A 55026-nucleotide genomic window follows, 5' to 3' on the forward strand; every position below is an offset into this window, starting at 1 on the left:
CCGGCATCATCACGTCCAGCACCAGCAGATCCGGCCGGTTACGCGCCAGCTTGCGGTCCAGGTCGCGGGCGTCAGGCAAGCTTTCTACCATATAGCCTTGCTGTGTCAGGTAGCGCTGCAATAGCTCGCGCAGGCGCGCGTCATCATCCACTACCAGTATTTTGCGGTTTTCCATAGCACCCAGTCTCCGTGCGGGCAGGGCTACCTGCCTGTCAATGCTGCAAGCCTACCGCGTGGCCAGCACAGCGTCAGCCCCGGTGTGAACAGAGATTAAGCCGGCGGCCAACCTTAACACCCGTTAACACTCCCCACCCTGTGGCACATACTCTGGCAAAACCCCGGCGCTAAAGTGACAGCATCAACCAAGGCCACACGGCACAAGGAGTTTGCAATGAAAACACGTTTCGCCCCGACCGCACTGGTTCTCTCCCTGCTGGCTGCGCTGTCGGCCTCTGCCCTGGCCTTCGGCCACGGCGACAAGATGCCGCGCGCTGACCACAAAGCCTTCCACGAAGCGGTGATGTCCGGCGCGCTGACCGACGCCGAGCTGGCCACGCTGAAAAAAGAGCGCGACACCACCATGGCCACCATCAAGAAGCTGCGTGACGACGGCAACTTCAGCAGCGCCGACCGCGAACAAGCCAAAAAACTGCATCAGGCACTGCAAGACAAGACCAAGGCGCTGATCGACAATGCCGACCGCACCCAGAAGCGCGACAAGCTGCCGCCCGAGCTGGCCCAGATGCACATGAAGGGCGGCATGCACGATGGCATGTGCGACGGCAAACCCGGGCACGAGCAACGCAAGGGGGCGCATGGCATGCCGCACGAAGACATGAAACAGTTCCGCGACGCCGTGATTTCCGGTGCCCTCACCGACGCCGAGCTGGCCACGCTCAAACAGGAGCGCAGCAAGCTGATGGACAGCGCACGCCAGAACAAACAACGCCCGGACATGACCCAGCTGCACGCGCTGACCAAAACCCTGATCAGCAACCAGGACCGTGGCCCGGCACGCACCAGCTGGACAGATGACCTGGCACCGTGGGCCGGCGGGCGTGGCCACTAAACCCGCGCCGCTTGATACCACCCAAGCCTGCCAGGCCCCGTCTGGCAGGCTTGGTGCCGTGAGTAAAACCCGCAATGCAACACCATGGCGCCCCGAAACCGCGCAGGATAGAATCAGATCATGAAGTCGCTGCTATCGATGTTGCTGGGCTGGCTAGTATTCAGCGCAGGCAACGCCGCCCACGCCAACCCGCCACCGCAGGGCATCAACGCCCCACCCCTAGAGCGGGCAGACGCGCTGCGCCTGCGGGAGCTACGCCTGCGCGAAGCCGTGGTGCGCGGGGAAATCAGCGAAGAAGAAGCCCGCCGCCTGCGCCAGTTCTACCGCCGTCACGATGCGATACGCCTGCATCTGCCACCCGACCGGCAAGCCAGCATGCCGGCGGGGGAGGCACCACCCAAAGCCTGGCAGCGCTGGCGCAAAAAGCAGGATCGCCTTAACGCGCCACCACCGGAGGGTGGCCCGGACAGCTAGCGTAGCGCCCGCCATGGCAGGCCAAAGGGGAGACACATGAACAACATACGGCGGGGCCTGTTGATTCTGGGGCTGTTTGCCTGCCATAGCACGTGGGCGGCCGCGCCGGCACGCTGCACCAGCAATAGCACAGAAACGGCCTGCCAATACCAGCAAGCCGGCCTGGCCAGCTGCCAGGATCAAACTGCGGCCAACCTGCCCGCCTGTCTGCAGCAGTTCACCCCGCCCGCGCTATGCCGGCGCGAGCGCAACCGCGCCGCCTGCGAACAGCTGGCTGCGGCACAGCAAGCCTGTCATGGCACCAGCGGGGCAGCCCGCCGCCAGTGCGTCGCCACGCAGCTCCCCCCGCCAGCCTGCCCTCCGGGCAATGACAATGCGCACTGCCAGGCGCGCCTGGCCGCCCTGCAACAATGCGGCGCACTGTTTGGCAGCCAGCGCCGGCAATGCCTGCACCTGGAAATGCGCAAGCGTCAGGACGATGGCTCCGCCTTGCGTTAACGCTGCTGTCTACTTGGCTGCCACCCGACACCAGGCCACTGCCTAGACTCAAGCCGGCTTAACGCCCAGCAATGCAAGCAAACCGTCAGCATCCGGCCCCGACTCCAAAGCCAGCCGAATACGGTTGAAAGTACTGGCTGCCTGCTCCGGGTACTTGGCGAAGGGCACCAGGCCATCGTGCGGCCAACCTGCGGCAGCCAGCACTTTCTTGCGGTAGCTCATTCCGGCCGGCCCGCCGCCGCCCATTTCCAGCAAGGCCTGCTCGATCAGCGCATGCGGAAACGGCGTACGCCGCAGGGTCAGGAAATGCTGGGATGCGACTTCTTCGTATTGCATGGCTACGCTCCGCTTAAAGTAGTTTTCTTATCTAAGCTTATTGCACTCACTTTTGCCACTTTCAACATGACATGCCGTTTCTATATTCGGATTTTCAAGTAGCCTGGATTATATTAGTAGCCACCAGCGCACAGCCTGCTTCCGATAACGACGACAAGAGAACCCTGGCGTGAACGTATTCAGCGACACCACTACCGTACTGATCATTGACGACTCGCTTACCGTGCGGCAGTCGCTACGCGCCATGCTCAGCAATGTGGGGGTGACCCGCTCGGAAACGGCAGCCAACGCCGCCGACGGCCTGATGCGCCTGCAAAAGCGCGGCTTCGACGTTGTGCTGTGCGACTACAACCTGGGCGAGGGCATGAATGGCCAGGAGATGCTGGAGCAGCTACGCAGCACTGGCAGCTACCCGCTCACCTCGGTATGGATCATGATTACCGGCGAGCGTAGCTACGAGCGTGTCGTGGCCGCCGCCGAAGTGGCACCAGACGATTACATTCTCAAACCGTTTTCCAGCCAGGCACTGTTTGACCGCATGCAGTCGGCCTTTACCCGCAAGCGTTTCCTGAAGCCCGCGCACCTGCACCTGATGAATGGCCGCGAAGACCTGGCCATCGCCACCATGGACGAGCTGGTCAGCAAGGCGGCCACCCCGGTACAAAAGCTTGACGTGCTGCGCCTGCTGGCCGAAACCCACCTGGCACTGGAACACTACAACGACGCCAGCAAGTGCTATTCCGACATTCTGGATCTGCGCGTCATCCCCTGGGCCAAGATGGGGCTGGCACGCATCTTCAAAGCACAAGACAAAGTGGCCGAAAGCAGCGAGCTACTACAAGACATCATCAGCGAAGCCCCACACTACACCGACGCCTACGACACCCTGGCGCACAACCTGGCCCGCTGCGGGCAGTTTACCGAGTCGCTTGAGGTGCTGGAAAAAGCGGTGGCGCTATCGCCGCGCAACTTCCGCCGCCTGTGCCTGACCGGTGAAAGCGCGCTAAACGCCGGCGACCCGGCCAAAGCCGCGCTGTATCTGGAAAAAGCCGTGCGCATCGGCCGCAACAACAGCGCCTTTGGCCCTGACGTGCTGATCGATCTGTTGCAAGCGCACAGCGAAGCAGGCAACGCCGAAAAGATGGACCAGGTCGCCAACGAACTCAATGGCATGCTCAAGGGCGAGCACAATGTTTTCCTGCTGCACGTATGCCGCAGCATGACCCTGCTGGGGCGAAAATCGTGGATGGATGCCCAGGAATCGCTCAAGCAAGCTGCTGCCTTGCTGCTGCAAAAGCAGCTTAGCTGGCGCAGCGGCGTGCGCTTTCTGGAAGCGGTGGCACGTCTGCCGGACGATCTCGACGGTTACCAGGGTTACGACTGGGTAAAACAACTGTCCTTGCGCCTGGTACGAACCCACCAGGATGTCGAACAGCTGACCGCCATGACCAAAAAAAGCATCGTCCTCATTCGAGCCGTACACGATGCCTATGGCTTCTTGCAAAGCACCAACGACGAAGCGGTATCACTGACCAAAGACAAGAAAAAAGACGCTGCCGCCAAACTGCTGTACGACACGGCCAGTGCCACACTCAACGACCGTCTGGGCATGAACGCCTGCGCCTTGCTTTTGCAGCTGGCCGACGAGAACAGCATTGGCCTGGCACAAGAGCTGCTGGGCTGGCTGCCGGCAGAACACGAGCGCGTACACGGCCTGCAAGCCACACTGCAAAAGCTGCGGCACGCCGCCGCCCAGCAAGAAATCCTGCCAGACTAAGCACTGCCAGCAAAACCCCGCAGCAACATGAGCACACGCCACACAAGCCCGCCAGCATATCCCTTTAAAATCATACAATTAGTCATTGCGTGACAAAAAATCGTGTCACACAATGAAAATACCCGCCTGCCAGCCATGGGCTGTGGACAAGTTTATCCACAGCCCTGCTTGCCTGTCACCTGCGCCACACCGAACTAATTACGTAATAATTTAATGTAATTCATTAAATTATTACGATGCACTGGCATCCTTGCTACTGGCCACACCATAACCGCCAAAAAAACTGCACCAGAAAACACTGTTCATACCCAAGCCGGCTACAGGCCGTTCCCAAGCAGCAGCAATATCGCCACAATGCTTTCCAGACCGATACAAGGAGAACGCATGTCACGCCCCGAAATTCGCCCGGCACAGCTGGCGGATCTGCCCGCCATCGTTGCGATCTACAACAGCACCATCGCCGGACGCATGGTCACCGCCGACCTGGAGCCCGTCAGCGTGGAAAGCCGCCTGCCGTGGTTTCATGCCCACCAGCCAGAACGTCGGCCGCTCTGGGTGGCCGAAATAGCGGGCCGCATGGTTGGCTGGGTCAGCCTGTCGGATTTTTATGGCCGCCCGGCCTACAACGGCACGGCCGAAGTCAGCATTTATCTGGACGAGGCCGCACGTGGCCAGGGCCTGGGCAAGATACTGCTGCAGTACGTTATCGATAACGCACCGCAATACGGCGTAAAAACCCTGCTGGGTTTCATTTTTGGCCACAACGAACCCAGCTTGCAGCTGTTCCGCCGCTTTGGCTTTGATCGCTGGGCACACCTGCCCCAGGTCGCCCTGCTGGACGAGACCGAACGCGACCTGGTCATTCTTGGCCGCAGGCTGTAAGGCACGACACGAACAAGGAGACAGCTATGCTGCTAGGGATGGAACAAGCGCTTGGATTTCTGGCGGCCGCCGTGCTGGTTACCCTGTCACCCGGGCCAGATAACCTGATGGTGTTAAGTCTGGGCATGGCCAAAGGGCGGCGCCACGGCATGGCCTTCGGGCTGGGCTGTGCCGCCGGCTGCCTGAGCCACACCCTGCTGGCGGCGCTGGGGATCAGCGCGCTGCTGGCGGCATCGCCACTGGCCTTTGCCGCGCTCAAAATAGCCGGTGGCCTGTATCTGGTCTGGCTAGGCTGGCAGGCATGGCACAGCCAGGGCAGCCTGTTGGATAAGCAACACAGCCAAGACGCGCGCGACACTGCAGGCAGGCTGTTCGCCAAGGGTTTGCTCGCCAACGCGATTAACCCCAAGGTGGTGCTGTTCTTTCTTGCCTTCCTGCCCCAGTTCGTGATCAGCCAGCACGGGCAGATCGCCTGGCAAACCGCCCAGCTCGGGCTGCTGTTTACTACCCAGGCCGCCGTGGTATTTGGCTTGATGGGCTACTTTGCCGGCCACGCAGGGCGGTGGCTTAACACATCGCGCCAGCGCAGCAGGCTGCTGGACCGTATCGCCGGTACCCTGTTTGCCCTGCTGGGGCTGAAACTGATCCTGGGCCGCTAAGCGCCCCCCAAGGCGCATTGCAATAGGAAAGACACCACATCTATAGAATACCCGGCGGACACTTCAGCCATCGATACCTGCAAAAGCCTGCGCTTCATGCAAGAATGGCAGCCTGTCCCTGATTGACTTGTGGATCATGCCCCACGTCTCGCACCTTGCCTCGCCCAGCCGCTTCAAAGCGCTGACCTACGGCGCACTGATCAGCCTGCTGCTGCTGCTCAGCGGCGTTGCCGAATTATGGTCCTCATACCAGACAACCATCGCGCAAGGCCACGCCCAGGCCCGCATGGAAAGCCTGCTGTTTTCCGAGTGGATGCGGCAAGACTTTCGCGAGGTAGAGCTACTGCAGAACATGGTGGCAGAGCAGCTGCAAGAGAATGACTTCCAGGCCAAGCAACCCGCAGCGGAACGCACCGCGCTGGAAAGCCGCCTGGTGCGCGCCATGCGGGGCGTGCCGCAGGCCTACGACATGATTCTGGTAGACCGCAATTGCCAGCTGGTGCTGTCGTTCAAGGTTTCCCCCGGTTTTGACGCACGCGAGCGCAGCTACTGCAAGGCCATGCTGTCGCCCAGCAAGGAAGACCGCTTTGTCAGCGAGCGCTTCAAGGGCGCCAGCGGCGACCTTGTCGTCATGGCAACGCAACGGGTGCGCGGCGTAGACGGCCGCGTCATCGGCCTGCTGGGGACGGTTATCCGCACCAGCCACTTCCAGCAGCTGATAGACCGCACCCTGGTAGGCGGCTACCACGACGTGATGGCTTTTGCCGACACCCGCATGCAGCTATTGGCCCGCCAGCCCTTGATCTCGCCCATGCCTGTGGCCCCCGTCAATGACCCGGAAGCGCTGGGCATGTTGCAGCGCGGCGATGTCGAGGCCAGCTACGAATACACGTCCAGGCTGGATAACCGCACCCGCCTGCACTCCATGCGCAAGGTTGAACGGCTGCCCCTGCTGGTCACGGTAGGTATCGACAAGGAAACCCTGCTCGCCCCCTGGCGCAACAAAGCCTGGCTGATGCTGGGCGGCTGGCTGATCTGCACCCTGCTGCTGGCCTGGGGGGTGCGGCGCTACCAGCGCAATACCGAGCTGAACGATGCCCTCGCCACCCGCAGCGTCGCCATCGACCACGCCGCCGAAGCCATCATCATTGCCAATGGCAAAGGACACGTTGAATACGTGAACCCGGCCTTTGTGGCGATGACCGGCTATGACAGCGAGGAAATATACGGCCAACACAAGCTGGAAGACGTACTGCTGGCGGAGCACCCGCAGTTCAAGCCCGTACTGCAAAGCACCATCATGGGCGGTGAGATCTGGCGCGGCGAGCTGTCCAGCCATAATCGCGCCGGCCAGCTGTATTTTGAAACCATCTCGGTGGCACCGGTCATGTCGGCAGAAGGGCGTTTGCTGCGCATGGTGGCGATCAAGCACGACGTGAGCGACGCCAAGATGCTGCAGGCCGACCTGATCCGGCTGGCCAATACCGACGAGCTCACCAGCCTGTATAACCGCCGCCAGTTCATGCAGCGCTGCACCGAGGAAATCGCCCGCGGCCAACGCTGGGAGCGCCCGCTATCGCTGGCCATGCTGGACCTGGACCACTTCAAGCTGCTGAACGATCGCTATGGCCATGCCTTTGGCGACGAGGTACTGCGCACTTTTGCCAGCTGCTGCCAGGCCAGCGTGCGCATAGAAGATGTGTGCGGCCGGCTGGGCGGCGAGGAGTTCGCCATCCTGCTACCGGATACCGACCGCTACACCGCCACCCAGATCATGGAGCGCGTGCGACAGGCCGTGGCCGAGCTGCAGCTGGACAACCCGCAAGGCGGCGAGCCGGTACACTTTACCGTCAGCATCGGCATCAGCGAGCTTTACCCCGGCGACGCCACCGCCACGCCGATGATGGCCCGCGCCGACGCCGCCCTGTATCTGGCCAAACAGGAAGGCCGCAACCAGGTGCGCGCCGGCTAGCACACCGCCCGATCTTTGCATCAGCCAGCCGCTGCGGGCTGATGCACATCAAACCTGCGGCCAAGCTGCCCGCTGTGCCCTGCCGATGCCCGGCATCTGTGCCTGTCTGCCCGACGGCACCCTGCCTAAGCTGCGGCATCGCTTTACTGCAAGGGCAGCAAACCACCATGGCCACACCCATCCATTTTGTTTCCAACAAGCTTTACCCCAAGCTCAGCCGCGGCCGCTTCAGCCACTGGCGCACCGGTTTTGTCATCGTTACCCAGCTGTTGTTCTTGCTGACGCCCTGGGTCAACTGGCACGGCCAGCAGGCGGTACGCTTCGACTTCGACTCGATGCGCCTCTACCTGTTCGGCCTGACCTTGCTGCCACAAGACTTCATCTACCTGGCGGCCATGCTGATCATCAGCGCGCTGGGGCTGTTCCTGTGGACCATGATTGCCGGGCGCCTGTGGTGCGGTTTTTCCTGTCCGCAAACCGTGTACACCGAGATCATGCTGTGGATAGAGCGCCTATTTGAAGGGCCACCCAATGCGCGGCGCAAGCGCGATGCCGCACCGTGGGGGGCCGACAAGCTGCTGCGCAAAGGCGCCAGCCAGGCCAGCATGCTGCTGTTTTCACTGTGGACCGGCCTGACCCTGGTGGGCTACTTCAGCCCGATGCGCCAGCTGGTGGCCGGGCTGCCTGCCGGGCAAACCGGCTTTTGGGAAGCGTTTTTCGCCCTGAGCTACGCCGGTTTTACCTGGCTGCTGGCTGGCCACCTGCGCGAACAGGTTTGCAAGCATATGTGCCCTTATGCCCGTTTTCAGGGGGTGATGTTCGACCGTGACACCCTGATCGTGGCCTACGACGAACAGCGTGGCGAGCCGCGCGGCGCACGCCGCAAAGACGGCAGCCAGGCGCAAGGCAGCTGCGTGGATTGCGGGCTGTGCGTACAAGTGTGCCCGGCCGGTATTGATATCCGCCAGGGTCTGCAATACGAGTGCATTGGCTGCGGTGTGTGCATCGACGCCTGCGACGAGGTAATGGACAAGTTGGCCGCACCACGCGGCCTGATTCGCCTGTCCACGCAAAATGCCATGGAGCAGGGCGCCGCGCCGCCTTCGTTCTGGCAGCGCCCGCGCGCGGTGGTGTACGCCAGCCTGATTGGCACCACCGTCTTGCTGATGGCCGCCGGCCTGTGGCAACGCGAGCCTTTCCGGGTAGAAGTCCTGCGCGACCGCGCCGTGATGGCGCGCGAAACAGCCGACGGCTATATCGAAAACGCCTACACCGTGCGCATCTTCAATACCCGGCCAGACGCCCGTACCTACACGCTGACGGCAGCCGGTGACGGGGTAGTGGGGCAGCGCCTGCCCAAGCTGTTGCAGGTGCCCGGCGATGGCGAGCTGAGCTTTACCATCAATGTGATGGCAGACCCGGCGGTGCTGGCCAAGGGCAGCCACCCGATCAGCATTGCCCTGCAAGACCGCCACACACCCGAGGATAAAGTCACCGAAACCTCGCGCATCCTGATGCCCTGAGCCGGCTACACGCGGCGCATGGCACGCGCCAGCCAGTCCAGCGCCGGCTGCTGGCCGGGGGTAAAGTAGCTGGCGTTCAGGCGCAGGGCGTGCCGCCCCGCAGCATCCGGCTGACATAGCGTACCGGGCGCCAGCTGGATGGCGTGGCGCTGGGCGGTAGCCACCAGCTGCACACAGTCAGCCGGCACATCACGCAGCCAGACAAAATAGCCACCCTCGGCAGGCTGCAGGCTGGCACCGTCGGGCAAGGTTGGCCGCAGCAGGGCTTCCAGCTGCCCTACCTTGTCGGCCAGCTGCTGGCGCAAACGGCGCAAACCGGGCAGATAGCGCCCGCCGGACAGCAGCTCGGCCAGCGCCAGCTGGTTGGGCAGCGGCGACGCCAGCGTCTGCGCCAGCTTCAGGCGCCGTACCAGCTCGCCATAGCGCCCGGGCAATAGCCAGCCCACGCGGTAGCCCGGTGCCATGGATTTGGAAAACGTGCCGCACAGCAAGATGCGACCATCCCGGTCGTCGGCCTTCATGGGCAAGGGCACCGTGCCGTCAAACCCCAGCAAACGGTAGGCATCATCTTCGATAACCGGCACATCGTAGCGCTGCGCCAACCCCAGCAAGCGCTGGCGGGTGGCGGGCAGCAAGCTGCGCCCATGCGGGTGGCAGTAGGCGCTCATCAGGGCAATGGCTTGCACCTGCTGCCGTGATAGCGCTTGCTCCAGCACGCCGGTGTCCACGCTGCCATCTGCGGCCAACACCAGCGGCAAGATGGCCACGCCTTGCTCGGCCAAGCCACCCAGCAGGCCGGGGAAAGCCGGCTGCAGCACCGCGACTTGTGGCTGTGCCACGCCGTGCGTGACGGCGGCCACCGCCAGCGACAAGGCTTCCATGCCGCCGCAGGTGATCAGTACTTCGTCGGCGTGCACCTCCCAGCCCTCGGCGTAGGCTTGCTGGGCGATCTGCCGGCGCAGCGCCGGCATACCGGCCAGCGCCGGTTCGGCCAGTGCCTGGGCGTAGTGGCGCATGGCACCGATAAAAGCGTGGGTCAGCGGGCGGGTATCGTACAGGGCAGGGTGGATGAACGGGGCGCCCAAGGGGGCAGCCAGGCTATCGCTGCCGCCGCCGGCATCGGCGGCCACCACGTAGCCGCGGCGCGGCTGGGCCACCACATAGCCCAGTTTTTCCAGCTCGTAATAGGTACGTCGCGCGGTATTCAGCCCCACGCCGTATTGCTGCACCAGCTGGCGCAGCGAAGGCAGGGTGTCGCCACGCTGGTAATCACCGTGCCGGATGCTGCTGATGATGCGCTGAACCAGTTCGCCGTACTTGCTCACGCCGGGCCGCCTGTCAGGAGAAAAGGGCGATTATGCCCACAGTGGCGGCAAAGATCAGCGCTTCTTGTCGATATGGGCAAAAATGGCGTGGCGGGTCTGGTTGATGAGCAGCTCCAGCTCGCCGGTGTCTTTCATCTTGCGCAGCTCGCGGTTAAAGCGCCGCTGCAGCTCGGCCGCCTGCGGGTGGCCGCGCCATATCACCACACACAGCGGGGTACTCCAGTATTCCCGTGGCTGCGGCACAATGCGCGCTGCCATGGAAGGCGGCAGCTGCAGGCGTGTTGCCAGCTGGCCGGCTTCGCCCTCCATGGGGAACAGGTCGATACGGCCTGCGGCCAACTTGCGCAGATTACTGACATCGTCGGTGGTGACATCGACCTTCAGCACACCGCTGTGCTGCAGGCGGGTAAAGGTATCGGAGTAAAAATTGCCTGCGGTAATGCCAAAGCGGTAGGGCGCCAGGTCTTCCAGCGTTTTCCAGGCATAGGTTTCACCCAGGCGCTGAAACAGCACCATGCGGAACGGCAGGACTTCTTCGCTGAACAGCAGGTCTTTCTGGCGATCTTCGTTCGGCGTCCAGCCCAGGCTGCCGTCCACATCGCCGGTGCGCGCCATCTGGATGGCACGGTTATTGGGGTACCAGCCGTAGCTGACGCTGACATTGGCGCGGCGAAACACCTCGGTTACCACCCGCGTCAGAATGCCGCCAAATGGCAGGTTTTCGGCCATGTACGGCGCGTATTCCTGGTTGGAAAAGCGCACTTTCAATGCCGGCGATGCCCCCAGCACCGTCATCGGCAGTAGCAGTGCGGCCAACCCTATGCATTGTCGCCACATGACACCCCCCAAAAAAGCTCTCCATTTCAGCCTAGGCAGCGGCGTGTCATACACCAAGCAATTTATCGAAAAATAAATACTTCATGGCTGCTGCAGAAATACCCGGCGCCGGCTATCGGCCAGCAAACGGGCAAGCTCGCCACTGCGCTTCATGGCCGCCAGCTCGCGGTTAAAGCGGCGCACCAGCTCGGCCGCCTGCGGGTGGCCGCGCCACACTACCATGCACATCGGGGCACGCCAGTAAGCGCGGGGCTGCGCCATCAGCAAGCCCGCCTGCGCCGGTGACAGCTGCTGCTGAATCAGGAACTGTCCGCTTTCCAGTTCCATTGGCACCAGGTCTACCCGCCGGGCCACCAGCTTGCGCATATTGCTCAGGTCATCGGCCGACTCGTCGGCTTGCAAAGCGCCCTGCTTCAGCAGCTGGTGAAACTCGGGCGAATAAAAATTGCCCAGCGTGACACCAAAGCGATAGGACGCCAGGTCTGACAAGGCTTTCCAGCGATAATGCCCAGCCTTGCGCTGGAACAACACCATGCGAAACGGCAACACCTCCTGGCTGAACAGCAAATCGCGCTCGCGCTCTGGGCTGGGCGTCCAACCCACACTGCCATCCACATCGCCGTTACGTGCCAGCTGGATAGCGCGGTTATTGGGGTACCACACATAGCTGACCGACACATTGCCACGGCGGAACACCTCGGTAACCAGCCGTGTGAGCATGCCGCCATCCGGCAGCCGGCTACCGGCGTAAGGCGGGTACTCCTGGTTGGAAAAGCGCACCTGTAATGGCGGCTCGGCAGCCCATACCCCGCCGGCCAACCACAGCAGGCCCACCACTAGAAACCATCGCCGCATCGATATTCTCCTGTTTATCCTGCCAGTGTAGTGCACATGCTGCAGCACAGTGGCCCCATACATACCGGACAAACTGGCTCTGGGCCAGCCGGCCAGCCCGCGACACAATCAGGGCACAGGAGAACGCCATGCCACTCTACCAGCCACCCGCTTTTGCCAGCCCAGCCAACACCGCCAGCGCACTGGCAGCCCAACACCCCTTTGCCACGCTGATCACCCCTGGCGGCGACACGCCGTGGATCAGCCACCTGGTGTTGTTGCCCGCCTCCGGCCAGCCAGACTACCTGCTCGGCCACCTGGCCGCGGCCAATGGCCATAGCCAGGCCTTGTTACAGGCACCCAGCGTTGCCGTGTTCCAGGGGGAACACGGTTATATCTCGCCACGCTGGTACCACAGCAGCGGCATGGTACCCACCTGGAACTACCGCATAGCACACGCGCACTGCGGCCCGGCAGAACAGATAAGCGGCGACGAACTCTACACACTACTGGCGCAGCTCAGTGCCCGCTTCGAAGGGCCGGACGGCTGGTCGCCACAGGCTGTCCCCGCGCAAGCCATGGCCGCCATGCAGCGCGCGATCGTGGGCTTTCGCCTGCCGGTCATCCAGTGGCAGTGCAAGGAAAAACTCAGCCAGAACCGCAGCCTGGCCGACCGCCACAGCGTGATCGCGGCGCTGGCCAGTGGCGGGCTTGAAGAGCAGCAGTTGGCCGCCAGCATGCAGGCAGCGCTCGATAGCGATACTGCCAGCTAGCCGGCAAAACCCGTTACACTGCAAGGCTTGACGTACCCCACGCGAAAGCCCTGCAATGGCACTGAAAGCCACCATTTACAAAGCCGACCTCACGATTTCCGATATGGACCGTGGCTATTACGACAGCCATAGCCTGACCATCGCCCAGCACCCGTCCGAAACCATCGAGCGCATGATGCTGCGCATTGCCGTATTTGCCCTGCACGCAGGCGAATACATGGTATTTACCCGCGGCATCAGTGACGACGAGGAGCCGGACCTGTGGCTGAAGAATTTCAGCGATGAGATCGAACAGTGGGTAGAGCTGGGCGAGCCGGACGAAAAGCGCCTGCGCAAAGCCTGCGGCCGCGCCGGCCAGGTATGGCTGTACAACTACGGCGGCCGCTCGGCGGATATCTGGTGGGAAGGCATGGCAGGCAAGGTGGGCCGCTTCGACCACCTGAACATCTTCAGCATCGCCACCGACACCCTGGCCGAGCTGGCCGCGCTGTGCGAGCGCAGCATGCAGCTGAACGCCACCGTACAGGACGGCGTGCTGTGGCTGTCGTCCGAACAAGGCAGTGTAGCCGTCAGCCCGCACCGCCTGTACGGCAGCGCCGAGCGCTAAGCGCAGCCCGCCCGCCTGCCGGGTGAAAATTCAGCCGGTCTATCCCTTTATGGCGGTGGGCTGGCATATAATCCTTGCCCATAATCGCCATACATTTACAGACTTGGGACATTTTCGCCATGCAAGATACGCACGCCTGGTCCGGCCGCTTCTCCGAACCCGTTTCCGAACTGGTTAAAAAATACACCGCTTCGGTTACTTTCGATAACCGTCTGGCCGAGTTCGACATCGAAGGCTCGCTGGCCCACGCCGCCATGCTGAACAAGTCCGGCGTGCTGTCCGACGCCGACCTGGCCGCCATCCGCGACGGCATGGCGCAGATCATCGCCGACATCCGCGCCGGCAACTTCGACTGGAGCGTGGACCTGGAAGACGTGCACATGAACGTGGAGCGCCGCCTGACCGACAAGATCGGCGACGCCGGCAAGCGCCTGCACACCGGCCGCAGCCGTAACGACCAGGTGGCCACCGACATCCGCCTGTGGCTGCGCGCGCAGATCGACGCCATCGTGGTGCTGATTGCCGAGCTGCAAACCAGCCTGCTGGACCTGGCCGAGCAGCACGCCGACACCGTAATGCCAGGCTTTACCCACCTGCAGGTAGCGCAGCCGGTGACCTTTGGCCACCACATGCTGGCCTACGTGGAAATGCTGGGCCGCGACGCCGAGCGCATGAGCGACTGCCGCAAGCGCGTCAACCGCCTGCCGCTGGGCGCTGCCGCGCTGGCTGGTACCACCTTCCCGATCGACCGCCACTACACCGCGCAGCTGCTGGGTTTTGACGACGTATGCCACAACTCGCTGGACGCCGTATCCGACCGTGACTTCGCCATCGAATTCACCGCCGCCGCCAGCTTGGTGATGGTGCACCTGAGCCGCCTGTCCGAAGAGCTGATCCTGTGGATGAGCCCGCGCGTCGGCTTTATCGATATCGCCGACCGTTTCTGCACCGGCAGCTCCATCATGCCGCAGAAGAAAAACCCGGACGTGCCGGAGCTGGTACGCGGCAAATCCGGCCGTGTGGTTGGCCACCTGATCGCACTGGTCACCCTGATGAAGGCGCAACCGCTGGCCTACAACAAGGACAACCAGGAAGACAAAGAGCCGCTGTTCGACACCGCCGACACCCTGATCGACACCCTGCGCATCTACGCCGACATGATGCGCGGCATCACCGTGAAACCGGACGCCATGCGCGCCGCCGTGCTGCAGGGTTTTGCCACCGCCACCGACCTGGCCGATTACCTGGTGAAAAAAGGCATGCCGTTCCGCGACAGCCACGAAGTGGTCGCCCTGACCGTGCGCCACGCCGAGCAGCAGGGCGTGGACATTGCCGACCTCAGCCTGGACACGCTGCGCCAGTTCAGCACCCTGATCGAGCAGGACGTGTACAGCGTACTGACCCCGGAAGGCAGCCTGGCCCAGCGCGACCACGTGGGTGGCACCGCGCCGAACCAGGTACGCTTCCAGATTGCCCGCCACCGCGCCCGCCTGGCCGGTTAAGCAAGCAAGTTCCATAGAAAACCCCCGGTATCTACCGGGGGTTTTTATATTGTCATCCACGCATGACACACTGTTACCTATTGCCACCGTGCGGCGCTTGCCAGCCTGCGCGGCACAGGGCAATACTGATGACGCCTTATCGCCAACCCAAAGGACGACTACCATGCGCAAACTGCTTGCCCTGGCCCTGCTGGCCTGTGTTTCCACCGCCACCTTTGCTGCTGACGCCAGCTGCGAAGCCAAAGCCACCGAGAAGAAACTGGCCGGTGCCGCCAAGAACAGCTTCGTGAAGAAGTGCGAAAAAGACAGCAAAGCCGCCGGCGCGCAAGCCAGCTGCGACGCCAAAGCCGCCGAGAAGAAACTGGCCGGCGCCGCCAAAAACAGCTTTGTGAAGAAATGCGTGAAAGACGCCGGCGCCGCCTGATCACCGCCCGCCTGTCACCACCAAGCCCCGCCAAGTGCGTAATGCCAGTCAGTTAGGCGAATGTGCTTGGCCATCAAGTAGGATGGGCGTGAGTGTAGCGCCCCATCCCGTTGGCGCGAGCCGGTCAAAATGGTTCGCCCCAGGTTTTAAGACGACGATTTGTTTGAGCCCCGAGCCGTTAGCGAGGGGCGAGTTCGGCGGCGCCTGGGGCGTGCCATTTTGACCGGGGTTTCGAGCAGCCCCGGGTTGCGGGGGAATGAAAAGGGGGCGGCAACCCGCCCCCTTTCCCGTTTGCCGGGCGGAACCGGCATCTAATCATCGTCCGCATCGCGGACACAATAGCACTCTTCAAACACAACAAACCCCTAGCCAAAAAAAGCGCCATTCAGCGTTAACTGACTGGCATTACACCAAGTGCGGGGCTTTGTTTTGCTGCGGCCAACCCTGCACCAACGCAAGCGGCCACGCGGCAAGGGCTCGGTGCTAGCTGCCGCGCGCGCGGCGCACGGTGATGCTCTCGCCGCCGATGCCCCAGTTATCGGTATCCACCTCGTCGATCACCACCACGGTGGTGGCCGGATTCTTGTTCAGCACCGTCTGCAGCAGCTGTGTTACGCCGGCAATCAGCTCGGCTTTTTGCTCGGCGGTCACGCCTTCACGGGTAATCTTGATGTTGACGTAGGGCATGATGACTCCAGGGTTTCAGGTTCAGGGTTGGCCGCAAGCCGCCACCGTGCGGGGCTGGACAGGGGCGGGTACCGGGCGCGATACCCACCAGGCGCCCAGCGATACACACAATAGTGCCGACGCCAGCGTAGCGGTGAGCGGCTCGTGCAATAGTGGTACGGCAGCGATACCGGTCAGCACCGGAATCAGCGCCATCAGCGCCGCCACGCGCGACGGGCCCAGCAAATCGACAGCCCGCAGGTAACACAGCATGGCCACGATGGCCGGGCTGATGCCGTGAAACAGCGCCTGGCTCACGATCATCGGCCACGGCGTTGCCGCCAGGCCTTTGGGCAAGCACAGCAAATACACCGGCAAATAGAGCAGGGTAGACGCCAGCGTCACAAAGCTGGTGAGCAGCCACGGTGCGTAGCCCCAACGCTTGGCCAGCAAGGCATAGAGCGCCCACAGCACACCGGCGGTCAGCAGCATGCCATCGCCCAGCCATTGCCCTGGCTGCGCCTGGCCGGCAAACAGCGGCCAGCCCAGCAGGCCCAGCCCCAGCGCCATCACCGCGTAGCCGGGGCGGGCGGCGCGCGGCGGCCAACCCTGGCCCAGCAATAACAGTAACAGCGCCATCAGGAAAGGCTGGAGGCCGGCAACCAGCAGCGCCAGGTGTGCGGCTGGTACCCAGCGTACCGCGCTGTAGCACAGCAGACAGAAACCGATGCAGCCTATCAGCGCCAGCAACCATAGCCGGCGATCGCGCCACGCGGCCAACGCTGGGCGCGGCAGGCACAGTAGCACCACGCTGGCCGTGCCCAGCCGCAGCGCCAGCAGGTCGTAGGCGGTGAGCGGCGTCTTGCCGGCCAGGCGCGCCATCAGCATGAAGCTGCTCCATAACAACAGGCAGGCAAACAGGTACAGGTAGCCGCTTCGGCTGGCGCGTTGGGGCATGACAGATCTCGGCAAGGAAACAGGCTGTCACTATGCGTGCCGTTTTTCATCCTGAAAAATGAATTATTATGATGAAAAGCATCCCACGTGGAGAATGGTATGGACCTAGGCGATCTGGCTATCTTTCAAGCGGTACTCAAAGAAGGTGGCATTACCGCCGCCGCGCGCCGCCTGCACCGCGTGCAATCCAACATCACCACCCGCATCAAGCAGCTGGAAGACAGCCTGGGTGTCGCGCTGTTCGAACGCGACGGCCGCGGCGTGCGGCCCACTGCCGCCGCCCACGTGCTGGCCGACTACAGCACGCGCCTGCTGGCGCTGGCCGACGAGGCTCGCGCAGCGGTGGCCAGCGACAGACCACGTGGGCAGCTAAGGCTGGGCGCCATGGAAAACACCGCTGCCGTGCGCCTGCCCCCGCTGCTGGCCAGCTTTCACCAGCAACACCCCGACGTGCGGCTGGAGCTGCGTACCGGCCCTACCGCCAGCATGATCAGCGCCGTGCTGGCTGGCGAGCTGGACTGCGCGCTGGTATGTGGCCCGGTGAACGAACCCAGGCTGGAGAGCCAGCCGTTTTGCCAGGAAAACCTGCTGCTGATCAGCGCACTGGGGGCCAGGGTAGGGCCGGAACACGGGCCGCTTACCCTGCTGGCTTTTGACCACGGCTGCGCCTACCGGCAACGGCTGGAACGCTGGCTGGAAGAAAGCGGCTGCGTGGTGGACCGGCTGGTGGAGCTGGACTCCTACCATGCCATGATCAGCTGCGCCGCCAGCGGCATGGGCATTGCGCTGGTACCCGAAGCACTGCTGGCACTCACCCCGGCAGCCGGCCATGTCGCCACCCACCCGCTACCGGCAGCGCTCGCTCACGCCCCCACGGTACTGATTCGCCGCTGCGGCGTACGCGCGCCGGCCATTGATGCATTTGCTGCCAGCCTGGCAATATTTCAGCAATAAAATGCCAAAGGTATCGAATACATATAATGTAGAAAGTTTTTAAAAATCAGCCACCTAGCCAACAGGGTTTGACCATTATCAAGGGTGGGCAGCGCATTAGGACATACGATACTCACGCGTGCTTTTATATAAAAAATCATTTTCATTTAATAAATATGTAAATTAAGCACGCGCAAAGCCACCCACCTCTGCGTAAAAAACCATGTCCAAACTCACCATTTCCCGCCTGTCATTGGCACAAAAACTCAGCCTGGTGCTCAGCATCGCGCTGTTTATCATCCTGGGCCTTGCCGGCCTGGTCGTTAGCCAGTGGCTGGCCAGCCGCGTAGAACAGCGCGCGGTCGACACCATGCAACAAACCAACCAGCAAGTGGTCGACAGCATCGATGCCTACGCCAGCGTGCTGGAAAGTAGCGCCAAAAACAGTGCGGCGCAGCTGGCCGCCGGCCTGGCAAGCCCGCTGCGGGCCGATGCGGCCAACCCTGTCACCGTCAGCGGGCACACGGCACCAGCGCTTTATAGTGCCGACCAGCTACTCAACGGCAATGAAGCACTGGTAGACCGTTTTACCCAGGCCACCCGTGGTGTCGCTACCCTGTTTGTGCGCCAGGGTGATGATTTCATCCGTATTGCATCGTCGCTGAAAAAAGAAGACGGCACCCGCGCCGTGGGCACCATGCTGGACCACGCCCACCCGGCTTATCAGCTGCTGAAAAGCGGCGAGCGCTACACCGGCCCGGCCAACCTGTTTGGCCGTGACTACATGACGCACTACATACCGCTGAAGGATGCTGCCGGCCAGGTTGTCGCCGTCATGTTTGCCGGTATTGACTACACCGATGGTCTGAAAGCACTGAAGCAGAAGATCCTGGCGCTCAAGATCGGTGACACCGGCTACGTGTACGTGCTGGATGCCAAAACACGCCCGGGCGAGCTGGTGATCCACCCCAATAAAGAAGGCAAAAACCTGCTGGACAGCACCGACGCCGACGGCCAGCCCTTTATCAAGACCATGCTGTCGCAACAGCAAGGGCAGATCCGTTACAACTGGCTGGACGCCGGTGCCACCAAGCCACGCCTGAAGCTGGCCACCTTTGTCTCCTACCCGCAGTGGGGCTGGCTGGTGGCTACCAGCGCCTATCAGGACGAGCTGGTGCGCGAGCCGCACGAAATGCAGGTCAAAATGCTGCTGGGCACCCTGCTGGTGATCGTCCTGCTGGTCGCCCTGGTGTTTGTGGCCATGCGCCGCTGGGTCAGCGCCCCGCTGGCACGCCTGGTGGATACCACCCGCCGTGTGGCCGCAGGTGATTTGACCGTGAGCATCGTGGTAGACCGTCACGATGAAATCGGCGAGGTACTGCAAGCCAATAACCTGATGTGCCGCGAGCTGCGCCAGCTGATCAGCGAAGTAAACCAGAGTGTGGATGGCCTGGCACGCAACGCCCAGGGCCTGGCAGCGCTGTCGGACGATGTCTCCAATAGTTCGCGCGAACAAAGCGCCGCCGTGTCGGCCATGGCGTCTTGCGTAGAAGAAATGACGCAAAGTATCGGCCAGGTCAGCCAGTACGCCAGCGATGCTCGCGAGCTGGCCATCCAGTCCGACCAGGTATCCAAAACCGGCGAGGTGATTGTTGGCCGCACCGTGCAAACCATGCGCGAAATCGCCGCCGCCAGCGGCAGCACCGCCGCCACCGTCACCCAGCTGGGCGAGCGCTCCGAACAGATCAGCCGCGTGGTCACCGTGATCCGCGATATTGCCGACCAGACCAACCTGCTGGCGCTGAACGCCGCCATCGAAGCCGCCCGTGCCGGCGAAATGGGCCGCGGCTTTGCCGTGGTGGCCGACGAAGTACGCAAGCTGGCCGAACGCACCACGCAATCCACGCTGGAAATCAGCGACACGGTTGGCCGCATCCAGTCCGAGTCGCGCGAAGCGGTAGAAAGCATGAATAGCGGCGTGCTGCAGGTAGAAGCCGGCGTGAAGTCGGCCAGCGAGGCCGGCGACAGCCTGCAAAGCATCCGCGACGGCGCACGCAAGGTAGAGGAGTCGGTGGTGGGCATTGCCGACGCACTGCGTGAACAAAGCACCGCCAGCATGGACATCGCCCACAACGTGGAGCGCGTGGCGCAACAAGCCGACCAGAACCACCACAAGGCGCACGACGCCTCGCTGGCCGCCTGCGAAATGACCGCCATGGCGCAGCAGCTGCGCCAGTCGGTATCGCGCTTCAAGATCTGACGAACCCGCCAGTGACACAAAACCCCGGCCTGCAGCAGGCCGGGGTTTTGTTTTATGCGGGCATCACTCTCTGCCTGGCGTACTTATTTCATGCCCAACCGTTCCAGCCGGTAGCGCAGCGAGCGGAAGCTCACGCCCAGCAGCTTGGCCGCCTGGGTACGGTTGCCTTCGCTTTGCTGTAACGCCGCTTCTATCGCCACCCGCTCCACGCGGTCCAGGTAGTCTTGCAGGGTTTCGCTACCGCCCGGCGCCAGCATTTCACCCTCGGCCAGGCTGTCCGGGCAGGCCCCCAGCTGCAGGTCGGCCGGCTCGATACGATCGTCGCTACACAGCGCCACCGCGCGTTCCAGAATGTTTTCCAGCTCGCGGAAATTGCCCGGGTAATGGTAGGCCAACAGGGCTTTTACCGCGTCGGGGGTCAGGCGCGGGCGCACCTCGCTGCTACCGGCAAAGCGGTCGAGCAGGGCGCCGACAAAGCGCGGAATATCGTCGCGCAGCTCGCGCAGCGCCGGCATGGCCAGGCTGATCACGTTCAAGCGATAAAACAAATCCTGACGGAACAAGCCATCGCTAACCGCCTGGGGCAGATTGCGGTGCGTAGCCGACAGGATGCGCACATCGATGGCTTCTTCTTGCGTGGCGCCCAGGCGACGCACGGTTTTTTCCTGGATCACGCGCAGCAGCTTGACCTGCATGGCGAGCGGCAGGTCGGCGACCTCGTCCAGAAACAGCGTGCCGCCGTGCGCCTGCTGAAAGAAGCCCTCGCGGTCGGCATCGGCGCCGGTAAAGGCGCCTTTCTTGCTGCCGAAAAACTCGCTTTCCATCAGGTTTTCCGGGATGGCACCGCAGTTCACCGCCACGAAGGGCTTGCCGGCGCGCGGGCTTTGTTCGTGTATCTGGCGCGCAGCCTGTTCTTTACCGGTACCCGATTCGCCGCTGATATGCACCGCTGCCTGGCTACGTGCCAGCTTGGCGATCAGCTTGCGCACCTCTTGCATGGCCGGGGCCTCGCCCAGCAGGCGCTCGCTGGCCAGCGCCGGGTTGGCCGCATTGTCCGGCAGGCGGATCGCCGACTTCACCAGGGCGCGCAGCGCCGCCAGGCTCAGCGGTTTGGCCAGGTAGTCGAACGCGCCGGCCTTCATGGCGGCCACCGCGTTTTCGGTACTGCCAAAAGCAGTAATCACCGCCACCGGGATATCCAGCTGCTGTTCGGCAATGTACTGCACCACCTGCAAACCTTCGCCGTCGGGCAGGCGCATATCGGTAAGCACCAGCTCGAAACGCTGGCGGGCCAGCTTGCTGCAGGCGTCGCCTACCGAGGCGGCGCTGTCGACCTCCAGCCCCATCTTCAACAGGGTCAGTTGCAGCAGTTCGCGGATATCGGGTTCGTCGTCTACGATCAGTACGCGGCTCATGGTTCCTTGGGCAGGCTCAGGCGAAAGCAGCCACCGGGTGGCTGGTAGTCCAGCCGGGCGCCGTTGGCCTCGGCCAGCTCGCGGGCGATGTACAGGCCCAGGCCGGTGCCGCTGCTTTCAGTGGTGAAAAAGGGTTCGAACAGGTGGCTCTGGGTATCGGGGGCAATACCGGGGCCATCGTCGATCACGCGGATGCAGTCGTGGTCGATTTCCATGCGTAGCGCGCCGGTAGTGCCGCTGCTGTAGCGCCAGCCATTGCTGAGCAGGTTGCCGAGGATTTGCTGCAGGTGGCCTCGGTCAAAGCGCACGCTTACCGGCACCAGATAGCGGGTAAGAATACGCCCGGCGGTGTCGGGGTGGGCCAGCACAAAGCTGTCGATCAGCTCGGGCAAGAAGCGGCTCAGTTCCAGTGTTTCGCTGCGCACACGGTCGCGGCGGTTCAGCTGCAGTACTTCTTCTACCAGGCGGTTGATACGGCGGGTGTTGTCTTGCACCATGCCGGCCAGGCGCCGCGTGGCCGGGTCGGCGGCGTCTTCGGCCAGCAGTTCGCTGGCGTGGCTGATCGCGGCCAGCGGGTTGCGGATTTCGTGGGCGATATTGGCGGTAAGACGGCCCAGCGCGGTGAGCTTGAGCTGCTGCGCCTCGGCGGCCAGCTCGGCCACGTTTTGCAGGAACAGTACCAGCAAGGGGGCGCCGTTTTCCTCCAGCGGCACCATGCGGCCGATCAGCTGCTGGCCACGCACATTGCTTTCTATGGTCTGGGCATAGGGCTGGCAGCCACTGCGCTGCCAGCGCTGTATCACCGGCATCAGCTCGGGCAGGGTGGCCTCACGCTGGATGCGGCCCAGCAGGCGCTCGGCACGGCTATTGTAGTGGCGCACCACGCCGTGGCCATCCAGCACCACCACGGCCTCGCGCAGCGCTTGCAGCACCAGCGCGTTGACGCGGTTCAGGCTGGCCAGCTGGCCGCCACGCTCTGCGGCCAACCTTTCCGATTCGCGCGCCTTGCGCGCCAGCAGCCAGGTCGTACTACTGGTGACAAAGCAGGCAATGGCCAGCAGCGCAGCCTGGAACAGCTCGCGCGGAATACTCAGGCCATTCAGCGCATACAGCAGGACGCTGGCAAACACCGCCAGCGTGGCCATGGCGGCGTGAAACAGCGCCAGACGGCCGGTAACCAGCACGCCGGCCACGGCCAGGAAGGGCAGCAACAGCATGCCAAAGCCGCTTTGCACGCCGCCGTACTCGTGCATGTACACCACCAGCAGGGCAATATCGCCCGCCAGGCCCACGGTCACACCCCACTCCAGCGGGATGCGCAGCCGGGGCAGCAGCACACCCAGCACCACCAGCCCGCCGTACATCAGCAGCCAGCCGCCGAGCCAGCCGTTGCCGCCAAACGGCGCCGGCATGGCCCACTGCGTCATGATCAGCAGCGCCGCCACGCTGGCTACCCGGAAAATATTGTAGTAGCGCAGCGCGCGCGGCGGGGTGAGCGGTGACGTAGGGAGCGCCGGGCTGGACACGGGCTTAGTCCGGCTTGCCGATGCGGCCAACCGTCCACTTCTTCGGCATCAGCTTGCCTTTACGGCCGCGCTTGCCGTCGAACTCGGCCAGTGCCAGCTTCTCGTCGGCCACCTTGCCGCGAACCGACACCGTGGCCAGCAGCGCCTTGTCGCCCGCCACCAGGCCAATGGCGGTGAGTGCTTCGCCGTCGTCCAGCGCCATCAGCATCAGGCCGCGGCCCTTGGCCAGGTCTTTGAGCTCGCCAGCCGGGAAAGCCAGCAGGCGGCCACCGTCGCTGGCGGCCACCAGGCGTACGCCATCCAGGTTGGCCGCAGCCGGTACCGGTGCCAGCACGGTTTCGCCCGCGTCCAGCGTGAGGAAAGCCTTGCCAGCTTTGACGCGGCCAGCCATGTCGCTGATTTTGGCAATAAAGCCGTAACCGCCGCTGCCGGCCACCACAAAGCGGGCGTCGTCGCGGCCGGAAATCATCTGCGCCGGCTTGGCACCGTCCTGCAGCTCTACCAGCGATGCCACCGGCACGCCGTCGCCACGGCCGGTGGGCACGTCGGCCGGGTCCAGCGTGTAGGCACGGCCACGGCTATCGAGCACGATGAGCGACCACACGGTGCGGGTTTCCACCACGGTGTGCAGCGCGTCGCCGTCCTTGAACGCCAGCGCCGACAGGTCCACGTTGTGGCCCACACGGGCGCGTACCCAGCCTTTTTGCGACAGGATGATGGTGACTGGCTCGTCGGCCACGGTTTGCGTCAGCACAGCGCGCTCGGCGGCCTTGATCTCGCTGCGGCGGGCGTCGCCGTACTTGGCGGCGTCCTCGCGGATTTCCTCGGCCATCTTGCCGCGCAGCGCGGCCTCGCTGGATAGCAGGTGGCGCAGGTTGTCGCGCTCTTTGCGCAGCTCGCCCAGCTCTTTTTCCAGCTTGAAGCCTTCCAGCCGCGCCAGCTGGCGCAGGCGGATTTCCAGAATGTCTTCGGCCTGCGCCTCGGACAGGCCAAAGGCCTTGATCAGGTCTGGCTTGGGCTCGTCCGACTCGCGGATGACGCGGATGACTTCATCGATATGGATGAAGGCAATCATGCGGCCTTCCAGGATATGGATGCGCTTGTCTACCTGGCCCAGGCGGTGGTTCAGCCGGCGGGTGATGGTGTGCTGGCGGAAGGCCAGCCACTCGGCCAGGATGGTTTTCAGGCCTTTCTGCGCCGGGCGGCCGTCCATGCCTATCATCACCAGGTTGAGCGAGGCATTACCTTCCAGGCTGGTTTGCGCCAGCAGGATGTTCATGAACTCGTCCGGGTCCTGGCGGCTGGACTTGGGTTCGAATACCAGCCGCACCGGCTGTGCGCTATCGGATTCGTCGCGCACGCGGTCCAGCAGCGACAGCATCAGGCTCTTCAGGTTTTGCTGGTCTTGCGTCAGCGCCTTCTTGCCGGATTTCACCTTGGGGTTGGTGGCTTCTTCGATCTCGGCCAGCACTTTCTGCGCGCTGGAGCCGGGCGGCAGCTCGGACACGATCACGCGCCACTGGCCGCGGGCCAGCTTTTCCACTTCCCACCTGGCGCGCACGCGCACGCTGCCGCGGCCAACCTCGTAGGCCGCCAGGATGTCGTCGTACGGGGTGATGATCTGGCCGCCACCGGGGAAATCCGGGCCTGGCACGTGCTGCATCAGCTCGGCCGTGGTGAGCTCGGGGTTGGCCAGCAGCGCCAGCGAGGCAGCAGCCACTTCGGACAGGTTGTGCGGCGGGATCTCGGTGGCCATGCCCACGGCAATGCCGGAGGCACCGTTGAGCAGCACCATGGGCAGGCGTGCCGGCAGCAGCGCCGGCTCGTCAAACGCGCCGTCGTAGTTGGGCACGAAGTCCACGGTGCCCATGTCGATTTCGGCCAGCAGCAGCTCGGCGATGGGGGTCAGGCGTGCTTCGGTGTAACGCATGGCGGCGGCGCCGTCGCCGTCGCGGCTACCGAAGTTGCCCTGGCCGTCGATCAGCGGGTAGCGCAGCGTGAAGTCCTGCGCCATGCGCACCAGCGCTTCGTAGGCGGAGCTGTCACCGTGCGGGTGGTATTTACCCAGGATTTCGCCCACCACGCGGGCGGATTTCACCGGCTTGGCGCCGTGGGTCAGGCCCATGTCGCGCATGGCGTACAGGATGCGGCGCTGCACGGGCTTCTGGCCGTCGGCCACCTCGGGCAGGGCCCGGCCCTTCACCACGCTCATGGCGTATTCGAGGTAGGCGCGTTCGGCGTACAGGTCCAGTGCCAGGCTGCCGTCGTCCTGATCGGGCAGGTTGGCCGCAGCGGGCACGGGGGGCTGGGCGGGGGTGCCGCTTGCAGCAAACAAATCGTTCTGGCTCATAGTGGGGTAGTACGCGCTACACAGAGCGTGCAGCGTGTTATGTTCGGATCACGAAGAGTGAAATTGCAAGGATTGTACTATGCCCAACCCGCTACAGTGGCAATGCCACGGTTTTACCGACTTTACTGCGTCTAGCCTGTATCAGGTATTGCAACTGCGCGACCAGGTGTTCGTGGTGGAACAGCAGTCCATTTACGGCGATATCGATGGTGTCGACCTGGACTGCTGGCACCTGTCTGCACGCGATGCCGGCGGTGGCCTGATGGCCTACGCCCGGCTGATCGAGCCGGGTGTGAAATACCCCGACGCCGCCGCCATCGGCCGCGTGGTGATCCCGCCGCATGCGCGCGGCAGCGGCCTGGCCAAGCCGCTGATGCAACACGCTGTCAGCCACTGCGAAAGGCTGTTTCCCGGCCGCGCCATCATGCTGTCGGCGCAGCAGGACAAGCTGGGCTTTTACGAGCAGTTCGGCTTTCGCTCCGTGTCCGAGCCCTACGACGACGGCGGCATCCTGCATGTAGACATGCGCCGCGGCTGAGCCACGGCCTGCGGCCAACCCGGTCAACGTGTAAAAAGCACAAGGCCCGCCGCCAACGCGGCGGGCCTTGCCGTGTTGGCCGCAAGACTCAGCCGCGTGGCGGCAGGCCGTCGCCAAACACGTCCTGCCACGCCACGTAGACCGACACGAACATCACCGGCAGCCACAACAATAGCCCCAGGCCAAATGGCAACAGCGCCAGAAACAGCAGCACCGCCAGCATCACGCCGCACAACAGCACCGCAGGCCAGTTCAGCCAGCCACCGGCCAGGCTGCGCCGCATGGCCGGCAAGGGGTCGCTCGAGGCCAGTACCACCGCCGCCGGCGCAAACCAGTACAGCAGCGAGGTAATGAACATCCCCGCAGCGAACAGCACCAGGCCGACAATCTGCTTGCCCAGCGGCATGGCGGTCAACGCCTCGCTACCGGCCACCCCCCCGGCCAGCGCCAGCAAGGCCAGCACCACCAGCAGCATGGCCGCCACCAGCAGGCCGCAATAGGCCAGCCCCAGCCCCGCCAGCTGCCGCCAATGGCTAGCGAATGCCGCAAACACATCCAGCGGGCGCAAGGTGTCCCCCCTTGCCGCACGCTGTGCCGCCAGCACGAAGCCCCCGGCAAATAGCGGCACGCTGACCATGCCCAGCAGCTGGCCAAACTGGCCCAGGTTGCCCAGCAGCGTTTGCAACAGCAGGTAGCACACGGCAAACAGTACCCAGGTCAGCGGCTGCTCGCGCACCAGAAAAAATGCCTGCCTGATCCACTGCCAGCCCTGTGCGGCAGGCACCTTGCGTGGCCGGAGAGGGTGGGTTTGTCGCTGTTCCATCGTATTCCTTCTTTCGGGTATCGGTCAGGCAGTAGCCTGCCGTGCTGCGGACTGCCCGCTTAAGTCGTTGAGCGCACAGCCTTATCTGATTGAATCCGTGGCGCGCTGCAAGCCCCGTGCCGGCACAAGGGCAGGGCAAAGCGCGGCACGTAATTTTATTACGCGTAAAAACAAAGGCCTGGCCTTGCAGCGCGGTTGCCGCGACGCGGCAAAATCGGCGATAATTTCATGATTTCGCAACGGTTAGGCCGTCGGCAAAAGCGATGGTGCAACCGTTGTTCCGGTTCCCTACAAGTTGAGGTTTTCCCCGAATGGTCACCCGAACCGAGCTAGCCAATGCCGTGCGTTTCCTGTCTATGGATGCCGTGGAAAAGGCCAAATCCGGTCACCCCGGCGCCCCGATGGGCATGGCAGACATCGCCGAAGTACTGTGGCGCGATCATCTGCAGCATAATCCCGCCAACCCGGCCTGGTCCAACCGCGACCGCTTCGTGCTGTCCAACGGGCACGGCTCCATGCTGCTGTACAGCCTGCTGCACCTCACCGGCTACGACCTTTCGATCGACGACCTGAAAAACTTCCGTCAGCTGCACAGCAAAACCCCGGGCCACCCGGAATACGGCTACGCACCTGGCGTGGAAACCACTACCGGCCCGCTGGGCCAGGGTATTACCAACGCGGTAGGCATGGCACTGGCTGAGCAAATCCTGGCCGCCGAATTCAACCGCGACGGTTTCCCGGTGGTCAACCACTACACCTACGCCTTCCTGGGCGACGGTTGCATGATGGAAGGCATCAGCCACGAAGCCTGCAGCCTGGCCGGCACCTGGGGCCTGTCCAAGCTGATCGCCTTCTACGACGATAACGGCATTTCCATCGACGGCGATGTAGAAGGCTGGTTCACCGACGACACGCCGGCGCGCTTCGAAGCCTACGGCTGGCAGGTAATCCGCAACGTAGACGGCCACGATGCCGAAGAGTTGCAGATTGCCATCGATACCGCCAAGAAAGAAAGCACCCGCCCGACGCTGATCTGCTGCAAAACCGTGATCGGCAAAGGCGCGCCCAACAAGCAAGGCGGCCACGATGTACACGGCGCACCACTGGGCGCTGCCGAAATCGCCGCAGCCCGCGCCAGCCTGCAGTGGGGCTACGAGCCATTCGTGATCCCGCAAACCATCTACGACGCCTGGGACGCCAAAACCAAAGGTGCCGCCGCCGAGTCGGCCTGGGACACGCTGTTTGCCGGCTACGCCGCTGCCTACCCTGAGTTGGCCGCAGAGTACACCCGCCGCATGGCAGGCGAACTGCCGGCCAACTGGGACGCCCACGTTGCCGCCAAGATCGCTGCCGTGAACGAAAAAGGCGAAACCATCGCCACCCGCAAGGCCTCGCAAAACGCCATCGCCGCGCTGGCCGAAGTATTGCCGGAACTGGTAGGCGGCTCGGCCGACCTGACGCCGTCCAACCTCACCAACTGGCCGGGCAGCACCCCGGTTTCACGTGAAACCGGCGGCAACTACGTGCACTACGGCGTACGCGAGTTCGGCATGGCTGCCATCATGAACGGCCTGACCCTGCACGGCGGCGTAAAACCGTTCGGCGCCACCTTCCTGATGTTCAGCGAATACGCCCGTAACGCGCTGCGCATGGCCGCGCTGATGAAGATCAACCCGGTGTTCGTGTTCACCCACGACTCCATCGGCCTGGGCGAAGACGGCCCGACCCACCAGCCGGTAGAGCAGATCGCAACCCTGCGCCTGATCCCGAACATGGCGGTATGGCGCCCGTGCGACACCGTCGAGTCGCTGGTGGCCTGGGCCGAGGCGCTGGCCGCCAAAGACCACCCGTCCTGCCTGATTTTCAGCCGCCAGAACCTGCCGTTCGTGGCACGTGATGCCGCGCAGATCGACGGCATCAAGAAAGGTGGCTACGTACTGCGTGACGCCGCTGGCGCCCAGGCAGTGCTGATGGCTACCGGCTCCGAAGTGGAGCTGGCGCTGAAAGCCCAGGAAGCCCTGGCTGCCGAAGGCATCGCCGTGCGCGTGGTATCCGTACCGTGCACCCGCGCCTTCGACCAGCAAGACAAGGCCTACATCGCCAGCGTACTGCCGGCTGGCCTGCCGCGCGTGGCGATCGAAGCCGGCGTGACCGACGGCTGGCGCAAATACGTGGGTCTGGAAGGCGACGTGATCGGTATCGACCACTTTGGCGAATCCGCCCCGGCCGGCGTGCTGTTCAAGGAATTCGGCTTTACCGTGGAAAACGTGGTGGCCAAGACCAAGAGCGTGATCCGCGCATAACAACCAGCCGCCCCCGTGCCAACGAGGGGCGGCTTTTTATTCGCCCGCAAGCCAGGGCACAGCCTGAAACGACAATGCGCCCGCACCCAGAACAGTACAAAAGTACGGCAGGGTGTCCGGCCCCGGCGGGTTCCACAGCCCGCCCACGCTAGCGTTGGCCGCAACAGGCTGCATCCGGCTTGCCGGGTTTTCATTTCTGGGAGAGAAAACCATGTCCATCCGCATCGCAATCAACGGTTACGGCCGTATCGGCCGTCAGGCCCTGCGTTCCATCTACGAATACAACCTGCGTGGCGATTTCGAGATCGTTGCCGTGAACGCCTCCGGCGACCTGGCCACCAATGCGCACCTGACCAAGTTCGATACCGTGCACGGCCGTTTTGCTGCCGATGTCAGCCACGATGAAGAAGCCCTGATCGTTAACGGCGACCGCATCCCGTTCTTCAGCACCCGTAACCCGGCCGAGCTGCCATGGGCCGCGCTGAACGTAGACCTGGTGCTGGAATGCACCGGCTCGTTCACCACCAAGGAAAAGTGCAAGCTGCACCTGGACGCTGGCGCCAAGAAGGTGCTGATCTCCGCACCGGGCGGTGACGACGTGGACGCCACCATCGTGTACGGCGTGAACCACGACATCCTGACTGCCGACATGACCGTCGTATCCAACGCGTCCTGCACCACCAACTGCCTGGCCCCGGTGGCCAAGGCGCTGAACGACGCCATCGGCATCAAAAAAGGCCTGATGACCACCATCCACGCCTTCACCAACGACCAGGTGCTGACCGACGTGCGTCACAAAGACCTGCGCCGCGCCCGCTCCGCCACCGACAACATGATCCCCACCAAGACCGGCGCTGCCAAAGCAGTCGGCCTGGTGCTGCCGGAACTGAAAGGCAAGCTGGACGGCTTTGCGGTACGCGTGCCGACCATCAACGTGTCGCTGGTTGACCTCACCTTTACCGCCATGCGCGACACCACCAAGGACGAAATCAACGAAATCGTCAAAAAGGCGTCCGAAGGCAGCATGAAGGGCACCCTGGGTTACAACACCCTGCCGCTGGTTTCCAGCGACTTTAACCACACCACCGAAGGCTCCTTCTTCGACGCCACCCTCACCAAGGTAACCGGCGGCAATATGGTGAAAGTGCTGGCCTGGTACGACAACGAGTGGGGCTTCTGCCAGCAGATGCTGAAAACCGCTCGCGCAATGTTCGCCGCCAAGTAAGCAAGCCTCGCGGCCAACCTGCAAGGTTGGCCGCACGCTGCTTGCCGGGTAGCGCCACCAGCCACCGCCACACAGGCGAGTGGCATAATGGCGCCGATACCCAGGCGTGCAGGCCCGCTCCACCGGGCCTGGCAATACCACACAGCCCGGCGCCTTGCTGCCACCGGGCGGCCCTGCACACAAGCAAGCAGCCTGTTTATTTACTTGTTTTCCAAAAGGCCACAACCATGCAATTCAAGAAACTGACCGACCTCGCCCTGGCAGGCCAACGCGTGCTGATCCGCGTGGACATGAACGTGCCGGTAAAAAACGGCGTGATCGGTGACGACACCCGTATCCGCGCCAGCCTGCCGTCCATCCTGCACTGCCTGCAGGCGGGCGCCAGCGTGATCCTGATGACCCACCTGGGCCGCCCTACCGAAGGCGAGCCGAAGCCGGAAGACAGCCTGGCTCCAGTGGCCGCGCGCCTGTCCGAGCTGCTGGGCAAAACCGTCACCGTGACCGACAGCTGGCAAGCCGGCCTGACCCTGGCCGCAGGTGATGTGGTGATGCTGGAAAACGTGCGCCTGAACAAGGGCGAGAAAAAGAACAACGCCGAGCTGGGGCAGGCTTACGCCAGCCTGTGCGACGTGTTCGTCAACGACGCCTTCGGTACCGCCCACCGCGCCGAGGCCTCTACCCACGCCGTGGCACAATACGCCCCGGTAGCCTGCGCCGGCATCCTGCTGGCTGCCGAGCTGGACGCGCTGGGCAAAGCGCTGCTGGCCCCGGCCCGCCCGCTGGTGGCCATCGTGGCCGGCTCCAAGGTATCCACCAAGCTCACCATCCTGGAAAGCCTGGCCGACAAGGTAGACCAGCTGATCGTGGGCGGCGGCATCGCCAACACCTTCCTGCTGGCCGAAGGCCACGCCATCGGCAAATCGCTGGCCGAGGCTGACCTGGTAGACGACGCCAAACGCGTCATTGCCAAGATCCGTGCCCGTGGCGGCGACGTGCCGCTGCCTAGCGACGTGGTATGCGCCACCGAGTTTGCCGAAAGCGCCACGGCTACGCTGAAAACCGTGGCCGACGTGGCTGCCGACGACATGATCCTGGACATCGGCCCGGATTCCGCCCAGGAGCTGGCCGCCATCGTGGCCAAAGCCGGTACCGTAGTATGGAACGGCCCGGTAGGCGTGTTCGAATTTGCCCAGTTTGCCGAAGGCACCCGCGTGCTGGGGCAGGCCATCGCAGACGCCGAAGGCTTCTCCATCGCCGGCGGCGGCGACACCCTGGCGGCCATCGCCAAGTACGAGCTGACCGACAAGATCAGCTACATCTCCACCGGCGGCGGCGCGTTCCTGGAGTTCCTGGAAGGCAAAACCCTGCCCGCCGTAGCGATCCTGGGCGAACGCGCCTGATGATGGTGCGGGCATGATTGCCCCGCTGAAACTTGCCGGGTACAGGCCCAGCGCCTAGACTCGGCAAGCAAAACACAAGGAGGTGCCCATGGCGATGCAAACCTGGCTGTTGTTCGTAGTAACGGTGTTTTTCGTGTCCGCTACACCTGGCCCCAATATGCTGCTGGCGATGAGCCACGGCATCCGTTACGGCCTGGGCGGTGCGCTGCCCACGCTGGCGGGGCTCCTGGTGGCGCTGGCGCTGGTCATGGCAGGCTCCGTGGCCGGACTGGGTGCGGTACTGGCCACCTCCGAGCTGCTGTTCTCCATCGTCAAGTACGCCGGTGCGGCGTATCTGGTGTGGCTGGGCTACCAGGCCTGGCGTGCCCCGGTGGCAGAGCAGGCAGAAACCAGCGACGCCGTGGCAGCAGGAGAGAGCAGCCGCGGCCAACGTTTTCGTACCGGCTTTCTGGTGGCCATGAGCAACCCGAAGGCTTTTGTGTTTTTTACCGCGCTGTTTCCACAGTTCATGCGTGCCGACGTGCCGCAGCTGCCACAGCTGGTGGTGCTGTCTGCCACGTTTTTCGTGATTGAGGTGAGCTGGCAGCTGGTTTACGCCTTTGGCGGCGCACGCCTGAAACACTGGCTGACCAGCCCGCGGCGCCTGCGCCTGATGAACCGCTTTGCCGGCGGCTCCTTCATGGCAGCCGGCGTAGCCCTCGGCACGGTAAGCCGCGCGTAAACAGTGCACTACGGCCCCTGCGGCCAACCTTTTCTGCAGCCTGCCACAAGCTGGCTGCACCACAATACTGGAGACTTTTACATGGCACTCGTTTCGATGCGTCAACTGCTGGACCACGCAGCAGAATTCAGCTACGGCCTGCCGGCCTTCAACGTGAACAACCTGGAACAGATGCGCGCCATCATGGAAGCCGCTGACAAGGTCAACGCCCCGGTGATCGTGCAAGCATCGGCCGGTGCCCGCAAATACGCTGGCGCGCCGTTCCTGCGCCACCTGATCCTGGCCGCCGTGGAAGAGTTTCCGCATATCCCGGTGGTGATGCACCAGGACCACGGTACCAGCCCGGACGTGTGCCAGCGCTCCATCCAGCTGGGTTTCAGCTCGGTGATGATGGACGGCTCGCTGAAGTCCGACGGCAAGACCCCGGCCGACTACGCCTACAACGTGGATGTTACCCGCACCGTGGTGAACTTTGCCCACGCCTGCGGCGTATCGGTAGAGGGCGAAATCGGCTGCCTGGGTAGCCTGGAAACCGGCATGGCCGGCGAAGAAGACGGTGTAGGCGCAGAAGGCGTGCTGGACCACAGCCAGCTGCTGACCGACCCGGAAGAAGCCGCCCAGTTCGTGAAAGACACCGGCGTAGACGCGCTGGCCATCGCCATCGGCACCAGCCACGGCGCCTACAAATTCACCAAAAAACCTACCGGCGACGTGCTGCGTATCGACCGTATCAAGGAAATCCACGCGCGCATCCCTAACACCCACCTGGTGATGCACGGCTCGTCCAGCGTGCCGCAAGAGTGGCTGGCCATCATCAACGAGTTCGGCGGCGACCTGGGCGAGACCTACGGCGTGCCGGTAGAAGAAATCGTGGAAGGCATCAAGCACGGCGTGCGCAAGGTGAACATCGACACCGACCTGCGCCTGGCGTCTACCGGTGCCATCCGCCGCTTCATGGCGCAGAACCCGAAAGAGTTCGACCCGCGCAAATACCTGGCCGCCAGCACCGTGGCCATGCGTGACATCGTGATCGCCCGCTACGAAGCCTTTGGCGCGGCCGGCATGGCCAGCAAGATCAAGCCGGTGAGCCTGGACGCCATGGCCAACCTGTACATGAAGGGCCAGCTGGCCCAGATCGTGAAGTAATGCACCGCGGCGGCCAGGCTTGGTCGCCTATGGTAGGGGGCTGTCTGCGGGCAGCCCTTTTTTATTAGCCGAGCGTGGAGAAATGTATGGCGCTAAGCGAACTGTTCACCCCGCTGGAGTGGGTGTTTGTCATTATCCTGGGCCTGGTGCCGCTGGCCGGCATCGTGCTGCACCTATGGATCATGCTGCTGCGCCCGCCCAAAGACAGCGGTGATGGGCAAACGCAGGACACTAAACCACGCTAGCATGGTCTGAGTACCCGCGCTGGTATTGACCCACCCTCAACCCAAGGAGCAACACGATGGCAATGGACGTAATCGATTACGAAGTATTTGGCGACGACATGCAGTACGTCGAAGTGGAGCTGGACCCGGGCGAAGCGGCCGTGGGCGAAGCTGGCGCGCTGTACTACATGGAAGACGGCATCACCATGGATACCGTCTTCGGCGACGGCTCGGCCAACCAGGGCGGGCTGTTCGGCAAGCTGCTGGGGGCAGGCAAGCGCCTGGTGACCGGCGAGTCGCTGTTTACCACCGTGTACTACAACCAGAGCCAGGTAAAGCGCAAAGTGGCCTTTGCCGCCAGCTACCCGGGCAAGATCGTGCCGGTACACCTGCTAGAGCTGGGCGGCCTGCTGTACGCGCAGAAAGACAGCTTTCTGGCCGGTGCCAAGGGCGTGAGCCTGGGGCTGGCGCTGCAAAAGAAAATCGGCACCGGCCTGTTTGGTGGCGAAGGTTTCATCATGCAAAAGCTGGAAGGCGACGGCTATGTGTTCCTGCACGCTGGCGGCACGCTGACCTGCCGCCAGCTGCACGCGGGTGAAGTCCTGCGCGTGGATACCGGCTGCGTGGTAGCGTATCAACCCACGGTAGACTTTGATATCGAGTACGTGGGCAAGCTCAAAAGCGCGCTGTTTGGCGGCGAAGGCGTGTTCTTTGCCCGCCTGACCGGGCCTGGCAAGGTGTGGCTGCAGTCGCTACCGCTGTCGCGCCTGGCCGACCGCATCGTGGCCGCCAGCCCGCGTGCCGGTGGCAGCAGCAGCGAGCAGGGCTCCATTCTGGGCAGCATCGGCAATATCCTGGACGGCAAGGACTAAGCCATCCACGGCCCTGCGGCCAACGTTGGCCGCAGGCAAACAAAAACCCCCGCTGCGTAGCGGGGGTTTTGCATGGCGCTGGGGCGGGCTTACTTGCCGGCGCTGCCCTGCTTCAGACGGCGGGCGCTCACGGCATTGGCCAGCGTTTCCAGCAGCTTTTCCGTGTCATCCCAGCTGATGCAGGCGTCGGTAATGCTCTGGCCGTAGGTCAGCTCGCAGCCCGGTTTCAGGTCCTGACGGCCCTCTACCAGGTGGCTTTCCACCATCACGCCAAAGATATGGGTGTCGCCGGCGGCCATTTGCTGCGCCACGTCGTCGCACACTTCCATCTGGCGGCGATAGTCCTTGCGGCTGTTGGCATGGCTGAAGTCCACCATCAGTTTTTGCGACAAGCCCACGGCAGCCAGCTCGGCGGCGGCAGCCTGCACGAAGCGCGCTTCGTAGTTCGGCTCTTTGCCACCACGCAGGATCACGTGGCAGTCCGGGTTGCCGCCGGTTTCCACGATGGCGGAGTGGCCGGTTTTGGTCACCGACAGGAAATGGTGCGACACGCTGGCGGAACGGATAGCGTCCACGGCGATCTTCAGGTTGCCGTCGGTACCATTCTTGAAACCTACCGGGCAAGACAAGCCGGAGGCCAGCTCGCGGTGTACTTGCGACTCGGTAGTCCGCGCGCCGATGGCACCCCAGCTGATCAGGTCGGCCAGGTATTGCGGCGTGATCATGTCCAGGAATTCGGTCGCAGCCGGCATGCCCATGCTGTTCAGGTTCAGCAGCAGGCGGCGGCCCATGCGCAGGCCGGTGTTGATGTCGAAGGTTTCGTTCAGGTGCGGGTCGTTGATCAGGCCTTTCCAGCCTACGGTGGTACGCGGTTTTTCGAAATACACGCGCATCACCACCAGCAGCTCGCCAGCGTATTTTTCGCGCAGCGGCAGCAGGCGGCGGGCGTACTCTTCGGCGGCTTCCGGATCGTGAATGGAACAGGGGCCAATCACCACCAGCAGGCGGTCGTCCTCCGAGCGCAGCAGGCGCGCGATGTCACGGCGGGTATGGTAAATGAGTTCGGCGGCCGGTTCGTTGATCGGCAGCTCGTACAGGTGGGCGATCGGGGGAAGCAGTTCCTTGATGCCGCGGATTCTGACGTCGTCGGTCTGGCGATGCATTGCTTTGTCCTTGCACTTTATCTGTTTGTTTGCACAGCAACATTAACCTGACTCACCCCGCCTGCCAAGCCTTGCGTGCAAAAACAAAAGGCACCCCGCGGGGTGCCTTGTGGTGTAGCAAGCCGGCCAGGATCAGTCGGCGTACTGACGCTTCATACGCTCGCGGCGCTCCTGGGCTTCCACGGACAGCGAAGCGGTAGGGCGGGCCAGCAGGCGTTTCAGGCCAATGGGTTCACCCGTGTCTTCGCAATAGCCGTAGCTACCGTCTTCGATCAGACGCAGGGTGGACTGGATTTTTTGCAGCAGTTTGCGCTCACGGTCCCGGGTACGCAGCTCCAGGGCGTACTCTTCTTCCAGTGTGGCGCGGTCAGCCGGGTCCGGTGTGGCCTCCTGCTCTTGCAGGTGGCTGGCGGTGGCAGTGGCGTTGCTCAGCAGCTCCTGCTGCATCTGCAACAAGCGCTCCTTGAAGAACTCAAGGTGGTCGGCGTTCATGTAGTCGTCGCCGGACCAGTTGATGATGTCTTGTTCAGTCAGCTTGGCCATGATGATGTGTTCCAGCAAGGTAGTGTGGCAGACAGGCGTGAGAGATTACCGACGGCATACGGAAAGTGCAACTGCCACAGCTGCACAAAGCGAGATTTATGTTTGTATATAGCGCCCATCGACACAGATAACAAGCTACAACGCCTCAATGACCCCGGTATTCGATGGAAAAACAAAAAAGCGGCCCGCAGGCCGCCTGTATGGCATACGGCGCATTACTTCAGCGACAGTACCCATTTCACCAGCGTTTTCACGTCGGCATCACTCACTTGGGCATTCGGTGGCATTGGCACCGCACCCCATACACCGGCACCACCGGCTTTCACTTTGGCAACCAGTTTGGCTTCGGCAGCTTTGTCGCCAGCGTATTTCTTGGCCACATCTTTATAAGCCGGGCCAACTACCTTTTTGTCAACGGCATGACAGGCGGTGCAGTTGTTCTTTTGTGCCAGCTGCAGGTTGGCAAAAGCCGGGGCAGCAAAGGCGCTGATGGCCAGCGCGGCAAACAGCATTTTTTTCATTGAAGCATCTCCACAGGGTTGAAGCCGCATTCGAGGCGGCAAGCAGGGTAGTTAATACTGGCTCTTTTACACAGCCATCTTGAGTTGCATCAAGAATAGCTGCTCCAGCACGCGTAGCGGCAGCATCTGTATCACCTGGATGATCAGGATGACAATCAGCGGCGACAGATCCACCCCACCCACGTTGGCCGCACGGAACGGCTTCAGGTAAGGACGGGTCAGCGCGTCCAGAATCGGCGTAATGGCGTTGTAGGGGCTTACCCAGCTCAGGATAGCCTGCACGATCACCGCGCCCGCCAACAGGTTCAGCGACTGGCGGAACAACTCCAGCAAGGACAGCAGGCACAGACCCAGCCAGGTTTGCGGGTGGGCAAAGTCGTACGGCAGCAGGTTGGTGGCCAGCACCAGCGTGCTGACCGCCAGCGTGACCAGAAAGGCAGCCAGCAGCGAGGCACTATCGTAGCCGTGCCATGCCGGCACCAGGCGGCGCAGGCGCAAGACGGCAAAGTTGGTCATCGCCATCACGAACTGGGTGAGCGGGTGCCTGTGTGGCGCCCGCGCCAATTGCAGGTAAAAACGCATCAGCAACACCAGCGAGAACAACCCGCCTACGGTTTGTAGCAAAAATTGCAGGGTCTGCAGCAGCATGCCTAGTCCTTGGAAAGTTCAATACCCAGCGCCACCGAACGGGCACGGCAGTCTTCCATACCCGCCACAATGGCGGTTTTCACGCCATCGGCTTCAAAACGGAAGATGGCTCGCTCGGTCGTACCGCCCTTGCTCATCACATTCTGGCGCAATGTGGCCACCGGTAGCGGGCTTTGGCGCGCCAGCTCTACTGCACCCTCGAAGGTAGCCAACACCAGCCGGCGCGCTTCGTCTTCGGCAAAGCCGGCCTGCACCGCGCCTTCGATCATGCTTTCGATAAAGTAAAACACGTAGGCCGGGCCGCTGCCCGACACGCTGGTGATGTCGTCGATACCGCTTTCGGTAACCAGCCAGGTGGTGATGCCTACCGCCGCCATGATGGCGGTGGCGTTGTCACGGTCGGTCTGTACCACGTTGGCCGCAGCGTACAAGCCGGATACCCCCTTGCCCACCATGGCCGGGGTGTTCGGCATCACGCGGACAATACGCTGGCTGCCCAGCCAGCCAGCCATGGCGGTAATGCCAATACCGGCCGCAATGGAGATCACCAAAGCGCCGCCCAGTACCGGTGCCAGCTGCTGGCACACCTCTCGCAATACCTGCGGTTTTACCGCCAGCACGATGATGTCCTCCGGGCCAAACGCGGCGGGCAGGGCAGGCAGGGCGATCACGCCAAAATCAGCCGCCAGCTGCGCGCGTTTTTCGCTACCGGGCTCGACTACCTGGATCTGGTGCGCGCCCCCTGCCAGACCACCAATGATGGCAGTAGCCATATTGCCGCCGCCGATGAAGGTAATGTTCATGTTTCTCTCTTTGTAGATTGTATACAGCAAACGCTGCGCCACGATATTAGCCTAGGCCGGGTAATGACGGGCCCCGAAAATAGCCGTGCCCACCCGCACCATGGTGCTGCCCGCCGCAATGGCCGCCGCCATATCGGACGACATGCCCATGGACAGGGTATCCAGCACCAGGCCTTCCGCCGCCATCTGGGCTTGCAGCTGGCGCAGCACGGCAAAGCGTGCGGCCAACGTGCCCGCATCCGGCGTAGGCTCCGGGATGCACATCAAGCCGCGCAGCTGTAGCTGTGGCAAGGCAGCCACAGCGCGCAGCAGCGCTGGCGCCTCGGCCGGGGCGCAGCCACTCTTGCTGTCCTCACCCGAAACATTCACCTGCACACACACATTCAGTGGCGGCAAATGTGCAGGGCGCTGGACAGACAAGCGCTCGGCAATTTTCAGGCGCTCGATGGAGTGTACCCAATGGGCGGTTTCTGCCACGATGCGGGTCTTGTTGGATTGCAAGGGGCCAATGAAGTGCCATGTAATGGCCAGATCGGCCAGATCGGCGGCTTTGGCTTGCAGCTCCTGCACATAGTTTTCGCCAAAGGCACGCTGCCCGGCAGCGTAAACCTCGCGCACGGCGGCGGCGGGAAAGGTTTTACTGACGGCCAACAGCTGTACTGCGCCCGCCTCGCGGCCGGACAGGCGGGTAGCCTCGGCCAGTTGCGCCTGCACAGCGTGCAAGGCTAGAGTCAATTGGGACATGGTGCGTTTCCGACATTACTGCCCAAGCCGGGACCAGCGCCTGCGTGGGCAGCAGCAATAGGTGGGAGTACAATGCACCCGACATGCTTGCGGATGCCGTACACCCCCGGAGAAATATATGGAAATATCTGATCTTCTGGCCTTTACGGTCAAGAACAAAGCCTCTGACCTGCATTTATCGGCCGGGCTGCCGCCGATGATACGCGTGCATGGCGATATCCGCCGCATCAACCTGCCGCCGCTGGCGCACCACGATGTGCACGACATGGTGTACGACATCATGAACGACTACCAGCGCAAGATTTTTGAAGACACTTACGAGGCCGACTTCTCGTTCGAGGTACCGGGTGTGGCGCGTTTCCGGGTAAACGTGTTTGTGCAGAACCGCGGCATCGGCGCGGTATTCCGCGTGATTCCCTCCCGCGTACTGACGCTGGAAGACCTGGGCGCACCGCGCATTTTCAAGGATATTTCCGACTACCCGCGCGGCATCGTACTGGTGACCGGCCCCACCGGCTCGGGTAAATCCACCACACTGGCGGCGATGATCGACTACATCAATGCCAACCACTACTCGCACATCCTGACGGTGGAAGACCCGATCGAATTCGTGCATGAGAGCAAGAAGTCGCTGGTAAACCAACGCGAGCTGGGTTCGCAGACGCGCAGCTTTTCGGCGGCACTGCGCAGCGCACTGCGCGAAGACCCGGACGTGATCCTGATCGGTGAAATGCGCGACCTGGAAACCATCCGCCTGGCGCTGTCGGCCGCAGAAACCGGCCACCTGGTATTCGGCACCCTGCACACCAGCAGTGCGGCCAAAACCATTGACCGTATCGTGGACGTGTTCCCGGCCGGCGAAAAGGAAATGGTGCGCTCCATGCTGTCGGAAAGCCTGCGCGCGGTGATCTCGCAAAGCCTGCTGAAAACCAAGGACGAAAGCGCCCGTATTGCCGCGCACGAGATCATGATCGGCACCCCGGCCATCCGCAACCTGATCCGCGAGAACAAGATCGCGCAGATCAACTCCATGATCCAGACCGGCCAGCAGCACGGCATGCAGACACTGGATCAGTGCCTGCAGGAGCTGGTACGCCACGGCCACGTATCGGTGCAGGAAGCCCGCACCAAGGCCAGTAACAAGGACGCTTTCTGAGCGGGATAGGCCATGGAAAAAGACCAGGCATCAAAATTCATTCACGATCTGCTGAAACACGCCATCAGCAAGAACGCCTCCGATATCTTCATCAGCGCCGACTTCCCGCCAGCCATGAAGATAGACGGCAAGATCACCCCGGTCGCGCCGCAGCCGCTAACGGCCCAGCACACCAAAGAGCTGGTGCGCTCGGTGATGAACGACCGCCAGACCGAAGAGTTCGAATCCACCCGCGAGGCCAACTTTGCCATCAGCCCGCCAGGCATCGGCCGCTTCCGTGTCAGCGCCTACGTGCAGCAGGGTAGCGCCGGCATGGTGCTGCGCAAGATCAACACCGAAATTCCCACGCTGGACGGCCTGGGCCTGCCAGACGTGCTGAAAGACATCGCACTGATCAAACGCGGCCTGGTGATCTTCGTGGGTGGTACCGGCTCGGGTAAATCCACCTCGCTGGCAGCGCTGGTAGACTGGCGCAACAGCACCACGGCCGACCACATCATCACGATCGAAGACCCGATCGAATACGTACACAACCACAAGAAAAGCATCATTACCCAGCGCGAGATTGGCGTGGATACCGAAAGCTGGGAGGTAGCGCTGAAAAACACGCTGCGCCAGGCGCCGGACGTGATCCTGATGGGCGAGATCCGCGACCGCGAATCCATGATGTACGGCCTGCAGTTTGCCGAGACCGGCCACCTGTGCCTGGCCACGCTGCACGCCAACAACGCCAACCAGGCGCTGGACCGCATCCTGAACTTCTTCCCCGAAGAGCGTCACCAGCAAGTGCTGATGGACCTGTCGCTGAACATGCGTGCCATCATCTCGCAGCGTCTGGTTCCGCTCAAAGGCAGCAAGGGTCGGACAGCGGCCATTGAAATCCTGCTGAACAGCCCGCTGATCTCCGACATGATCTTCAAGGGTGAAATCAGCGGCATCAAGGAAGTCATGGGCCGCTCGAAAGAGTCTGGCATGCAGACATTCGACCAGGCACTGTTCCAGCTGTTCGAAGCCGGCCTGGTGAGCTACGAAGACGCGCTGCGCAACGCCGACTCCATCAACGACCTGCGCCTGCAGATCAAGCTGTACAGCGAAAAAGCCAAGCAGCACAACCCGCTGGACGGGCTGGACCACCTGGACATCGTGTAAGGCGCCTTACGCATGCAAAAAGCCGGCATTCGCCGGCTTTTCTGTTCACCACCACCTGCGGCCAACCTTCAACCCAGAAAATCATCGCGCCAGGTTTCGCGCACCCAGGCCAGCGCCGACAGCTGCAAGGCATTGAAACGTTCGGCGTCCATGTCCGGCAGTGGCGAGGCCAGCTCCTGACATTCGCCCAGCGCCACCAGTGCCAAGAGCTGGCCCAGTGGCCCGCTACGCGCCAGTAGCGCCTGCTGCACATCCCGGTTCAGTGCCAGACCGCTTATCAGATCTGCCATCGGCGTGGCCAGCAAGGTGTCAGCCAACGACAGGATGCCCGTCATGAACGCTTCATCCGGGTCGATACCGGCATCGCCCGCCAGCAGCTCCATCATGCGCCCGCGCACCACCGCCATCTCCAGCAGCGGACTGGGGCCCTGCGAAGGGCGGCAATCGGCTGCAAACAGGATGATCAGCGCCCAGCGCTTGAGCCTGGACGTGCCCAGCGTGATGATGGCTTCCCGGATCGAGCCTACCGGCTGGCGGTAGGACTCGGCGGCGTTCACCAGTTTCAGCAAGCCCACCACCATGTCCGGCGCCGCCTTGAATACGCTTTCCAGCTCGGCCACATCAGCGTCTTTCATCACCAGGCCCAACAGACGCAGTAGCAGGGCGCGGTGCGGGTGCGCACGGTTATGGCTCATTACGGTAGGCCGGGCAAAGAAATAGCCCTGGAACAGCCCGATACCCAGCTTCATGCACGCTTCGTATTGCTCGAAGGTATCCACTTTTTCAGCCAGCAGTTGGCCGCGAAAGCCTTGCAGGCACTGCAGCAGGCGGGGCAAGGCAGACAGCGGCACTTGCTGCAGATCGAATTTCAGGTAGTCAACCAGCGGCAGCAGCGGCAGCATGTCGGGAGTGATGTCGCTCACATCGTCCAGCGCGAGCTGGTAGCCGCGTGCTTTCAGTTGTGCGCAGCGCTCGTATACCGACGGCGTCAGCTCCACGCTTTCCAGGATCTCCAGAATGATGGTGTCTGGTGGCAATAAATCGAGCACCGGACTGAATAACAGCTTCTCGCTGACATTCACAAACCCCGGGCAGCCTTCCAGCACCCGCGACAAGCCCAGGTCGATAAAGGCATGCCGGATGACCGATGCGGTAGCGTTGACATCGTCCTGGAACAGGGCGCGGTTTTCCGGCCCGGAGCGGAACAGCAGCTCATACGCTACGCGCTTTTGCTGGGCATCAACTATAGGCTGGCGACCAAGATAGATCGTGGAATACATGGCAGGCATTCTGGTAGTAACAGGTCGATGGTAGCCCAAGCCTAGAACGAACAAAACCACCATGTGGCATATTTGTCGTGCCGGCGCTCGATATCGTTTTACTACTTTATTTCGCTGCTGGCATTCAATAGAAAAGCTCTGCTTTTGCCATTCGAAAACCACAGCGCCCTGGCTAGGCAGGGCACACCAGCCCGCCCGGGAGCGGAAAGCGGCGGTAAAAACACGGCAGCTTGTTTCAAAGATTCTATAAAAAAGCCCCACGCAAAGCGGGGGGCTGGGCGGACTGACAGCAGGCAACGTTTCATGTGAAACGTTGGCCGCACGCTGGCGGCCAACGTACGCTGCTTAGTGCTGCAGAATCTTGGACAAGAACTGGCGGGCGCGCTCGGAGCGGGCTTCGATATTGCCGAAGAACTCTTCCTTGGCGCAGTCTTCCACGATGCTGCCACGGTCCATGAAGATCACGCGGTTGGCCACTTTTCGGGCAAAACCCATCTCGTGCGTTACGCACATCATGGTCATGCCTTCCTGTGCCAGCTCTACCATCACGTCCAGCACTTCGTTCACCATTTCCGGGTCCAGTGCAGACGTTGGCTCGTCGAACAGCATGGCGATCGGGTCCATCGCCAAGGCACGGGCAATGGCCACACGCTGCTGCTGGCCGCCGGACAGCTGGCCAGGAAACTTGTGCGCGTGCGCTTTCAGGCCCACGCGGTCCAGGTAGTGCAGGCCTTTTTGCATGGCTTCGTCTTTGCTGCGGCCCAGCACGCGCTCCTGCGCAATGGTCAGGTTTTCGGTAATGGACAGGTGCGGAAACAGCTCGAAATGCTGGAACACCATGCCCACGCGGCTGCGCAGCTTGGGCAGATCGGTCTTGGCGTCGCCTACCGAGGTGCCGTCCACGATGATGTCGCCCTTCTGGAACGGCTCCAGCGCGTTGACGGTTTTGATCAGCGTGGATTTGCCGGAGCCTGACGGGCCGCACACCACCACGACTTCGCCTTTTTTCACGTCGGTGGTGCAGTCGGTGAGCACCTGGAAGTCACCGTACCATTTGCTGACGTTCTTGATGGAAATCATGCTCATACCGCAAACCTCTTTTGCAGGCGCTTCACCGACAGGGACGCGCCGAAACTGATCACAAAGTACACCGCACCAGCAAAAATCAGGAACTCATGCGGCAAACCAACGATATCGCCCTTGGAACGGGCAGCGTTCAGAAAATCCATCAGGCCCACGGCGTACACCAGCGAGGTGTCCTGGAACAGGATGATGGATTGCTGCAGTAGCAGCGGCATCATTTTGCGGAAGGCCTGCGGCAGGATGATCAGGCGCATGGCCTGGCCGTAGCTCATGCCCAGCGCGTAGGCGGCGTTTTCCTGGCCCTTGGCAATGGACTGGATACCGGCACGCACGATCTCGCAGTAGTAGGCGGCTTCGAACATCATGAAGGCCACCAGGCAAGAGGTGAAGGCACCCACCGACACAAAGGTGCCGGTAATCCAGTTCAGCAGCATCGGCACCGCCAGGTAGAACCAGGTGATCACCAGCAGCAGCGGAATGGATCGGAAGTAGTTCACGTAGGCTTTGGCAAAGCCGGACAGCAGCGGGTTGCTGGACAGGCGCAACAGCGCCAGTACCGTACCCAGTGCCACGCCGCCCACCACCGACAAGGCCAGCAGCTTCAGCGTCATCAGCATGCCGTCCACCAGGCCCGGCATCGAAGGAATAATCTGGCTGAAATCCATTATTTGGCTCCTCCCATCATGCCCGGGATGCGCACTTTCTTCTCTACCCAGCTCATGAACGTCATCAGGCTCATGTTCAGTACAAAGTAGATTAGCGTGGCCAGGGTAAAGGCCTCAAACATATTGGCGGTAAATTCGGCGGTCTGCTTGGTTTGCGCCAGCAGTTCCATCAGGCCGATCAGCGACGCCACCGACGAGTTCTTGAAGATGTTCAAAAATTCGCTGGTAAGCGGCGGAATGATGATGCGAAAGGCCTGCGGCAGCAGTACGTGGCGGTACATTTGCGGCAAGGTGAAACCCACCGCCAGCGCGGCAGCGCTCTGGCCCTTGGGCAAGGCCTGAATACCGGTACGCACCTGCTCGCACACGCGGGCGGCGGTAAACAACGCCAGACACACTACCACCGAGATATAAGCGGAGGTGGCCGGGTTCAGCTCTTGCTTGAACCATACCTGCGCGGACTCGGGCAGGTAGTCGGGCACCATGAAATACCAGATGAACAGCTGTACCAGCAAGGGTACGTTACGGAACAGCTCCACATAAGCCGTGGCCACGCCGGACAACAGCTTGTTCGGCAGGGTGCGCATCACGCCCAGCACGCTACCGACCCCCAGCGCCACGATCCAGGCTACCAGCGCCACGGCGATGGTCCAGCCCAGGCCGGACACGAACCAGTCCAGATAGATCTCGCTGCCGATACCGGTGGACTTGAAAAAGACGTTCCAGTCCCAGTTGTAATTCATACACTTCTCCAAAGAAAAAGGGGCGCAAGCCGCGCCCCTTCGCAAGCGGGTGGGGGCAAGCCCCCAGCCCGGTTACGTTGGCCGCAACCCGAACAAACCCGCTTGGGCGTTCATGCAGGGATTACATTTGCTCGGCGGACTTGTCGGTCGGCTTGGCAACCAGTTCCTTGAATTCGTCGGACATCGGGAAGCTCAGGTTCAGGCCTTTTGGCGGTACCGGGCTCATGAACCACTTGCTGTAGATCTTGTTCACTTCGCCAGACTTGAAGGTGGCCTTGATGGCGTCGTCTACCACTTTCTTGAAGGCCGGGTCGTCCTTGCGCAGCATGCAACCGTAGATCTCGAAGGACTGCGGCTTGCCGGTAACTACCCAGTTGGCCGGGTTCTTGGCTTTGGCCATTTCGCCGTACAGCAGGGCGTCATCCATCATGAAGGCGATGGCACGGCCGGATTCCAGCATCAGGAACGATTCGCCGTGGTCTTTGGCGGAAATGATGTTCATGCCCATCTGCTTCTCGGCGTTCATGGCTTTGAGCAGGCGCTCGGAAGTGGTACCGGCGGTGGTCACCACGTTCTTGCCTTTCAGGTCCGGGAAGTCTTTTACGCCGGAGGTCTTGGCAGTCATCAGGCGGGTACCGATTTCAAAGATACCTACCGAGAAAGCTACCTGTTTCTGACGCTCCAGGTTGTTGGTGGTGGAACCACATTCCAGATCCACGGTACCGTTCTGTACCAGCGGGATACGGGTCTGCGACGTTACCAGGTTGTACTTCACTTGCAGGTTCGGCAGCTTCAGCTGCTTTTTCACGGCTTCCACCACTTTCAGCTGCAGGTCGTGCGAGTAGCCGATCGGGTTCGGGCCGTCAGCCAGGTAGCTAAACGGGATGGAGGCATCGCGGTGGCCCAGCACGATCACGCCGGATTCCTTGATCTTGTCCAGCGTGCCTTCGGCCATGGCCGGGGCAGCAAAAGCGGAGGCGATGACGGCAGTGGTCAGCAGACGGGTAGTAAAACGCATAAGTTTCTCCAGTTTCTCAAGTGATATTGCTTTTATTCAGGCCGCGCCGACACCGGTGCGGCTTACTGCGGTTTTAGTTCATCGGTGTCAACAGCTGGCGCAGGAACTGCTTGGCGCGATCGTGCTGAGGGTTGGTAAAGAAGTGCTCGGGATGCGCTTCTTCGATTATCTGGCCGTGATCGACAAACACCACACGGTCGGCCACTTCGCGGGCAAAGCCCATCTCGTGGGTCACCACCATCATGGTCATGCCGGACTCGGCCAAATCTTTCATCACCTTCAGCACTTCGCCGATCATTTCCGGGTCCAGTGCCGAGGTTGGTTCGTCAAACAGCATCACGCGTGGTTCCATGGCCAGGCCACGGGCAATGGCCACGCGCTGTTGCTGGCCACCGGACAGCATGGCCGGGAAAGCGTCTTTCTTGTGCGCCAGACCGACGCGCTCCAGCAGCGTGACGGCCAGCTTGTCGGCAGCCGCACGGTCCATGCCCTTTACCTTCATAGGCGATAGCGTGATGTTGTCCAGTACCGACAAATGGGGGTAGAGATTGAAATGCTGAAACACAAAGCCGACTTCGGCGCGCAGGGCATTCAGGTCGGTCTTGGGGTCGGCCACATTTTTGCCGTCTACCCAGATTTCCCCTTCGTTGATGCTTTCCAGCTGGTTCACGGTGCGGATCAGCGTGGACTTGCCCGAGCCGGACGGCCCGCACACCACCACCACTTCCCCCTGCTGCACCTGCAGACTGACGCCATTGAGTACGTGCAGGTCTTTGAACCACTTGTGTACATTATTGAAACGAATCATGGTTTCTCTCTCTTCCACCAGTTGGCGTTGGCCCGGCCGCTGCATGTCGCAGTCTTGTGCCAGGCCGGTATGTTCCGGATTGTGTCCATGCCGGGCAGGGCGCACAAGGCGCACTGCAACACGGCTTAGCCGCGACGGGCAACCAGGTTGGCCAGCGACACGTACTGCGCTACGCTGACATTCTCGGCGCGCCAGCCTGCATCGATACCCACCGATGCCAGCTCCTCGTCGCTTACCAGGCCTTTCAGGTTGTTGCGCAGTGTCTTGCGACGCTGGGCAAACGCCTGGGCCACCAGCTCTTCCAGCAGGGTCTCGTTATCGGCTACACCGCAACGGCCCGCATCCGGAATCATCCGCACTACCGCCGAGTCTACTTTCGGTGGCGGGTAGAACGCTCCTGGAGGTACCAGCAAGATCTGTTCCATATCGAAACGGTACTGCAACATAACCGTCAAACGGCCGTAATCCGGGGTGGATGGCTCGGCCACCATGCGGTCGATCACTTCTTTTTGCAGCATGAAGTGCATGTCGATCACACGGTTGCCGTAGCAAGCCAGGTGGAATAGCAGCGGGGTGGAAATGTTGTACGGCAGGTTGCCTACCAGCTTGAACTGGCCCTCGCACACACTGCCAAAATCAAACGCCAGCGCATCGCCTTCGTGGATGGTCAGGCGCTTGGGCGAGATCTCGCCGCGCAGGCGGCTGATGATGTCGCGATCGATCTCCACTACATGCAAATGGTCTAGACGCTGTAACAGCGGGCGTGTCAGCGCGCCCAGACCGGGGCCGATCTCCACCACCACATCACTGCGCTGGGCGCCAACGGCATTGACGATGTCTTCGATGACGCGCTGGTCCTGCAGAAAATTCTGCCCGAAACGCTTGCGCGGAATATGTTTGCTCATGGCACGCTCAGTTCTTCAAAAAACGAAAGCCGCCCGCACCGGCCAGGGTGTGGCAGCTTGCAAAATCGGTGTTGCCCCGCACGCTACCGGCCAACAATCCGGCACGGCCGGGCAGGCCAGCAAAACGCTATTGTATCGGTGTCGCCGCCGCGGCGGGCGTCCGGATTTCCGTACACGGCAACCGGCAGCGTACGCCATGCCGTCCAGCAGCACTTACCGCCACCACTGCAACCCCCACACCAGCAGCAGGTAACGCAGCGTTTTGCCTGCGGCCAACCATAGCAGGCAAGGCCACCAGGGCAGCCGTAGCCAGCCGGCAGCCAACGGCAACGCATCGCCCAGCAACGGTACCCAGCTTAACAACAAGGTAGCGGGGCCAAAGCGGGCAAACCAGCCCGCCGTGCGCGCCGGCAGGGCTTTGGCCGGTGCGCGCCGCCCCAGCCACAGGCTGGTGGCACTACCGGCCGTGTTGGCCACACTGGCGACCAGCACGGCAGGCCACAGTAGCGACGGCTGCTGGTAGAGCAGGGCAGACAAGGCCAGCTCGGAATTACCCGGCAAGACCGTAGCCGACAGAAAGGCCGACGCGGCCAAGCCCGCCAGCAGGGCCAGCTCAGTCATTTATACGACAAAGCGGAAGGCTTCGCCGCTGGCCGCGCTCACCACCTGCGACAGCGTGGCGCCAAACTCGGCACCATCGCGCGCGGCCAACCACTGGCCATCTTCACGCAGGGCAAAATGGAAGCCGCCACTTTTGGCAGCAATCCACATTTCACGGTTCGGTACGTGGCGGTTCACCACGATCTTGGCGCCGTCCTCAAACTCGATTTCCATTACATTGCCGTTGATCAGGCAGTCGGTATCCAGCCCGGCGTCTTCCAGCGCGTCTTCAATGCGGCGGAAAAGGCCATCGGTCAGGCCCAGAAAATCACTTTCGGTCATGGTGTCATCCTGTCTCAAGGTTGGCCGCACGCGGCACTGCATGGGCAGTACGGCAACGGCCTGATAGACTGCCATTTTGCCATAGCACCCGGATTCCGTATGCGTACCGCACTCCTCTTTGCCCTGCTATCCCTGACCGTGACAGCCTGCGGCTACAAAGGCCCGCTGTATTTACCCAAAAATACCACCCCGCCCGTCGCCAGCAGCGCCCAATGAGCACCCTGGCCATCCGTGCGGCCAAGCTGGCCGACCCCGCCGACTGCCAGCTACTGCTGCAGCTGACCGACGCCTACGCCCGCGATGCCATGGGCGGTGGCGAGGGGCTAAGCGAGCACGCCCGGCAACAGCTACCCGCCGCGCTGGCGCAGCACCCTGGCCTGTTTGCCCTGATTGCCGAACTCGACGGCCAGCCGGCAGGCCACGCGCTGTGCGTGCTGGGTTTTTCCAGTTTTTACGCCGCACCGGTGTGCAATCTGCACGACCTGTCGGTGCTTCCCACCGCGCGCGGCCTGGGGCTGGGCAGGGCACTGATGCAGGCGGTAGAGGCCGCCGCCCTGGCTCGCGGCTGCGCCAAGGTCACCCTGGAAGTACGCGCCGACAACCACGTTGGCCGCAGCCTGTACCAGGGCGAAGGCTTTGCCCAGTCCGGCCTGGGTGGCACCCCCTACCTGATGATGGAAAAGCGGATTACCGGGGTGTAATCCACCTGATAATTGTCAAATACCGGCCGTTTTTGCGGCAAATCGCCGCAGCAATGCGACAATTTGCCGCACTATCAAGACGTCATGTGTCTGGATAATTCTCTTTTGTTTCCATACCGACACAAGAGAGAACCACACCATGCGTACAGCACTCCTGCCCCTGGCCGCCTTGCCACTTCTATTAACTGCCTGCCTGCTGGGCGGCGGCGGCGGCGGTGCCTCACCGGCTGCCACAACCACGGCCAGCTCGACGAGCACAAGCACCACCACCCCTAGTACCACCCCGGTCAGCATCCAGTTTGCGCTCAAATCCGGTACTAACAGCGTTAGCTGCGGCACCGCCATCAGCAGCCTGGGCACCAGTGCCGTCAGTGCCGACCTGAAAGACGCGCGCTTTTACGTTCACGACGTGAAGCTGATCACGGCCCAGGGCAACGCCGTACCGGTAAAACTGACCCAGGACAGCCAGTGGCAATATCTGGACACTGCCCTGCTGGACTTTGAAAACGCAACCGGCACCTGCGCTGCTGCCGGTACGGCCGCAACCAATAATCTGGTACAAGGCAGCATCGACAGCGGCAACTACGTTGGCATGAGCTTCCAGGTAGGCGTGCCGTCCACCGCCACCAACGGCAGCGGCAACACCGTCGGCATGAACCACCTGCCCTACGCCACCGCCCCGGCACCACTGAATATCTCTGCCATGGCCTGGAGCTGGCAGGTTGGCCGCAAATTCATGAAGGTGGAGTTCAATCCGGTAGGCGGCGTCGCGCGTCCCACCACACCACCTTCCACATCTACCACCTTTAACATCCACCTGGGCTCTACCAACTGCACGGGTGGCGACAGTGTCACCGGCCTGGGCGTGACCTGCAGCAACCCGAACCGCCTGCCAGTAAAGTTTGCCGCCTTCAACCCGTCCAGCCAGCAAGTGGTACTGGACGTTCAGCAGCTATTGGCCAGCAGCAATCTGTCGCAGGACACCGGGGGGGCTGTCGGCTGCATGAGTGGCACCACCGACCCGGAATGCCCGGCTATTTTCGACAAGCTCGACCTGAACCTGGCCACCAGCCCGGCAGGCCAGGCCAAAGGTGACGGCAGCAACGTGCCGGCCTTCCGCGTAGAAAGCAAATAATGCGAGCACTGCTGATCACCCTGGCCAGCAGTGCGCTGCTGGCCGGCTGCCTGGGTGGCGGCGGTGCCGGCGGCACCACCGTTGTCGACCCGTCGCGCAGCACCATCAGTTGGCAATGGAACCTGCCGGCAGACGTGCCCACCCCGGTGGTGCCGGCGGACAACCCGATGAGCGAAGCCAAGTTCCAGCTGGGCCGCCAGCTGTTCTACGACAAACGCCTGTCCGGTAACGGTACGCAAAGCTGCGCCAGCTGCCACCACCAGAACAAGGCCTTTACCGACGGCCTGGCGGTATCGCCCGGCAGTACCGGCGAGCTGACCCACCGCAATGCCCAGCACCTGGCCAACAGTGCCTGGCACAGCACCTATACCTGGGCCAACCCCTCGCTCACGACGCTGGAGCGGCAAATGGAAGTGCCGCTGTTCGGTGAAAACCCGGTGGAAATGGGCGTCAACGACAGCAATAAAGACACCGTACTGGCGCGCATCAAGGCCGACACCGATTACCGCCAGCGCTTTGCCGAGGTCTTTGGCAGTGCAGGGGATACCATCACCTTTGGCAACATCATCAAAGCCATTGCCACCTTCCAGCGTGGCCTGCTGAGCTTTGACAGCAAATACGACCGCTACCAGCAGAAAAAAGCCGTCCTCAGCGCCGAAGAGCTGCGCGGCATGCAGCTGTTCATGGGTGAAACCGCCGAGTGCTTCCACTGCCATGGCAGCTTCAACTTCAACGACCAGACCAACCACCTGGGCAGCCCGGAGGTGAACCGTGCCTTCCACAACACCGGCCTGTACAACATCGATGGCAAGGGTGGCTTTCCCTTCCCGAACCGCGGCCTGTTCGAATTCACCAGCCTGCCGGCCGATATGGGCGCCTTCCGCGCCTCCAGCCTGCGCAATATCGCCAACACGGCACCCTATATGCACGACGGCAGCATTGCCACGCTGGAAGAAGTACTCGACTTTTACGCCGCCGGCGGGCGCAACATCACCAGCGGCCCGCACGCCGGTGACGGCCGCCTGAACCCGTACAAGAGCGACCTGATCGCGCGCATCAACCTGAGCGCCCAGGACAAGCAGGACATCATTGCCTTTTTGAAGACCCTTACCGATGACACACTTCTCACCAACCCGCGCTTTAGCAATCCTTTCCCTGCTGGCCAGTAGCACCGGTAGCTGGGCGCACGACGGTGTTGTGCACGATGACGATACCGGCAGCGCCGCCCCGGCACAGCAGCTGACGCTGGACCTGGACTTGCGCCAGGGTCGCGGCAGCCACACGCCACCGGCGGCGCTCACGCAGATCGACCACCCTGCCGCCGCCAGCCTGCGCGAGCTGAACGCCGACCGCAGCACCCTGGGCTGGCAAGCACGCTGGCTGCCCGGCCTGCAGACCCAGTGGGCCCTCAGCTACGACCGCGAGCGCGAGCAGCTGGCCAACGACCAGGCCTGGCTACGCTGGGCGGCGATCCCCGGCACGCTTGCGCTGCAAGCCGGCCGCTTCAGCCCGGCGCAAGCACTGGCTGCCGATGAATGGGGGCGCAGCAGCCTGCGCGACACCCTGCTTACCGGCGGCCACGACCACTGGCACGACAGCGGCCTGGCATTACAGCTGCAACAGCCTGGCCGCCGCCTGACCGTGTCGGCACTGCGCGGCGACAGCAACCCCGGCACGCGCCGTACCGGTGCACAAGCCGGCCTGTGGTTGCTGGCGCTAGAACAAGACCTGGGCCCGCTGCAGCTGGGCCTTACCGCCGCCGATACCCCGCGCGTCACCCGGCAGAATGCGCTGGCGGGCGACGGCCACAGCCATAGTCACGGTGGTGCCAGCGGCTGCCAGAGCACGCTGGCCTGCCTGAACGGTGATGGCCAGTGGCTGGAGTTGGCCGCACGCGGCCAACTGTACGGCATCACCCTGCGCGGTGCGGCAGGCAGCCGGCGCGAGCAGGGTAAGCTGGGCAGCCCTACCGGCACAGTAGACTACGATGGCCGCACCGACTGGCTGGCCTTGGAAGCCAGCGCGCCCCTGGTGGCGGGTGTGGATGGCAGTATGCGCTACGAACGCCTGCGCCTGCAGCACACGCTGACCGGCACCAACGCCGCCATCCTGGCCAAGGAGGCCGGCATCACCGGCAGCCAGCATCAGCCCGAGGTTCTGGGCGTACGCCTGCGCTGGCAAGCCGCCAAAAACCAGCAGTGGTCACTGGAGTGGCAGGAAGACCAGACCGACCCGCGTTCGCGCGAGCGCTGGCTATTGCGCTGGCAACATCAGTTCAGCCTGCTGCCCTGATGTCCGCGCTGTAAAAAACAGAAAGCCGCCTTGTTCAGGCGGCTTTTTGCTGACACAGCGCGAAAAACCTAACCCGGGCTAGCCAGCTGCAGGCGGTTGCGCCCCAGACGCTTGGCCTGATACAAAGCCAGATCGGCCTGACGCAAAGCCAGCTCCCACGGCAGCGGGGCCTGGCACCACTGCATGCCAAAACTGGCCGTGACCTGTAGCTGGGGGTGTACCTCGGACCAGCTGTAATTCAGGATGGCCAGGCGCAAACGCTCGCAACAGCGCAACGCGCTGTCTTGCGACTGCTCCATCAGCAACAAGACGAACTCCTCGCCGCCAAAACGCACAGTCAGATCGCTGCCACGGGTGCTCAGCGCCATCAGCTGCGCCACTTTCTTCAGTACCTCATCGCCAACTACATGGCCAAAACGGTCGTTGATGGATTTGAAATGATCCAGATCCACCACCACCACCGCCATGCCATGCAGCTGCTGGCCCAATGCGGCCAACCTGGCCGGGCCTTCCAGATCCAGACAGCGACGATTGCCTACCCCAGTCAACGGATCGATCAGTACGGCTTGTTCCAGCTCGCTCATGCGCGCTTCGGTAACAATCTTTTCCGCCTCCAGCTGGGCTGCACGCAGCCGTTCGCGCTCGGCGTACAGCCGCTCGCGCTCGGCCGCCAGCTGCACACTGGTGATTTCCAGCTCCTTGCGGATGGCCCAGCCCTGGGTACTGCTACGCTGCTCGTTCTGCTCTTGCTCGCTGTGGCGTAGCGCCTCCAGCTGGGCCAAGGCCAGCTCGAACTGCCCGCTGGACTTGTACAAGCGGTACAACTCTTCCTGCGCAAAATGGCGCATCTCGAATTCGATCATATTGCCCGGCAGGGCCAGCATCTGCTGCAAAGCAGCCACGGCTTCTCCCACCAGGCCACTACGCTGCAGCAGCGTGGCTTCTATCAGGTCTGCGTTGCGCTGCAGCGAGTGGAAGTCGCTACCTGCCAGCGCGTGGCGCAGCTCGGCCAACGCTGCCCGGCCACGGTCAAACTCACCCAGATCGACATAAGCCTCTGCCAGATTGGTTTGCAGCATGGCCCACTGGTGGCGGTTTCCCGTACTGCCTGCGCTTTGCCAGGCATCCTGGTAATGCTGCATCGCACAGTGCAACAGGGTATGTGCCTCGGCCTGACGCCCCAGCTTCAATTGCTTGCGTGCCTCGCTACTGTATAAGGTGCCGATATTGTTCAGCGCCGCAAACAGCAGCACGCGCTCGCCGGCCAACCGTGCCTGCTCGGCAGCCTGACACAAAAGCTGCTCGCCTTGTTCCAGATCGCCCAGAGCGCCATAAGTACACACGCCGGCACGGTTCAAGGCGTTGATGATCTGTATCGGCTCATTACTGCTACGCGCAGCGGCCAGGGCCTCCAGCGCGTATTTGAGACCATCCTGCATCAAGCCCATTTCATTGCAGGCAATGGCCACCACACACAAGACTTCGGCACGCAAGGCTGCATCGGTACCGAAACCCAGAGTAGCCGCCACCTCGAGCCCGCTGCGCACCGCATCGGCAAAATGGCCCATGCGAAACTGGTGCAGCGCCAGCTGCGCCATGGCCTGCTGCCACTGCGGGAGGTAGTGCGGCAGCTCGCATAGCAACAGTGCCTCCTCTGCGGCCTGCACCCCGATCTGGTGCTGGCCGGTGTCCTGGCTATGCCGGGAGCGGCGCAAAGCCAGGGCGATGCGCCGTTTTAGCGCCAGATTCGGGCGCGTCGAGGCAGGTTTACTCATCATGGTGAGCATGTCTGGTTACCACACATATTCAGAAACTGTTTTCCTTTCAGCCATTTGCGCCATCCGACCACAACACGCCCCGTGGGCATCAGCGCCAC

At 62.5% G+C, this 55026-nt stretch carries 56 protein-coding genes (1 of these 56 running past the window's edge); 29 read left to right on the forward strand and 27 right to left on the reverse strand.

Annotation, left to right across the window (positions count from 1 at the left end; all coding sequences use genetic code 11):
* Positions 1 to 175, reverse strand: the start of a protein-coding gene (gene ompR, locus PQU95_RS00530; protein WP_272750201.1) for an osmolarity response regulator transcription factor OmpR. The gene continues 557 nt to the left of window position 1, outside the view; the window shows 175 of its 732 coding nt (coding positions 1-175); the start codon lies at positions 173 to 175; its stop codon lies off the left edge, out of view.
* Between the two features lie 216 nt (positions 176 to 391).
* On the opposite strand from ompR, the gene PQU95_RS00535 reads away from it, so the two are divergent.
* From PQU95_RS00535 to PQU95_RS00545, 3 genes are all read left to right on the forward strand, one after another.
* On the forward strand, positions 392 to 1069 hold the full coding sequence (locus PQU95_RS00535) for a hypothetical protein (protein ID WP_272750202.1): 678 nt from the start codon (positions 392 to 394) through the stop codon (positions 1067 to 1069).
* 120 nt (positions 1070 to 1189) lie between these two features.
* Positions 1190 to 1543, forward strand: a complete 354-nt coding sequence (locus tag PQU95_RS00540; protein ID WP_272750203.1) for a hypothetical protein — start codon at positions 1190 to 1192, stop codon at positions 1541 to 1543.
* 36 nt (positions 1544 to 1579) lie between these two features.
* The gene (locus tag PQU95_RS00545; protein ID WP_272750204.1) at positions 1580 to 2041 is read left to right on the forward strand and encodes a hypothetical protein; all 462 of its coding nucleotides are present in this window, start codon (positions 1580 to 1582) and stop codon (positions 2039 to 2041) included.
* A gap of 48 nt (positions 2042 to 2089) precedes the next feature.
* Here PQU95_RS00545 and PQU95_RS00550 read toward each other — a convergent pair whose 3' ends face one another.
* A complete protein-coding gene (locus PQU95_RS00550; protein WP_272750205.1) occupies positions 2090 to 2377 on the reverse strand; it encodes a hypothetical protein in 288 nt (95 codons plus the stop codon).
* 169 nt (positions 2378 to 2546) lie between these two features.
* Here PQU95_RS00550 and PQU95_RS00555 point away from each other — a divergent pair, with 169 nt between their 5' ends.
* From PQU95_RS00555 to ccoG, 5 genes are all read left to right on the forward strand, one after another.
* On the forward strand, positions 2547 to 4154 hold the full coding sequence (locus tag PQU95_RS00555; protein ID WP_272750206.1) for a response regulator: 1608 nt from the start codon (positions 2547 to 2549) through the stop codon (positions 4152 to 4154).
* 384 nt (positions 4155 to 4538) lie between these two features.
* On the forward strand, positions 4539 to 5036 hold the full coding sequence (locus PQU95_RS00560; protein WP_272750207.1) for a GNAT family N-acetyltransferase: 498 nt from the start codon (positions 4539 to 4541) through the stop codon (positions 5034 to 5036).
* A 26-nt stretch (positions 5037 to 5062) separates the two neighbouring features.
* The gene (locus PQU95_RS00565; RefSeq protein ID WP_272750208.1) at positions 5063 to 5695 is read left to right on the forward strand and encodes a LysE family translocator; all 633 of its coding nucleotides are present in this window, start codon (positions 5063 to 5065) and stop codon (positions 5693 to 5695) included.
* A 136-nt stretch (positions 5696 to 5831) separates the two neighbouring features.
* The gene (locus tag PQU95_RS00570) at positions 5832 to 7667 is read left to right on the forward strand and encodes a sensor domain-containing diguanylate cyclase (RefSeq protein WP_272750209.1); all 1836 of its coding nucleotides are present in this window, start codon (positions 5832 to 5834) and stop codon (positions 7665 to 7667) included.
* A gap of 167 nt (positions 7668 to 7834) precedes the next feature.
* Positions 7835 to 9190, forward strand: coding sequence for a cytochrome c oxidase accessory protein CcoG (gene ccoG, locus PQU95_RS00575; RefSeq protein WP_272750210.1), 1356 nt, complete (start codon positions 7835 to 7837; stop codon positions 9188 to 9190).
* Between the two features lie 5 nt (positions 9191 to 9195).
* On the opposite strand, the gene PQU95_RS00580 is transcribed toward ccoG, so the two are convergent.
* The 3 genes from PQU95_RS00580 to PQU95_RS00590 form a co-directional block, all read right to left on the reverse strand.
* Positions 9196 to 10515: an aminotransferase-like domain-containing protein gene (locus tag PQU95_RS00580; protein ID WP_272750211.1), complete on the reverse strand. Its 1320-nt coding sequence runs from the start codon at positions 10513 to 10515 to the stop codon at positions 9196 to 9198.
* 54 nt (positions 10516 to 10569) lie between these two features.
* Positions 10570 to 11352, reverse strand: coding sequence for a substrate-binding periplasmic protein (locus tag PQU95_RS00585; RefSeq protein WP_272750212.1), 783 nt, complete (start codon positions 11350 to 11352; stop codon positions 10570 to 10572).
* An 81-nt stretch (positions 11353 to 11433) separates the two neighbouring features.
* Positions 11434 to 12207, reverse strand: a complete 774-nt coding sequence (locus tag PQU95_RS00590; protein ID WP_272750213.1) for a substrate-binding periplasmic protein — start codon at positions 12205 to 12207, stop codon at positions 11434 to 11436.
* A 128-nt stretch (positions 12208 to 12335) separates the two neighbouring features.
* On the opposite strand from PQU95_RS00590, the gene PQU95_RS00595 reads away from it, so the two are divergent.
* From PQU95_RS00595 to PQU95_RS00610, 4 genes are all read left to right on the forward strand, one after another.
* A complete protein-coding gene (locus PQU95_RS00595; RefSeq protein WP_272750214.1) occupies positions 12336 to 12959 on the forward strand; it encodes an FMN-binding negative transcriptional regulator in 624 nt (207 codons plus the stop codon).
* A gap of 55 nt (positions 12960 to 13014) precedes the next feature.
* The gene (locus PQU95_RS00600) at positions 13015 to 13566 is read left to right on the forward strand and encodes a YaeQ family protein (RefSeq protein ID WP_272750215.1); all 552 of its coding nucleotides are present in this window, start codon (positions 13015 to 13017) and stop codon (positions 13564 to 13566) included.
* 119 nt (positions 13567 to 13685) lie between these two features.
* Entirely contained in the window at positions 13686 to 15068 is a 1383-nt protein-coding gene (gene argH / locus PQU95_RS00605) for an argininosuccinate lyase (protein ID WP_272750216.1), read from the forward strand.
* Positions 15069 to 15231: 163 nt separating this feature from the next.
* The gene (locus tag PQU95_RS00610; RefSeq protein WP_017507822.1) at positions 15232 to 15492 is read left to right on the forward strand and encodes a hypothetical protein; all 261 of its coding nucleotides are present in this window, start codon (positions 15232 to 15234) and stop codon (positions 15490 to 15492) included.
* Between the two features lie 483 nt (positions 15493 to 15975).
* On the opposite strand, the gene PQU95_RS00615 is transcribed toward PQU95_RS00610, so the two are convergent.
* Positions 15976 to 16179 (reverse strand): 2-hydroxymuconate tautomerase family protein, encoded by a 204-nt coding sequence (locus tag PQU95_RS00615; protein WP_272750217.1) that lies wholly within the window; start codon positions 16177 to 16179, stop codon positions 15976 to 15978.
* Between the two features lie 21 nt (positions 16180 to 16200).
* Entirely contained in the window at positions 16201 to 17115 is a 915-nt protein-coding gene (locus tag PQU95_RS00620) for a DMT family transporter (RefSeq protein ID WP_272750218.1), read from the reverse strand.
* Positions 17116 to 17214: 99 nt separating this feature from the next.
* On the opposite strand from PQU95_RS00620, the gene PQU95_RS00625 reads away from it, so the two are divergent.
* Together PQU95_RS00625 and PQU95_RS00630 are read left to right on the forward strand one after the other, a co-directional pair.
* On the forward strand, positions 17215 to 18069 hold the full coding sequence (locus tag PQU95_RS00625; RefSeq protein WP_272750219.1) for a LysR family transcriptional regulator: 855 nt from the start codon (positions 17215 to 17217) through the stop codon (positions 18067 to 18069).
* A gap of 202 nt (positions 18070 to 18271) precedes the next feature.
* Entirely contained in the window at positions 18272 to 20308 is a 2037-nt protein-coding gene (locus PQU95_RS00630; protein WP_272750220.1) for a methyl-accepting chemotaxis protein, read from the forward strand.
* 83 nt (positions 20309 to 20391) lie between these two features.
* Here PQU95_RS00630 and PQU95_RS00635 read toward each other — a convergent pair whose 3' ends face one another.
* The 3 genes from PQU95_RS00635 to parC are packed head-to-tail and all read right to left on the reverse strand — an operon-like array spanning position 20392 to position 25548.
* Entirely contained in the window at positions 20392 to 21723 is a 1332-nt protein-coding gene (locus PQU95_RS00635) for a sigma-54-dependent transcriptional regulator (protein ID WP_272750221.1), read from the reverse strand.
* Complete coding sequence (locus PQU95_RS00640; protein ID WP_272750222.1) at positions 21720 to 23249, reverse strand: two-component system sensor histidine kinase NtrB; 1530 nt, start codon at positions 23247 to 23249, stop codon at positions 21720 to 21722. The genes PQU95_RS00635 and PQU95_RS00640 overlap by 4 nt, the downstream gene beginning before the upstream one ends.
* A 4-nt stretch (positions 23250 to 23253) precedes the next feature.
* The gene (gene parC / locus PQU95_RS00645; RefSeq protein ID WP_373321355.1) at positions 23254 to 25548 is read right to left on the reverse strand and encodes a DNA topoisomerase IV subunit A; all 2295 of its coding nucleotides are present in this window, start codon (positions 25546 to 25548) and stop codon (positions 23254 to 23256) included.
* A 130-nt stretch (positions 25549 to 25678) separates the two neighbouring features.
* Between parC and PQU95_RS00650 the strand changes: the two genes are divergently transcribed.
* Positions 25679 to 26137, forward strand: a complete 459-nt coding sequence (locus PQU95_RS00650; protein ID WP_272750224.1) for a GNAT family N-acetyltransferase — start codon at positions 25679 to 25681, stop codon at positions 26135 to 26137.
* A gap of 88 nt (positions 26138 to 26225) precedes the next feature.
* Here the strand turns inward: PQU95_RS00650 and PQU95_RS00655 are convergent, their stop codons facing one another.
* The gene (locus PQU95_RS00655) at positions 26226 to 26960 is read right to left on the reverse strand and encodes a BPSS1780 family membrane protein (protein ID WP_272750225.1); all 735 of its coding nucleotides are present in this window, start codon (positions 26958 to 26960) and stop codon (positions 26226 to 26228) included.
* A gap of 311 nt (positions 26961 to 27271) precedes the next feature.
* Here PQU95_RS00655 and tkt point away from each other — a divergent pair, with 311 nt between their 5' ends.
* From tkt to PQU95_RS00690, 7 genes are all read left to right on the forward strand, one after another.
* Positions 27272 to 29263, forward strand: coding sequence for a transketolase (tkt, locus tag PQU95_RS00660; RefSeq protein WP_272750226.1), 1992 nt, complete (start codon positions 27272 to 27274; stop codon positions 29261 to 29263).
* Between the two features lie 211 nt (positions 29264 to 29474).
* Positions 29475 to 30488 carry a type I glyceraldehyde-3-phosphate dehydrogenase gene (gene gap / locus PQU95_RS00665; RefSeq protein WP_147686332.1) on the forward strand — a complete coding sequence of 338 codons (1014 nt, stop codon included), beginning with the start codon at positions 29475 to 29477 and terminating at the stop codon, positions 30486 to 30488.
* A 227-nt stretch (positions 30489 to 30715) separates the two neighbouring features.
* On the forward strand, positions 30716 to 31888 hold the full coding sequence (locus PQU95_RS00670; protein ID WP_272750227.1) for a phosphoglycerate kinase: 1173 nt from the start codon (positions 30716 to 30718) through the stop codon (positions 31886 to 31888).
* Between the two features lie 88 nt (positions 31889 to 31976).
* Entirely contained in the window at positions 31977 to 32609 is a 633-nt protein-coding gene (locus tag PQU95_RS00675) for a LysE family translocator (RefSeq protein WP_272750228.1), read from the forward strand.
* A gap of 81 nt (positions 32610 to 32690) precedes the next feature.
* Positions 32691 to 33755 (forward strand): class II fructose-bisphosphate aldolase, encoded by a 1065-nt coding sequence (fba, locus tag PQU95_RS00680; RefSeq protein ID WP_026107765.1) that lies wholly within the window; start codon positions 32691 to 32693, stop codon positions 33753 to 33755.
* Positions 33756 to 33841: 86 nt separating this feature from the next.
* Positions 33842 to 34000: a hypothetical protein gene (locus PQU95_RS00685; RefSeq protein ID WP_170253684.1), complete on the forward strand. Its 159-nt coding sequence runs from the start codon at positions 33842 to 33844 to the stop codon at positions 33998 to 34000.
* 56 nt (positions 34001 to 34056) lie between these two features.
* Positions 34057 to 34851, forward strand: coding sequence for a TIGR00266 family protein (locus tag PQU95_RS00690; RefSeq protein ID WP_026107764.1), 795 nt, complete (start codon positions 34057 to 34059; stop codon positions 34849 to 34851).
* A gap of 89 nt (positions 34852 to 34940) precedes the next feature.
* Here PQU95_RS00690 and aroG read toward each other — a convergent pair whose 3' ends face one another.
* The 6 genes from aroG to PQU95_RS00720 all read right to left on the reverse strand — a co-directional run bounded on the left by aroG (position 34941) and on the right by PQU95_RS00720 (position 39273).
* Positions 34941 to 36014, reverse strand: a complete 1074-nt coding sequence (gene aroG, locus PQU95_RS00695) for a 3-deoxy-7-phosphoheptulonate synthase AroG (RefSeq protein WP_147686347.1) — start codon at positions 36012 to 36014, stop codon at positions 34941 to 34943.
* A 132-nt stretch (positions 36015 to 36146) separates the two neighbouring features.
* Positions 36147 to 36557, reverse strand: a complete 411-nt coding sequence (dksA, locus tag PQU95_RS00700; protein ID WP_026107763.1) for an RNA polymerase-binding protein DksA — start codon at positions 36555 to 36557, stop codon at positions 36147 to 36149.
* A gap of 215 nt (positions 36558 to 36772) precedes the next feature.
* Positions 36773 to 37078 (reverse strand): c-type cytochrome, encoded by a 306-nt coding sequence (locus tag PQU95_RS00705; RefSeq protein ID WP_272750229.1) that lies wholly within the window; start codon positions 37076 to 37078, stop codon positions 36773 to 36775.
* Positions 37079 to 37144: 66 nt separating this feature from the next.
* A complete protein-coding gene (locus tag PQU95_RS00710) occupies positions 37145 to 37726 on the reverse strand; it encodes a YggT family protein (protein WP_272750230.1) in 582 nt (193 codons plus the stop codon).
* Positions 37727 to 37728: 2 nt separating this feature from the next.
* Positions 37729 to 38529, reverse strand: a complete 801-nt coding sequence (proC, locus tag PQU95_RS00715; protein WP_272750231.1) for a pyrroline-5-carboxylate reductase — start codon at positions 38527 to 38529, stop codon at positions 37729 to 37731.
* A 51-nt stretch (positions 38530 to 38580) separates the two neighbouring features.
* Positions 38581 to 39273, reverse strand: a complete 693-nt coding sequence (locus PQU95_RS00720) for a YggS family pyridoxal phosphate-dependent enzyme (RefSeq protein WP_272750232.1) — start codon at positions 39271 to 39273, stop codon at positions 38581 to 38583.
* A 118-nt stretch (positions 39274 to 39391) separates the two neighbouring features.
* Between PQU95_RS00720 and PQU95_RS00725 the strand changes: the two genes are divergently transcribed.
* Positions 39392 to 40429 carry a type IV pilus twitching motility protein PilT gene (locus PQU95_RS00725; protein WP_272750233.1) on the forward strand — a complete coding sequence of 346 codons (1038 nt, stop codon included), beginning with the start codon at positions 39392 to 39394 and terminating at the stop codon, positions 40427 to 40429.
* Between the two features lie 12 nt (positions 40430 to 40441).
* On the forward strand, positions 40442 to 41578 hold the full coding sequence (locus tag PQU95_RS00730; RefSeq protein ID WP_272750234.1) for a PilT/PilU family type 4a pilus ATPase: 1137 nt from the start codon (positions 40442 to 40444) through the stop codon (positions 41576 to 41578).
* A gap of 68 nt (positions 41579 to 41646) precedes the next feature.
* Here PQU95_RS00730 and PQU95_RS00735 read toward each other — a convergent pair whose 3' ends face one another.
* From PQU95_RS00735 to cyaY, 9 genes are all read right to left on the reverse strand, one after another.
* Positions 41647 to 42858: an EAL and HDOD domain-containing protein gene (locus PQU95_RS00735; RefSeq protein WP_272750235.1), complete on the reverse strand. Its 1212-nt coding sequence runs from the start codon at positions 42856 to 42858 to the stop codon at positions 41647 to 41649.
* 345 nt (positions 42859 to 43203) lie between these two features.
* On the reverse strand, positions 43204 to 43938 hold the full coding sequence (locus PQU95_RS00740; RefSeq protein ID WP_272750385.1) for an amino acid ABC transporter ATP-binding protein: 735 nt from the start codon (positions 43936 to 43938) through the stop codon (positions 43204 to 43206).
* Positions 43939 to 43940: 2 nt separating this feature from the next.
* Positions 43941 to 44606: an amino acid ABC transporter permease gene (locus PQU95_RS00745; RefSeq protein ID WP_272750236.1), complete on the reverse strand. Its 666-nt coding sequence runs from the start codon at positions 44604 to 44606 to the stop codon at positions 43941 to 43943.
* Positions 44606 to 45349 (reverse strand): amino acid ABC transporter permease, encoded by a 744-nt coding sequence (locus PQU95_RS00750; RefSeq protein ID WP_272750237.1) that lies wholly within the window; start codon positions 45347 to 45349, stop codon positions 44606 to 44608. Before PQU95_RS00750 ends, PQU95_RS00745 begins: the two co-directional genes overlap by 1 nt.
* A gap of 121 nt (positions 45350 to 45470) precedes the next feature.
* The gene (locus PQU95_RS00755; RefSeq protein ID WP_272750238.1) at positions 45471 to 46367 is read right to left on the reverse strand and encodes a glutamate/aspartate ABC transporter substrate-binding protein; all 897 of its coding nucleotides are present in this window, start codon (positions 46365 to 46367) and stop codon (positions 45471 to 45473) included.
* Positions 46368 to 46440: 73 nt separating this feature from the next.
* A complete protein-coding gene (locus tag PQU95_RS00760) occupies positions 46441 to 47175 on the reverse strand; it encodes an amino acid ABC transporter ATP-binding protein (protein ID WP_272750239.1) in 735 nt (244 codons plus the stop codon).
* Between the two features lie 125 nt (positions 47176 to 47300).
* Positions 47301 to 48080 carry a 16S rRNA (adenine(1518)-N(6)/adenine(1519)-N(6))-dimethyltransferase RsmA gene (rsmA, locus tag PQU95_RS00765; protein WP_272750240.1) on the reverse strand — a complete coding sequence of 260 codons (780 nt, stop codon included), beginning with the start codon at positions 48078 to 48080 and terminating at the stop codon, positions 47301 to 47303.
* A gap of 213 nt (positions 48081 to 48293) precedes the next feature.
* The gene (locus PQU95_RS00770; protein ID WP_227302120.1) at positions 48294 to 48701 is read right to left on the reverse strand and encodes a YqaA family protein; all 408 of its coding nucleotides are present in this window, start codon (positions 48699 to 48701) and stop codon (positions 48294 to 48296) included.
* Positions 48702 to 49022 carry an iron donor protein CyaY gene (gene cyaY, locus PQU95_RS00775; RefSeq protein ID WP_227302119.1) on the reverse strand — a complete coding sequence of 107 codons (321 nt, stop codon included), beginning with the start codon at positions 49020 to 49022 and terminating at the stop codon, positions 48702 to 48704. It abuts the gene before it with no gap.
* Positions 49023 to 49121: 99 nt separating this feature from the next.
* On the opposite strand from cyaY, the gene lptM reads away from it, so the two are divergent.
* The 5 genes from lptM to PQU95_RS00795 all read left to right on the forward strand — a co-directional run bounded on the left by lptM (position 49122) and on the right by PQU95_RS00795 (position 53150).
* Positions 49122 to 49238 carry an LPS translocon maturation chaperone LptM gene (lptM, locus tag PQU95_RS18505; RefSeq protein WP_373321353.1) on the forward strand — a complete coding sequence of 39 codons (117 nt, stop codon included), beginning with the start codon at positions 49122 to 49124 and terminating at the stop codon, positions 49236 to 49238.
* Positions 49235 to 49723 carry a GNAT family N-acetyltransferase gene (locus PQU95_RS00780; protein ID WP_272750241.1) on the forward strand — a complete coding sequence of 163 codons (489 nt, stop codon included), beginning with the start codon at positions 49235 to 49237 and terminating at the stop codon, positions 49721 to 49723. The genes lptM and PQU95_RS00780 overlap by 4 nt, the downstream gene beginning before the upstream one ends.
* A 139-nt stretch (positions 49724 to 49862) precedes the next feature.
* A complete protein-coding gene (locus tag PQU95_RS00785) occupies positions 49863 to 50858 on the forward strand; it encodes an MbnP family copper-binding protein (RefSeq protein ID WP_272750242.1) in 996 nt (331 codons plus the stop codon).
* On the forward strand, positions 50858 to 52027 hold the full coding sequence (locus PQU95_RS00790; RefSeq protein WP_272750243.1) for a methanobactin export MATE transporter MbnM: 1170 nt from the start codon (positions 50858 to 50860) through the stop codon (positions 52025 to 52027). Before PQU95_RS00785 ends, PQU95_RS00790 begins: the two co-directional genes overlap by 1 nt.
* On the forward strand, positions 51972 to 53150 hold the full coding sequence (locus tag PQU95_RS00795) for a hypothetical protein (protein ID WP_272750244.1): 1179 nt from the start codon (positions 51972 to 51974) through the stop codon (positions 53148 to 53150). The genes PQU95_RS00790 and PQU95_RS00795 overlap by 56 nt, the downstream gene beginning before the upstream one ends.
* Positions 53151 to 53218: 68 nt before the next feature.
* On the opposite strand, the gene PQU95_RS00800 is transcribed toward PQU95_RS00795, so the two are convergent.
* Positions 53219 to 54928: a GGDEF domain-containing protein gene (locus tag PQU95_RS00800; protein ID WP_272750245.1), complete on the reverse strand. Its 1710-nt coding sequence runs from the start codon at positions 54926 to 54928 to the stop codon at positions 53219 to 53221.
* Between the last annotated feature and the right edge of the window lie 98 nt (positions 54929 to 55026).

The organism is Vogesella aquatica (genome assembly GCF_028548455.1).
Classification (GTDB): Bacteria; Pseudomonadota; Gammaproteobacteria; order Burkholderiales; family Chromobacteriaceae; genus Vogesella; species Vogesella aquatica.

What these genes read in the sequence shown, in the direction of transcription:
- aroG (WP_147686347.1), bottom strand. Translation starts at nt 36,014, where the DNA reads ATGCATCGCCAGACCGACGACGTCAGAATCCGCGGCATCAAGGAACTG.
- PQU95_RS00795 (WP_272750244.1), top strand. Translation starts at nt 51,972, where the DNA reads ATGACACACTTCTCACCAACCCGCGCTTTAGCAATCCTTTCCCTGCTG.
- PQU95_RS00565 (WP_272750208.1), top strand. Translation starts at nt 5,063, where the DNA reads ATGCTGCTAGGGATGGAACAAGCGCTTGGATTTCTGGCGGCCGCCGTG.
- PQU95_RS00725 (WP_272750233.1), top strand. Translation starts at nt 39,392, where the DNA reads ATGGAAATATCTGATCTTCTGGCCTTTACGGTCAAGAACAAAGCCTCT.
- PQU95_RS00790 (WP_272750243.1), top strand. Translation starts at nt 50,858, where the DNA reads ATGCGAGCACTGCTGATCACCCTGGCCAGCAGTGCGCTGCTGGCCGGC.
- PQU95_RS00730 (WP_272750234.1), top strand. Translation starts at nt 40,442, where the DNA reads ATGGAAAAAGACCAGGCATCAAAATTCATTCACGATCTGCTGAAACAC.
- PQU95_RS00740 (WP_272750385.1), bottom strand. Translation starts at nt 43,938, where the DNA reads ATGATTTCCATCAAGAACGTCAGCAAATGGTACGGTGACTTCCAGGTG.
- PQU95_RS00745 (WP_272750236.1), bottom strand. Translation starts at nt 44,606, where the DNA reads ATGGATTTCAGCCAGATTATTCCTTCGATGCCGGGCCTGGTGGACGGC.
- PQU95_RS00785 (WP_272750242.1), top strand. Translation starts at nt 49,863, where the DNA reads ATGCGTACAGCACTCCTGCCCCTGGCCGCCTTGCCACTTCTATTAACT.
- rsmA (WP_272750240.1), bottom strand. Translation starts at nt 48,080, where the DNA reads ATGAGCAAACATATTCCGCGCAAGCGTTTCGGGCAGAATTTTCTGCAG.
- PQU95_RS00625 (WP_272750219.1), top strand. Translation starts at nt 17,215, where the DNA reads ATGGACCTAGGCGATCTGGCTATCTTTCAAGCGGTACTCAAAGAAGGT.
- lptM (WP_373321353.1), top strand. Translation starts at nt 49,122, where the DNA reads ATGCGTACCGCACTCCTCTTTGCCCTGCTATCCCTGACCGTGACAGCC.
- cyaY (WP_227302119.1), bottom strand. Translation starts at nt 49,022, where the DNA reads ATGACCGAAAGTGATTTTCTGGGCCTGACCGATGGCCTTTTCCGCCGC.
- PQU95_RS00750 (WP_272750237.1), bottom strand. Translation starts at nt 45,349, where the DNA reads ATGAATTACAACTGGGACTGGAACGTCTTTTTCAAGTCCACCGGTATC.
- PQU95_RS00710 (WP_272750230.1), bottom strand. Translation starts at nt 37,726, where the DNA reads ATGCTGCTGCAGACCCTGCAATTTTTGCTACAAACCGTAGGCGGGTTG.
- PQU95_RS00545 (WP_272750204.1), top strand. Translation starts at nt 1,580, where the DNA reads ATGAACAACATACGGCGGGGCCTGTTGATTCTGGGGCTGTTTGCCTGC.
- PQU95_RS00675 (WP_272750228.1), top strand. Translation starts at nt 31,977, where the DNA reads ATGGCGATGCAAACCTGGCTGTTGTTCGTAGTAACGGTGTTTTTCGTG.
- PQU95_RS00690 (WP_026107764.1), top strand. Translation starts at nt 34,057, where the DNA reads ATGGCAATGGACGTAATCGATTACGAAGTATTTGGCGACGACATGCAG.
- argH (WP_272750216.1), top strand. Translation starts at nt 13,686, where the DNA reads ATGCAAGATACGCACGCCTGGTCCGGCCGCTTCTCCGAACCCGTTTCC.
- PQU95_RS00685 (WP_170253684.1), top strand. Translation starts at nt 33,842, where the DNA reads ATGGCGCTAAGCGAACTGTTCACCCCGCTGGAGTGGGTGTTTGTCATT.
- PQU95_RS00595 (WP_272750214.1), top strand. Translation starts at nt 12,336, where the DNA reads ATGCCACTCTACCAGCCACCCGCTTTTGCCAGCCCAGCCAACACCGCC.
- PQU95_RS00650 (WP_272750224.1), top strand. Translation starts at nt 25,679, where the DNA reads ATGCCCAACCCGCTACAGTGGCAATGCCACGGTTTTACCGACTTTACT.
- PQU95_RS00760 (WP_272750239.1), bottom strand. Translation starts at nt 47,175, where the DNA reads ATGATTCGTTTCAATAATGTACACAAGTGGTTCAAAGACCTGCACGTA.
- PQU95_RS00550 (WP_272750205.1), bottom strand. Translation starts at nt 2,377, where the DNA reads ATGCAATACGAAGAAGTCGCATCCCAGCATTTCCTGACCCTGCGGCGT.
- PQU95_RS00800 (WP_272750245.1), bottom strand. Translation starts at nt 54,928, where the DNA reads ATGATGAGTAAACCTGCCTCGACGCGCCCGAATCTGGCGCTAAAACGG.
- PQU95_RS00755 (WP_272750238.1), bottom strand. Translation starts at nt 46,367, where the DNA reads ATGCGTTTTACTACCCGTCTGCTGACCACTGCCGTCATCGCCTCCGCT.
- PQU95_RS00630 (WP_272750220.1), top strand. Translation starts at nt 18,272, where the DNA reads ATGTCCAAACTCACCATTTCCCGCCTGTCATTGGCACAAAAACTCAGC.
- PQU95_RS00610 (WP_017507822.1), top strand. Translation starts at nt 15,232, where the DNA reads ATGCGCAAACTGCTTGCCCTGGCCCTGCTGGCCTGTGTTTCCACCGCC.
- PQU95_RS00705 (WP_272750229.1), bottom strand. Translation starts at nt 37,078, where the DNA reads ATGAAAAAAATGCTGTTTGCCGCGCTGGCCATCAGCGCCTTTGCTGCC.
- PQU95_RS00670 (WP_272750227.1), top strand. Translation starts at nt 30,716, where the DNA reads ATGCAATTCAAGAAACTGACCGACCTCGCCCTGGCAGGCCAACGCGTG.
- PQU95_RS00615 (WP_272750217.1), bottom strand. Translation starts at nt 16,179, where the DNA reads ATGCCCTACGTCAACATCAAGATTACCCGTGAAGGCGTGACCGCCGAG.
- PQU95_RS00780 (WP_272750241.1), top strand. Translation starts at nt 49,235, where the DNA reads ATGAGCACCCTGGCCATCCGTGCGGCCAAGCTGGCCGACCCCGCCGAC.
- PQU95_RS00735 (WP_272750235.1), bottom strand. Translation starts at nt 42,858, where the DNA reads ATGTATTCCACGATCTATCTTGGTCGCCAGCCTATAGTTGATGCCCAG.
- fba (WP_026107765.1), top strand. Translation starts at nt 32,691, where the DNA reads ATGGCACTCGTTTCGATGCGTCAACTGCTGGACCACGCAGCAGAATTC.
- tkt (WP_272750226.1), top strand. Translation starts at nt 27,272, where the DNA reads ATGGTCACCCGAACCGAGCTAGCCAATGCCGTGCGTTTCCTGTCTATG.
- PQU95_RS00570 (WP_272750209.1), top strand. Translation starts at nt 5,832, where the DNA reads ATGCCCCACGTCTCGCACCTTGCCTCGCCCAGCCGCTTCAAAGCGCTG.
- PQU95_RS00600 (WP_272750215.1), top strand. Translation starts at nt 13,015, where the DNA reads ATGGCACTGAAAGCCACCATTTACAAAGCCGACCTCACGATTTCCGAT.
- PQU95_RS00770 (WP_227302120.1), bottom strand. Translation starts at nt 48,701, where the DNA reads ATGACTGAGCTGGCCCTGCTGGCGGGCTTGGCCGCGTCGGCCTTTCTG.
- gap (WP_147686332.1), top strand. Translation starts at nt 29,475, where the DNA reads ATGTCCATCCGCATCGCAATCAACGGTTACGGCCGTATCGGCCGTCAG.
- PQU95_RS00655 (WP_272750225.1), bottom strand. Translation starts at nt 26,960, where the DNA reads ATGGAACAGCGACAAACCCACCCTCTCCGGCCACGCAAGGTGCCTGCC.
- dksA (WP_026107763.1), bottom strand. Translation starts at nt 36,557, where the DNA reads ATGGCCAAGCTGACTGAACAAGACATCATCAACTGGTCCGGCGACGAC.
- PQU95_RS00560 (WP_272750207.1), top strand. Translation starts at nt 4,539, where the DNA reads ATGTCACGCCCCGAAATTCGCCCGGCACAGCTGGCGGATCTGCCCGCC.
- proC (WP_272750231.1), bottom strand. Translation starts at nt 38,529, where the DNA reads ATGAACATTACCTTCATCGGCGGCGGCAATATGGCTACTGCCATCATT.
- PQU95_RS00585 (WP_272750212.1), bottom strand. Translation starts at nt 11,352, where the DNA reads ATGTGGCGACAATGCATAGGGTTGGCCGCACTGCTACTGCCGATGACG.
- PQU95_RS00720 (WP_272750232.1), bottom strand. Translation starts at nt 39,273, where the DNA reads ATGTCCCAATTGACTCTAGCCTTGCACGCTGTGCAGGCGCAACTGGCC.
- PQU95_RS00590 (WP_272750213.1), bottom strand. Translation starts at nt 12,207, where the DNA reads ATGCGGCGATGGTTTCTAGTGGTGGGCCTGCTGTGGTTGGCCGGCGGG.
- PQU95_RS00620 (WP_272750218.1), bottom strand. Translation starts at nt 17,115, where the DNA reads ATGCCCCAACGCGCCAGCCGAAGCGGCTACCTGTACCTGTTTGCCTGC.
- PQU95_RS00535 (WP_272750202.1), top strand. Translation starts at nt 392, where the DNA reads ATGAAAACACGTTTCGCCCCGACCGCACTGGTTCTCTCCCTGCTGGCT.
- PQU95_RS00635 (WP_272750221.1), bottom strand. Translation starts at nt 21,723, where the DNA reads ATGAGCCGCGTACTGATCGTAGACGACGAACCCGATATCCGCGAACTG.
- PQU95_RS00540 (WP_272750203.1), top strand. Translation starts at nt 1,190, where the DNA reads ATGAAGTCGCTGCTATCGATGTTGCTGGGCTGGCTAGTATTCAGCGCA.
- ccoG (WP_272750210.1), top strand. Translation starts at nt 7,835, where the DNA reads ATGGCCACACCCATCCATTTTGTTTCCAACAAGCTTTACCCCAAGCTC.